The sequence below is a fragment of the Nonomuraea sp. 3N208 genome (assembly GCF_052245935.1).
Classification (GTDB): domain Bacteria; phylum Actinomycetota; class Actinomycetes; order Streptosporangiales; family Streptosporangiaceae; genus Nonomuraea.
In genome coordinates this window covers 1-57089 of record NZ_JBQQBR010000022.1, presented here as the reverse complement: position 1 = coordinate 57089, position 57089 = coordinate 1, and the positions used below count along the sequence as shown (strand labels likewise).

Annotated in this window: 51 protein-coding genes (1 of these 51 running past the window's edge); 19 read left to right on the top strand and 32 right to left on the bottom strand. The window is 71.2% G+C overall.

Annotated elements, in window-relative coordinates:
* Both ACTWPT_RS30770 and ACTWPT_RS30765 read right to left on the bottom strand, forming a co-directional pair.
* Window positions 1-316, bottom strand: partial view of an ABC-F family ATP-binding cassette domain-containing protein gene (locus ACTWPT_RS30770; protein WP_443180980.1) — the 5' portion only. 1349 nt of this gene lie to the left of the window's left edge; 316 of the gene's 1665 nt are visible here — the first part of the coding sequence; its start codon is at window positions 314-316; the stop codon falls past the left edge of the window.
* Between the two features lie 243 nt (window positions 317-559).
* Window positions 560-1081, bottom strand: coding sequence for a CGNR zinc finger domain-containing protein (locus ACTWPT_RS30765; protein ID WP_443180979.1), 522 nt, complete (start codon window positions 1079-1081; stop codon window positions 560-562).
* Window positions 1082-1106: 25 nt separating this feature from the next.
* On the opposite strand from ACTWPT_RS30765, the gene ACTWPT_RS30760 reads away from it, so the two are divergent.
* The 3 genes from ACTWPT_RS30760 (at window position 1107) to ACTWPT_RS30750 (ending at window position 3533) form a co-directional block, all read left to right on the top strand.
* Window positions 1107-1292: a hypothetical protein gene (locus ACTWPT_RS30760; RefSeq protein WP_443180978.1), complete on the top strand. Its 186-nt coding sequence runs from the start codon at window positions 1107-1109 to the stop codon at window positions 1290-1292.
* Between the two features lie 31 nt (window positions 1293-1323).
* Window positions 1324-3081, top strand: a complete 1758-nt coding sequence (locus ACTWPT_RS30755) for an AMP-dependent synthetase/ligase (RefSeq protein ID WP_443180977.1) — start codon at window positions 1324-1326, stop codon at window positions 3079-3081.
* A gap of 65 nt (window positions 3082-3146) precedes the next feature.
* Complete coding sequence (locus ACTWPT_RS30750) at window positions 3147-3533, top strand: acyl-CoA thioesterase (RefSeq protein WP_443180976.1); 387 nt, start codon at window positions 3147-3149, stop codon at window positions 3531-3533.
* Between the two features lie 8 nt (window positions 3534-3541).
* Here the strand turns inward: ACTWPT_RS30750 and ACTWPT_RS30745 are convergent, their stop codons facing one another.
* From ACTWPT_RS30745 to meaB, 3 genes are all read right to left on the bottom strand, one after another.
* Complete coding sequence (locus tag ACTWPT_RS30745; RefSeq protein WP_443180975.1) at window positions 3542-4483, bottom strand: acyltransferase domain-containing protein; 942 nt, start codon at window positions 4481-4483, stop codon at window positions 3542-3544.
* 5 nt (window positions 4484-4488) lie between these two features.
* Complete coding sequence (locus ACTWPT_RS30740; protein WP_443180974.1) at window positions 4489-6153, bottom strand: CehA/McbA family metallohydrolase; 1665 nt, start codon at window positions 6151-6153, stop codon at window positions 4489-4491.
* A 212-nt stretch (window positions 6154-6365) separates the two neighbouring features.
* Window positions 6366-7325 carry a methylmalonyl Co-A mutase-associated GTPase MeaB gene (meaB, locus tag ACTWPT_RS30735; RefSeq protein WP_443180973.1) on the bottom strand — a complete coding sequence of 320 codons (960 nt, stop codon included), beginning with the start codon at window positions 7323-7325 and terminating at the stop codon, window positions 6366-6368.
* A gap of 110 nt (window positions 7326-7435) precedes the next feature.
* Between meaB and ACTWPT_RS30730 the strand changes: the two genes are divergently transcribed.
* Complete coding sequence (locus ACTWPT_RS30730) at window positions 7436-9499, top strand: protein kinase domain-containing protein (protein WP_443180972.1); 2064 nt, start codon at window positions 7436-7438, stop codon at window positions 9497-9499.
* Here the strand turns inward: ACTWPT_RS30730 and scpA are convergent.
* The 5 genes from scpA to ACTWPT_RS30705 all read right to left on the bottom strand — a co-directional run bounded on the left by scpA (window position 9477) and on the right by ACTWPT_RS30705 (window position 17131).
* Window positions 9477-11630: a methylmalonyl-CoA mutase gene (gene scpA / locus ACTWPT_RS30725; RefSeq protein ID WP_443180971.1), complete on the bottom strand. Its 2154-nt coding sequence runs from the start codon at window positions 11628-11630 to the stop codon at window positions 9477-9479. The genes ACTWPT_RS30730 and scpA overlap by 23 nt on opposite strands.
* Window positions 11627-13402 carry a methylmalonyl-CoA mutase family protein gene (locus tag ACTWPT_RS30720; protein ID WP_443180970.1) on the bottom strand — a complete coding sequence of 592 codons (1776 nt, stop codon included), beginning with the start codon at window positions 13400-13402 and terminating at the stop codon, window positions 11627-11629. Before ACTWPT_RS30720 ends, scpA begins: the two co-directional genes overlap by 4 nt.
* 53 nt (window positions 13403-13455) lie before the next feature.
* Entirely contained in the window at window positions 13456-14226 is a 771-nt protein-coding gene (locus tag ACTWPT_RS30715) for a peptidoglycan recognition protein family protein (RefSeq protein ID WP_443180969.1), read from the bottom strand.
* An 81-nt stretch (window positions 14227-14307) separates the two neighbouring features.
* A complete protein-coding gene (mtnA, locus tag ACTWPT_RS30710) occupies window positions 14308-15246 on the bottom strand; it encodes an S-methyl-5-thioribose-1-phosphate isomerase (protein WP_443180968.1) in 939 nt (312 codons plus the stop codon).
* Window positions 15247-15265: 19 nt separating this feature from the next.
* Window positions 15266-17131 (bottom strand): CASTOR/POLLUX-related putative ion channel, encoded by a 1866-nt coding sequence (locus ACTWPT_RS30705; RefSeq protein ID WP_443180967.1) that lies wholly within the window; start codon window positions 17129-17131, stop codon window positions 15266-15268.
* Window positions 17132-17326: 195 nt separating this feature from the next.
* Between ACTWPT_RS30705 and ACTWPT_RS30700 the strand changes: the two genes are divergently transcribed.
* Window positions 17327-18439: a DUF5925 domain-containing protein gene (locus tag ACTWPT_RS30700; RefSeq protein WP_443180966.1), complete on the top strand. Its 1113-nt coding sequence runs from the start codon at window positions 17327-17329 to the stop codon at window positions 18437-18439.
* A gap of 214 nt (window positions 18440-18653) precedes the next feature.
* Here the strand turns inward: ACTWPT_RS30700 and ACTWPT_RS30695 are convergent, their stop codons facing one another.
* Window positions 18654-19976 (bottom strand): SWIM zinc finger family protein, encoded by a 1323-nt coding sequence (locus tag ACTWPT_RS30695; protein WP_443180965.1) that lies wholly within the window; start codon window positions 19974-19976, stop codon window positions 18654-18656.
* A 91-nt stretch (window positions 19977-20067) separates the two neighbouring features.
* On the opposite strand from ACTWPT_RS30695, the gene ACTWPT_RS30690 reads away from it, so the two are divergent.
* From ACTWPT_RS30690 to ACTWPT_RS30675, 4 genes are all read left to right on the top strand, one after another.
* Complete coding sequence (locus ACTWPT_RS30690; protein WP_443180964.1) at window positions 20068-21114, top strand: C39 family peptidase; 1047 nt, start codon at window positions 20068-20070, stop codon at window positions 21112-21114.
* Window positions 21115-21120: 6 nt separating this feature from the next.
* The gene (locus ACTWPT_RS30685; protein ID WP_443180963.1) at window positions 21121-22980 is read left to right on the top strand and encodes a prolyl oligopeptidase family serine peptidase; all 1860 of its coding nucleotides are present in this window, start codon (window positions 21121-21123) and stop codon (window positions 22978-22980) included.
* Entirely contained in the window at window positions 22977-24239 is a 1263-nt protein-coding gene (locus tag ACTWPT_RS30680; RefSeq protein ID WP_443180962.1) for a M20/M25/M40 family metallo-hydrolase, read from the top strand. The genes ACTWPT_RS30685 and ACTWPT_RS30680 overlap by 4 nt, the downstream gene beginning before the upstream one ends.
* A 70-nt stretch (window positions 24240-24309) precedes the next feature.
* The gene (locus ACTWPT_RS30675) at window positions 24310-24915 is read left to right on the top strand and encodes a TIGR03086 family metal-binding protein (protein ID WP_443180961.1); all 606 of its coding nucleotides are present in this window, start codon (window positions 24310-24312) and stop codon (window positions 24913-24915) included.
* On the opposite strand, the gene ACTWPT_RS30670 is transcribed toward ACTWPT_RS30675, so the two are convergent.
* The 3 genes from ACTWPT_RS30670 to ACTWPT_RS30660 form a co-directional block, all read right to left on the bottom strand.
* Complete coding sequence (locus tag ACTWPT_RS30670) at window positions 24912-25655, bottom strand: DUF427 domain-containing protein (RefSeq protein WP_443180960.1); 744 nt, start codon at window positions 25653-25655, stop codon at window positions 24912-24914. The two genes, ACTWPT_RS30675 and ACTWPT_RS30670, sit on opposite strands and share 4 nt — an antisense overlap.
* A 28-nt stretch (window positions 25656-25683) precedes the next feature.
* Entirely contained in the window at window positions 25684-26271 is a 588-nt protein-coding gene (locus tag ACTWPT_RS30665) for a hypothetical protein (RefSeq protein ID WP_443180959.1), read from the bottom strand.
* Between the two features lie 90 nt (window positions 26272-26361).
* Entirely contained in the window at window positions 26362-27213 is an 852-nt protein-coding gene (locus ACTWPT_RS30660; RefSeq protein ID WP_443180958.1) for a DUF72 domain-containing protein, read from the bottom strand.
* Window positions 27214-27277: 64 nt separating this feature from the next.
* Here ACTWPT_RS30660 and ACTWPT_RS30655 point away from each other — a divergent pair, with 64 nt between their 5' ends.
* The gene (locus ACTWPT_RS30655) at window positions 27278-28138 is read left to right on the top strand and encodes an NAD(+)/NADH kinase (protein ID WP_443180957.1); all 861 of its coding nucleotides are present in this window, start codon (window positions 27278-27280) and stop codon (window positions 28136-28138) included.
* Here the strand turns inward: ACTWPT_RS30655 and ACTWPT_RS30650 are convergent.
* A complete protein-coding gene (locus tag ACTWPT_RS30650; protein ID WP_443180956.1) occupies window positions 28135-29775 on the bottom strand; it encodes a YibE/F family protein in 1641 nt (546 codons plus the stop codon). The genes ACTWPT_RS30655 and ACTWPT_RS30650 overlap by 4 nt on opposite strands.
* Before the next feature lie 72 nt (window positions 29776-29847).
* On the opposite strand from ACTWPT_RS30650, the gene ACTWPT_RS30645 reads away from it, so the two are divergent.
* Window positions 29848-30555 (top strand): DUF72 domain-containing protein, encoded by a 708-nt coding sequence (locus ACTWPT_RS30645; RefSeq protein ID WP_443180955.1) that lies wholly within the window; start codon window positions 29848-29850, stop codon window positions 30553-30555.
* Window positions 30555-31523 carry a magnesium transporter CorA family protein gene (locus tag ACTWPT_RS30640; protein WP_443180954.1) on the top strand — a complete coding sequence of 323 codons (969 nt, stop codon included), beginning with the start codon at window positions 30555-30557 and terminating at the stop codon, window positions 31521-31523. The genes ACTWPT_RS30645 and ACTWPT_RS30640 overlap by 1 nt, the downstream gene beginning before the upstream one ends.
* Here the strand turns inward: ACTWPT_RS30640 and ACTWPT_RS30635 are convergent.
* The 4 genes from ACTWPT_RS30635 to thrS form a co-directional block, all read right to left on the bottom strand.
* On the bottom strand, window positions 31490-31936 hold the full coding sequence (locus ACTWPT_RS30635) for a hypothetical protein (protein WP_443180953.1): 447 nt from the start codon (window positions 31934-31936) through the stop codon (window positions 31490-31492). The two genes, ACTWPT_RS30640 and ACTWPT_RS30635, sit on opposite strands and share 34 nt — an antisense overlap.
* A gap of 29 nt (window positions 31937-31965) precedes the next feature.
* Window positions 31966-32913, bottom strand: a complete 948-nt coding sequence (locus ACTWPT_RS30630; RefSeq protein ID WP_443180952.1) for a TAXI family TRAP transporter solute-binding subunit — start codon at window positions 32911-32913, stop codon at window positions 31966-31968.
* Window positions 32910-35048, bottom strand: a complete 2139-nt coding sequence (locus ACTWPT_RS30625) for a TRAP transporter permease (RefSeq protein WP_443180951.1) — start codon at window positions 35046-35048, stop codon at window positions 32910-32912. Before ACTWPT_RS30625 ends, ACTWPT_RS30630 begins: the two co-directional genes overlap by 4 nt.
* Window positions 35049-35150: 102 nt before the next feature.
* On the bottom strand, window positions 35151-36371 hold the full coding sequence (gene thrS / locus ACTWPT_RS30620; RefSeq protein ID WP_443181125.1) for a threonine--tRNA ligase: 1221 nt from the start codon (window positions 36369-36371) through the stop codon (window positions 35151-35153).
* Between the two features lie 158 nt (window positions 36372-36529).
* Between thrS and ACTWPT_RS30615 the strand changes: the two genes are divergently transcribed.
* Window positions 36530-37501 (top strand): response regulator transcription factor, encoded by a 972-nt coding sequence (locus ACTWPT_RS30615; protein ID WP_443180950.1) that lies wholly within the window; start codon window positions 36530-36532, stop codon window positions 37499-37501.
* On the opposite strand, the gene ACTWPT_RS30610 is transcribed toward ACTWPT_RS30615, so the two are convergent.
* A complete protein-coding gene (locus ACTWPT_RS30610) occupies window positions 37498-37947 on the bottom strand; it encodes an ATP-binding protein (RefSeq protein ID WP_443180949.1) in 450 nt (149 codons plus the stop codon). The genes ACTWPT_RS30615 and ACTWPT_RS30610 overlap by 4 nt on opposite strands.
* 210 nt (window positions 37948-38157) lie before the next feature.
* Here ACTWPT_RS30610 and ACTWPT_RS30605 point away from each other — a divergent pair, with 210 nt between their 5' ends.
* On the top strand, window positions 38158-38625 hold the full coding sequence (locus tag ACTWPT_RS30605; protein ID WP_443180948.1) for an adenylyltransferase/cytidyltransferase family protein: 468 nt from the start codon (window positions 38158-38160) through the stop codon (window positions 38623-38625).
* Window positions 38626-38736: 111 nt separating this feature from the next.
* On the opposite strand, the gene ACTWPT_RS30600 is transcribed toward ACTWPT_RS30605, so the two are convergent.
* The 4 genes from ACTWPT_RS30600 to ACTWPT_RS30585 are packed head-to-tail and all read right to left on the bottom strand — an operon-like array spanning window position 38737 to window position 43335.
* Window positions 38737-39924, bottom strand: coding sequence for a DegT/DnrJ/EryC1/StrS family aminotransferase (locus tag ACTWPT_RS30600; protein ID WP_443180947.1), 1188 nt, complete (start codon window positions 39922-39924; stop codon window positions 38737-38739).
* Entirely contained in the window at window positions 39921-40673 is a 753-nt protein-coding gene (locus ACTWPT_RS30595; RefSeq protein ID WP_443180946.1) for an amidohydrolase family protein, read from the bottom strand. The genes ACTWPT_RS30600 and ACTWPT_RS30595 overlap by 4 nt, the downstream gene beginning before the upstream one ends.
* Entirely contained in the window at window positions 40670-41338 is a 669-nt protein-coding gene (locus ACTWPT_RS30590) for an amidohydrolase family protein (protein ID WP_443180945.1), read from the bottom strand. Before ACTWPT_RS30590 ends, ACTWPT_RS30595 begins: the two co-directional genes overlap by 4 nt.
* Entirely contained in the window at window positions 41338-43335 is a 1998-nt protein-coding gene (locus ACTWPT_RS30585; protein WP_443180944.1) for a PQQ-binding-like beta-propeller repeat protein, read from the bottom strand. Before ACTWPT_RS30585 ends, ACTWPT_RS30590 begins: the two co-directional genes overlap by 1 nt.
* An 82-nt stretch (window positions 43336-43417) precedes the next feature.
* Here ACTWPT_RS30585 and ACTWPT_RS30580 point away from each other — a divergent pair, with 82 nt between their 5' ends.
* From ACTWPT_RS30580 to ACTWPT_RS30570, 3 genes are read left to right on the top strand one after another with little or no spacing between them, the layout of a single operon-like run.
* A complete protein-coding gene (locus ACTWPT_RS30580; RefSeq protein WP_443180943.1) occupies window positions 43418-44143 on the top strand; it encodes an amidohydrolase family protein in 726 nt (241 codons plus the stop codon).
* The gene (locus ACTWPT_RS30575) at window positions 44140-44868 is read left to right on the top strand and encodes an amidohydrolase family protein (protein ID WP_443180942.1); all 729 of its coding nucleotides are present in this window, start codon (window positions 44140-44142) and stop codon (window positions 44866-44868) included. The genes ACTWPT_RS30580 and ACTWPT_RS30575 overlap by 4 nt, the downstream gene beginning before the upstream one ends.
* A 44-nt stretch (window positions 44869-44912) precedes the next feature.
* Window positions 44913-46841 (top strand): PQQ-binding-like beta-propeller repeat protein, encoded by a 1929-nt coding sequence (locus tag ACTWPT_RS30570; RefSeq protein WP_443180941.1) that lies wholly within the window; start codon window positions 44913-44915, stop codon window positions 46839-46841.
* 2 nt (window positions 46842-46843) lie between these two features.
* On the opposite strand, the gene ACTWPT_RS30565 is transcribed toward ACTWPT_RS30570, so the two are convergent.
* From ACTWPT_RS30565 to ACTWPT_RS30545, 5 genes are all read right to left on the bottom strand, one after another.
* On the bottom strand, window positions 46844-47716 hold the full coding sequence (locus ACTWPT_RS30565) for a dihydrodipicolinate synthase family protein (RefSeq protein ID WP_443180940.1): 873 nt from the start codon (window positions 47714-47716) through the stop codon (window positions 46844-46846).
* Between the two features lie 68 nt (window positions 47717-47784).
* Window positions 47785-48648, bottom strand: a complete 864-nt coding sequence (locus tag ACTWPT_RS30560; protein WP_443180939.1) for a carbohydrate ABC transporter permease — start codon at window positions 48646-48648, stop codon at window positions 47785-47787.
* Window positions 48648-49514, bottom strand: a complete 867-nt coding sequence (locus ACTWPT_RS30555) for a carbohydrate ABC transporter permease (protein WP_443180938.1) — start codon at window positions 49512-49514, stop codon at window positions 48648-48650. The genes ACTWPT_RS30560 and ACTWPT_RS30555 overlap by 1 nt, the downstream gene beginning before the upstream one ends.
* Window positions 49515-49570: 56 nt before the next feature.
* Window positions 49571-50818, bottom strand: coding sequence for an ABC transporter substrate-binding protein (locus ACTWPT_RS30550; RefSeq protein WP_443180937.1), 1248 nt, complete (start codon window positions 50816-50818; stop codon window positions 49571-49573).
* A gap of 85 nt (window positions 50819-50903) precedes the next feature.
* Window positions 50904-52055: a DegT/DnrJ/EryC1/StrS family aminotransferase gene (locus ACTWPT_RS30545; protein ID WP_443180936.1), complete on the bottom strand. Its 1152-nt coding sequence runs from the start codon at window positions 52053-52055 to the stop codon at window positions 50904-50906.
* Between the two features lie 67 nt (window positions 52056-52122).
* Here ACTWPT_RS30545 and ACTWPT_RS30540 point away from each other — a divergent pair, with 67 nt between their 5' ends.
* Window positions 52123-53328: a hypothetical protein gene (locus ACTWPT_RS30540; protein WP_443180935.1), complete on the top strand. Its 1206-nt coding sequence runs from the start codon at window positions 52123-52125 to the stop codon at window positions 53326-53328.
* 90 nt (window positions 53329-53418) lie between these two features.
* Here ACTWPT_RS30540 and ACTWPT_RS30535 read toward each other — a convergent pair whose 3' ends face one another.
* From ACTWPT_RS30535 to ACTWPT_RS30525, 3 genes are all read right to left on the bottom strand, one after another.
* Window positions 53419-54474 carry a dihydrodipicolinate synthase family protein gene (locus ACTWPT_RS30535; protein ID WP_443180934.1) on the bottom strand — a complete coding sequence of 352 codons (1056 nt, stop codon included), beginning with the start codon at window positions 54472-54474 and terminating at the stop codon, window positions 53419-53421.
* Between the two features lie 38 nt (window positions 54475-54512).
* Window positions 54513-55520: an NAD-dependent epimerase/dehydratase family protein gene (locus tag ACTWPT_RS30530; RefSeq protein ID WP_443180933.1), complete on the bottom strand. Its 1008-nt coding sequence runs from the start codon at window positions 55518-55520 to the stop codon at window positions 54513-54515.
* 77 nt (window positions 55521-55597) lie between these two features.
* The gene (locus tag ACTWPT_RS30525; protein ID WP_443180932.1) at window positions 55598-56485 is read right to left on the bottom strand and encodes a Gfo/Idh/MocA family protein; all 888 of its coding nucleotides are present in this window, start codon (window positions 56483-56485) and stop codon (window positions 55598-55600) included.
* Window positions 56486-56748: 263 nt separating this feature from the next.
* Between ACTWPT_RS30525 and ACTWPT_RS30520 the strand changes: the two genes are divergently transcribed.
* Window positions 56749-57012, top strand: a complete 264-nt coding sequence (locus ACTWPT_RS30520; protein ID WP_443180931.1) for a hypothetical protein — start codon at window positions 56749-56751, stop codon at window positions 57010-57012.
* The last annotated feature ends 77 nt before the right edge of the window (window positions 57013-57089 follow it).

Genomic DNA, 57089 nt, shown 5'->3' with positions numbered 1-57089 from the left:
CCTCGGCGACGTCGCCGCTCTCGATGGCGTGCAGCGCGGCCCGCTTGCCGCTGATCTCCAGCAGGTCGGAGACGGTACGGGCGGCCGCGAGCGGCACGTTCTGCGGCAGGTATCCCACCACACCGGACACGGAGACCGAGCCGGACTGCGGGACCAGCTCCCCAGCGATGATCTTCAACAGGGTGGACTTACCCGACCCGTTGACCCCGATGAGCCCGGTACGGCCGGCCGGGAAGGCGGCGTCGAGCCCGTCGAGGACCTTGGTGCCGTCCGGCCAGCCGTAAGAGACGTGGTCGACGACTATGGAAAAAGACATTAAGGCGGCTCCCATCACAAAACCTGAAATTTCGTGACTTGGCGGGAATCACCGCAAATGCGCGCAACACACAAGGAAATCGTGAAGTCAACGACGAAGGGCGAAGAGGTCGCCAGAGGTCCAGGTGTGCGCGCAATGCCCACGACAGGGCGGAACGGCGCGGTGCCCGCGACCTCAGATCCTCAAATCAACTGCCCTCACGGGTCGGGGATAAGACGTTCGCCAGGCTATGCGACATCCCGATCATCTGGCAACCCGGCGGGCCCGATGCGCCGCCACATTGACCCTGTTCGCGCAGGCCAGCGAGCAGAACCGGCGCCGCCCGTTACGCGAGGTGTCGACGAAGACGATCCCGCACCCCTCCCGGTCGCACCGCCCCAGTCGGCCGCCGCCCGCGAACGACATGCACATGGCCAGCCCGCCGGCGCTGGTGTCCTTGGTCCGGGAGACGATGTCGGCGTCCGGCGAGTAGAAGTGCAGGTGGGGCTCGCGGCCGTCGTGGGCGCTGACGTACGGCTTCGACGCGGTGGCGTCGAGCAGGTCGTTGATCAGCTTGATCTGGACGTCCTGGTCGGCCTCGCCGAACACCGGATCGAGGAGGCGCGCCCACACCCGCAGCTCCTCGGCCTGCCCGGCCGCGACGGCGGTACGCAGGAGCCGATGCTCGGTCAGCATCGCCTCGACCGCCGGCGGGCTGAAGTCCGTCGCGTTGACCAGCGCCGCCGCGAGGGCCGCCCCGTTGCCGCCGTAAGCGTTGAAATGCATAAGGCCATTACAACATGCTGGGATCATGCACTCCAGACACCTGCACGATCCCCTCGCCCTGACCGTCGCCTCCTCACACCGCACCTCCGAGGGCCTGGTCTCCTACCTGCGCTGCGCCTGCGGCGCCTGGGAGGTGCGCACCCCGGGAACGGTCGCCATGGTCCGGCCCGGCCCGGCCCGGCCATCGACTGAGACGGTCCTGTCGTCCTAAAGTCTGGTCAACACTTTCCAGGAGGCCAGGCATGTCCAGCATTCCCGCCCTGCTACGCGACCGGATCGCGGCCACCCCAGACGCCGAGGCGTACCGAGTGCCCACCGACGGCGGCTGGGAATCCATCTCGTGGCGGGAGGTGGGCGAACGGGTCCGCGGCCTGGCTCTAGGGCTGGCGAAACTGGGCGCCGGGCCCGGCAAGCGGGTGTCCATCCTGTGCTCGACCCGGCTCGACTGGATCCTCACCGACCTGGCCGTGCTGGCGACGGGCGCGGCCACGACCACGATCTACCCGTCCAACACGGCGGCCGAGTCGGCCTTCGTCATCACCGACTCCGGCAGCACGATGGTCATCGCCGAGAACGACGACCAGGTCGCCAAGCTCAGGTCCGTGCAGAAGGAGCTCCCGGACGTCACCCACGTGGTGGTCATCGACGGCTCCCCGAGCGACGACGGCTGGGTGCTCACGCTCGACTCGGTGAGCGCCGCCGACGGCGACTACGACGCGATGGTGGACGCCATCTCCCAGGACGACCTCGCCACGCTCATCTACACCTCCGGCACCACCGGCCGGCCCAAGGGCGTGGAGCTGACCCACGACAACTGGCTCTACACCAGCGACGCGGTCGCCAAGATCAACCTGATCTCCCCGGACGACCTGCATTTCCTGTGGCTGCCACTGTCACACTCCTTCGGCAAGCTGCTCGAAGTCGTGATGATCCACATCGGGGTGCCGACAGCGATCGACGGCCGCCTCGACAAGATCGCCGAGAACCTCGGCGTGGTCAAGCCGACGATCATGGCGGCCGCGCCGCGGATCTTCGAGAAGATCCACAACACGGTGACCGCCACCGTGCGGCGCGAGGGCGGCGCCAAGCTGAAGATCTTCAACTGGGCACGCGCGACCGGCATCAGGGTCGCCCGGGCCCGCCAGGCCGGCGCGACCATCCCGCTCACCACCCGCGTCGAGTACGCCCTGGCCGACCGCCTGGTCTTCGCCAAGCTCCGGGACCGGTTCGGCGGCCGGATCCGCTACTTCATCTCCGGCGCCGCCCCGCTGTCCATGGAGATGGCCGAGTTCTTCGACGCGGCCGGCCTGCCCATCCTCGAGGGATACGGCCTGACCGAGTCGTCGGCGGGCAGTTTCCTCAACCGGCCGGAGTCGGTGAAGTTCGGCACGGTCGGCCCGCCGCTGCCGGGCACCGAGGTCCGCATCGCCGACGACGGCGAGGTCCTCATCGGCGGGCGCGGCATCATGCGCGGCTACCACGGCCTGCCGGCGGAGACGGGCGCGGCGCTGGAGGACGGCTGGCTGCACACGGGCGACATCGGCGAGCTGGACGCGGAAGGGCGCCTGCGCATCACCGACCGCAAGAAGGAGCTGATCAAGACCTCGGGCGGCAAGTACATCGCGCCGACGTACCTGGAGGGCAAGATCAAGGCGGCCTGCCCCTACGTGTCGCACGTGTTCGTGCACGGCGACCGGCGCAACTACGTGACGGCGCTGGTCACGCTCGACATGGACGTGGTCAAGCCGTGGGCGCAGGCCGAATCGCTGCCGCAGGACCCGCAGGAGCTGCGCGAGCACCCGCGGATGCGCGAGGAGGTCCAGAAGGCCATCGACCTGGTCAACGCCGAACAGGCCAGCTACGCCACGGTCAAGAAGTTCGCGATCCTGGCCGACGACTTCGCGGTGGAGACGGGCGAGCTCACGGCCAGCCTCAAGATCAAGCGCAAGGCGGTCGAGGAGCGCTACGGCGAGACGCTGGACTCCTTCTACGAGGGCTAGTGTGCGGGCGGGCGGTGAGCCGGACGGCTCCCGCTCGCCCCGCCGGCGCGCGTAGGGTTCCTGACGTGATCTCGCATCTCCCAGTACGCCCGCGGCACTGCGATGCGCAGTCCATGATGCACGCGACCCGCTACTACGAGTACTTCGAAGACGCCTTCCTCGACTGGCTCGGCGCGAGGGGCGGCTACGACCGGCTCCGGCAGGAGGGCGCCGACCTGGTGGTCAAGGCCAGCGGCTGCGAGCACCACTCCCCCGCCCGCCTCGGCGACGTGCTGGCGGTGGAGAGCGCGCCCGCCAGGGTCGGCACGACGTCGATCACGATGACGTTCACGATGCGGAGCGCGGACGAGCTGGTGGCCGTCGGCACGATCACGTACGTGTGCGTCCGCGACGGCCGGGCGGCCCCGCTGCCCGCGATGATGCTCCTCGATGAGGGAGTGCACGGCCACTAGAAGGCCGGTCAGAAGGGGAGCCAGCCGACCCTTCCGTGCCAGGTGCCGCCCGCGGCCAGGTGGTCGCCGACCGCCCGCTCCAGCCGCGTGCGGCGGGGCAGCCCGGCCGGGTCGGCGGCGTGGGCGCCGAACACGAACCCCAGCGTGTCGGCGTCGTCGAGCCTGTGCAGCAGGTGGAACCGCCGTTGGAAGGACACGATGTTGGAGTCGGCCGGCAGGTAACGGGCGAGCTGGTCGTCGAGCAGCCACGACGCGCACGCCATCACGTGGTGGCGCTCCTGCGGGAAGTGCCGGGGAAAGAACGTCCTGGCCCGCGCGAACGACGCGTCGCACGCCTCGGGCGTCAGCGGGCCGTGGAAGTCGGGGATGTGCACGCCCACCGCCGGGTCGCCCGGCCCCACGGGCAGGCCGGCCGCACGAACCGCCGCTCCGGTCCTCCGGCCGAGCCGGCTCCGGTTGAACTGGAGCCGGCCCAGATCGAACAGCAGGCCCCTGGCGTGCAGCATGAACCACTGGGGCGCGTGCAGGCCGCCGGCGCCGTGCCGCTTGCGGTGCACGGCCATGTTGCGCCCCAGGTCGGCGAACGTCGCCCAGGACACCTCCTCCGGGACGCCCAGCTCGCGGTGATAGCGCCGGGTGTGCGGCAGCGCGGCGAGGTAGACGTACACGTAGAAGTACGGGCCGAGCTCGGGCAGGGGCCGGAACGGCGGCGCATCGTCCAGGCTGCCCATCGTGGACACCAGCGAGTGCGCGCAGCGCTCGGCCAGCCACCACTGAGGGGTGCCCGGCTGCGGGCGGGCCGCGAGGACGGCGTTGACGTCCTCGTGCGGCACGGCGAGCCTGAGCAGCTCCGACGGCAGATCGTCGGGGAAGGCGAGGTCGAAGCCGCCCAGGGATTCGAGGTGCGCGAGCCAGTCCGGGTGGTCGCGCAGGAGGGCCTTGACGTCCATCAGGGTCAGCATAGCCGGGCGCGGTAGACCGCCCTGGCCTGCTCCAGCAGGGAGACGTGGTCGCCGAACTGGAGCGGGCCGGCCAGCCTGGCGTGCTGCTTGATCAGGTCCTCCAGCAGGTCCAGCCATTCCAGGCACCACAGCACGTCCTCCCGCCTGGCCACCTGCCTGCCGTCCAGGTCCACGTAGACGGGGCTGGTCAGCGCGTACCCGGTGGTGGTCAGGGTGCGCGGGTGCGGGTGGCACAGGACCTCGGCCACGATGTACGTCGGCGCGTCCACCCGGATGTCGGCCGTCACGGTGAGGGGCTCGTCCCCGCCGGGCAGCCGCTCCGCGCCGGCCCGCACGCCGTCGGCCGTGCGGATGCGCACCGCCGCCACCTCGGGCCCGATGGCGGCGGCGGTGACGGTGACGCGGTCGCCTGCACGCGCGCGGATGACGTGGCCGGGGCCGTGACCGTCCACCGTCAGCTCCAGCCAGGGGCCGGTGGTGGCGAACGTCCGGCCCGCGCGTACGGCCGCCGCGAACGACCGGGCGGTCAGCTCCCCGTCGACCTGGGCGTAGACGCGGGCCCAGCCGGGCGGGTTCGACTGGTTGTGCGAACGGGTGAAGGAGATCATCGCGTCCGTGCCCGCCGTCACGGCCAGGCGGTTGCCCGCGCCGATCAGCCGCCGGTACACCGCCGCCGTGGACGGGATCGAGGCGTGGGTCAGCACGTCGAGGCTGTCCACCAGCCCGAGCGCGGCGTCGGCGACCAGCTCGCGGGCCGCGCAGTTGCGCGGCACCGGCGAGACCACGCCCTTGGGCGGGGTTCCGTCGGCGATCGGCGTGCGGAAGGGGTGACTGTAGCCGACCAGCGCCCCGAGTCCGCGCAGCTCCCGCAGGCCGTCGGCGTTGGGCGGCCAGTCGGAATCGCCGTCGAAGCCGGTGTGGAAGCGCCGGGGCGCGGCGCGGGGGGCGAAGGCGTAGATGTGGCCGAGCAGGTCGTTGCGGTACTCGACGCCCATCCTGGCGATGTGGGTGGCGTCCGACCAGGGCAGGTCCTCGCAGGTCCAGTACTCGAGCGCCTCGCGGTCGTAGACGCGCCGGCCCGACACGTTGCCGGCCAGCAGGTTCAGCACGTGCAGGTCCTCGCCGTGCTGCGCGGCGGCCGCGTCGGCGGGCATCCCGACGTGGTCGCCTGCCCAGTTGAGGTGGACGTGCATGTCGGCGCCGTACCAGCCGCGGGCGGGGGCGTCGTAGATGCGCTCGGGGGTGAGCCTGATCAGGTGCTCCAGGCCCGGGTCCGGGGTGAGGTCCAGGCTCGCCTCGCCGTACTCCATGCCCCTGGCGACGGTGATCGTCAGCGGCAGGGCGGGGACCTCGACGAGGAGGTCGTCGCCGTGGAAGTACGGGCGGCCGTGGTAGTCGTACCGGTTGGGGACGTCGGCGGGGAACCAGCCGCTGCCGTCGGCGCCCCTGACGCTCCACCGGCACGGCATACCGGCCACGAGGCGCAGCCTGGACGCGTGGGTGAGCCTCAGGAGCGGATCCAGGCGCACGCGGGCGCCGGCGACGACGATCGTGCTGTCGTGCTCAACCTCGACCAGCCAGGCGCCGCGCGGGCCGAGCAGGCGCTCGGTGTCGTCGACGCTGACCAGGTGCCCCGGCAGCATGGGCTGGTCAAACAAGGCCCACCCGCCTACGGCGCACAGCCGGCCACGGCGGACAAGCCCGGCCTTCAGGCCGGGAAGCGTTTGACACGCGCGCCTCCAATGTCGGTTGGGCGCCATCGTGGCATGGGCCATAGTGCGGGCCCGGCGCGGCGGGAGCGGATATTCACCCCCCTGAGGGAAGTCTCTCCACCCGGGAGTGATCTCCTCCCCGTTGGAGCGCCCGATGGTCAGGGGCGTTTGAACGCGGACAGCAGGCGGTCGGCCGCGAGCGACGGGGTCAGCTCACCCGCCAGGACCTCGCGTTCGACCTCCGCTCTGATCGCCGCCACCGCAGGGTCGTTGCGCAGCTCGGACAGCAGCCGCTCGCGGACGAGGGTCCAGGTCCAGCCGACTTGCTGGGCGCGGCGCTTGGCGGCCAGGTCGAGCGACTCGCGGTGGGCCAGGACCTGCCGCCACAACCGCTCCAGGCCGTCGCCGGTGAGTCCGCTGCAGGTGAGCACGGGCGGCGGCGTCGAGTCCGAGCGGAGCATGCGCAGCGCGCCCGCCAGCTCGCGCGCGGCCTTCCTGGCCGGCAGCTGGTGCTCGCCGTCGGCCTTGTTGACCGCGATCACGTCGGCCAGCTCCAGCACGCCCTTCTTGATGCCCTGCAGCTGGTCACCGGTGCGGGCCAGAGTGAGCAGCAGGAACGTGTCCACCATGTCGGCCACCGCGGTCTCCGACTGCCCGACGCCGACGGTCTCGACCAGGACGACGTCGAAGCCGGCCGCCTCCACCACGACCATGGCCTCCCTGGTCGCCTTGGTGACGCCGCCGAGGGTACCCGAGGTGGGCGAGGGGCGGATGAAGGCGGCCGGGTCGGTCGCCAGGCGGGACATGCGGGTCTTGTCGCCCAGGATGCTGCCGCCCGTCTTGCTGGAGGACGGGTCCACGGCCAGGACGGCGACCTTGTGCCCCTGCCCGGTCAGGAGCGTGCCGAGGGAGTCGATGAACGTGGACTTGCCCACCCCGGGCACCCCCGAGACGCCGACCCGGCACGCGTGGCCGGTGCGCGGCATGAGCTCGACGAGCAGGCGCTGGGCCTGGGCCATGTGGTCGGGCCTGGTCGACTCGACCAGGGTGATCGCGCGGGCGATCCACGTACGCGAGCCCGCCCGTACGCCCCCGGCGTAGTCCTCCAGCGCGTGCACCCGGCTTACCCCTTTCTTCTGTTTGATCAGCCTAACTTCTGACAAGTCTTGACATTTGCCAGTATGGTGCTGGAGTTCTCTTCTCAGCCGTCACAGGAGTCACTCCCCTCATGCCCAACGTCGAACCTCTGCGCGACGGCGACCCGGCGGCTGTGGGACCGTACCGGCTGGTCGGGCGGCTCGGCGCGGGCGGCCACGGTGTCGTCTACCTCGGCCAGGCCCGCAACGGGACCCCTGTCGCCGTCAAGGTGCTGCGTGAGGGCCTGGCCGGGAGCGACCGCCTCGCCGCGGCGATCGCGGCCGCGCGCGAGGTCGAGCCGTTCTGCCTCGCGCGGGTGCTCGATGGGTCGGCCAGCGGGAGGCCGTACGTCGTCTCCGAGTACGTGGAGGGGCGCTCGCTGCAGCAGGCGGGGCCGGTCGGCGGGGCGGAGCTGCAGCGGCTGACCGTGGCGACCGCGACCGCGCTTGACGCCATCCACCAGGCCGGCGTGCTGCACCTGGATTTCAAGCCGGCGAACGTGCTGATCGGACCCGACGGGGCGCAGGTCGTCGACTTCGGCATTGCCGGGGCGTTCGGGTCGGGGATGAGCGCGACCGGCAACATCGTGGGCACTCCCGCGTACATGGCGCCGGAGCAGCTGGCGGGTAAGGCGGCGGAGGCGCCGGCTGACGTGTTCGCGTGGGCGTCGGTCATCGTGTTCGCGGCCACGGGGGTGCCGCCGTTCGGGGACGACTCGCTGCCCGCCGTCATCAACCGGATCCTGCGTGACGAGCCGCGGATCGACGACCTGCCGCGGCCGCTGCGCGACGTCGTGGCCGCCTGCCTGGCCAAGGATCCCGCCGCCCGGCCCGCTATGCGTGACGTGCTGCTGCGGCTGATCGGCGGCGAACGACCGGACCGGCCGCGCCGCCACCCGTCGCGCACCCCCGACGACGACTACGCGACCCCCGCCGCCCCGGATCGCATCACCCCGGCCTCCGCCCACCTCGACGCCGTAGCCGGCACGGCCCCCCGCCTCGACGCCGCAGCCGGCACGGCCGCCCGCCTCGACGCCGCGTCCGGCACGGCCGCCTACCAGCGCGACGCCGCACGGGGCGCCGGGGCCGATTCGGCTTCGCGGCCAGGCGCGGTGCACGCTTCCGGTGAGCATCCGGCACGTCGCGCTCACCACGGCGCGGCGCATGACGTCGGGCCGCGCACCGCTCCTGCGTCGCGGGCGGGCTCGCCACACCCCGGCCGGGCATCGCAGCACGACGCGGTGGGCGCCGCTGCGCCACACCATGGCGCGGACCGGCACCAGCACTCCGCCTCGTACCGAGGCCAGGTCCCGTTCCCGCTGCCGGCCCCCGTGGACCCGCCTCTGGCCGCCGCCGAGCTCCCCGCCACCGGGCATGCGACCGGCGGGCACCCCGGCGCCGCCGGCGGATATCCGCCCGCTGGCGGGGACACCGTCGAAGCCGGGTATACGGGCGCCGACGGGCGGTCGGCGGCGGGCGAGGCGCAGCCGGCCGGTGGGTCTCCCATGCAGCATTCCACGCTCGTCGACATCCTGGTCGCGGGCCAGCCAGGCGCCGGTGGCAAGGCGCAGAAACGGTCCGGCCGGCGACGGGTGAAGACCGTGATGATCGCCCTCGTGTCCGGCGTGTCCGTCCTGGCGTTGGCCGCCGCCATCGTGTGGCTCACCCCCACGACCCCCACCTCCAAGGCCGATACCGTGTCCAGCACCACAGGCACGCCCTCCTCCGAGGCGGCACCCACCCCCACCAGAACCAAGCGGACCCGTACCGCCAGACCGACCCCCCAGACCGAAGGCAACCCCAGCGCCGTGCCCACCGCCGAGACGACGCCCGTCGCCACGACCGGCCGGCTCAGGGTCGTCTACCTGCGGGCGGGCGGCACGCGCGACGGCGACTGCTGGGCCGGCGGCCAGGTGACGCTGGAGGCGCTGGTGGCGCGGACGGGCGACCCGTTGACGTTCAGGTACGCCTGGCTCATCGACGGCACCACGGTCGCCCGCTCCTCCGCGATCATCTCCGAGAACGGCCACCGCTACCTGACCTCCCCGCGCAACCTCACGGGCACGGCCGGCGGCACGCACCGCGTCACCCTGCGGATCACCTCTCCCGTCCCCATGCAGCGGTCCCTCTCGGTCACGCTGTGTGACGAGCTCTGAGCTCCTCGAGCAGATCCAGCGCGGCGTCGGCGATCACGGTGCCCGGCGGGAAGATCGCGGCGGCGCCCACGGCCCGCAGCTCGTCGTGATCGCCCGGCGGGATGACCCCGCCCACGACGATCATGATGTCCGCGGCGTCGAGGTCGGCGAGCGCCTGACGCAGCGCCGGCACCAGCGTGAGGTGCCCGGCGGCCAGCGACGAGACGCCGACGATGTGCACGTCGGCCTCGACGGCCTGCCTGGCGACCTCCTCGGGCGTCTGGAACAGCGGGCCGACGTCCACGTCGAAGCCCAGGTCGGCGAAGGCGGTGGCGATCACTTTCTGGCCGCGGTCGTGGCCGTCCTGGCCCATCTTGGCCACCAGGATGCGGGGGCGGCGCCCCTCGGCCCGCTCGAAGTCCGCGCAGGCCTGGCGGGCGCGTTCGATGTTGGCGGCGGAGCCGGACTCGTCGCGATACACCCCTGTGATGGTACGGACCTGCTCGGCGTGCCGGCCGAACACCCGCTCGAGCGCGTCGGAGATCTCGCCCACCGTGGCCTTGGCGCGGGCGGCGTCGACGGCCAGCTTGAGCAGGTTGTTGCCCAGGCCGGGCGCCGGGTTGTCGGCCGCCTTGGTGAGCGCGTCGAGCGCGTGCCGCACCGCGACGTCGTCGCGTTCGGCCCGGAGCCTGGCCAGCTTCTCCAGCTGCTGGGCGCGGACCGCGCTGTTGTCGACCTTGAGCACCTCGATGGCCTCGTCGCTCACGGCACGGTACTTGTTCACGCCGATCACCGGCTGCCGCCCGGAGTCGATGCGGGCCTGGGTGCGGGCCGCCGCCTCCTCGATGCGGAGCTTGGGCAGGCCGGCCTCGATGGCCCTGGCCATGCCGCCGGCGGCCTCGACCTCCTGGATGTGGGCCCAGGCGCGTTCGGCCAGGTCGTGGGTGAGGCGTTCGACGTAGTAGGACCCGCCCCAGGGGTCGATGACGCGGGTGGTGCCCGACTCCTGCTGGAGGAGGAGCTGGGTGTTGCGGGCGATGCGGGCGGAGAAGTCGGTGGGCAGCGCGAGGGCCTCGTCGAGGGCGTTGGTGTGCAGCGACTGAGTGTGGCCCTGCGTGGCGGCCATGGCCTCGACGCAGGTGCGCACGACGTTGTTGAAGACGTCCTGCGCGGTCAGCGACCATCCGGAGGTCTGGCTGTGGGTACGCAAGCTCAGTGACTTCGGATTCTTCGCGCTGAAACCGGCGACGAGCTTCGCCCACAGCAGCCGGGCGGCCCGCAGCTTGGCGACCTCCATGAAGAAGTTCATGCCGATGCACCAGAAGAACGACAGTCGCGGCGCGAACCTGTCGACGTCCATCCCGGCCGCGACCCCGGCCCGCAGGTATTCGACGCCGTCGGCCAGTGTGTACGCCAGCTCCAGGTCGCACGTCGCCCCGGCCTCCTGGATGTGGTAGCCGGAGATGCTGATCGAGTTGAACTTCGGCATCTTCTCGCTGGTGTAGGCGAAGATGTCGGAGATGATCCGCATCGACGGCGCCGGCGGGTAGATGTAGGTGTTGCGGACCATGAACTCCTTGAGGATGTCGTTCTGAATGGTCCCCGCCAACTGCTCCGGTGGGACGCCCTGCTCCTCGGCGGCCACGATGTACAGCGCCAGCACCGGCAGCACGGCGCCGTTCATGGTCATCGACACCGACATCCGGTCCAGGGGGATCCCGTCGAACAACTGCCGCATGTCGTAGATCGAGTCGATCGCCACCCCGGCCATGCCCACGTCGCCGGCCACGCGCGGGTGGTCGGAGTCGTACCCGCGGTGGGTGGCCAGGTCGAAGGCCACCGACAGGCCCTTCTGACCGGCCGCGAGGTTGCGGCGGTAGAAGGCGTTGGAGTCCTCGGCCGTGGAGAAGCCGGCGTACTGGCGGATGGTCCACGGCTGGTTGACGTACATGGTGGGGTACGGGCCACGCAGGTATGGTGCCGCGCCCGGATAGGTGCGCAGGAAGTCCAGTCCCTCGAGGTCCTGGGCGGTGTAGACGGGCTTGACGGCGATGCCCTCGGGCGTCTCCCAGACCTCGCCCTCGGGCTTCGGCTCCCTCGTCCCCTGCTCGGGCAGGGGGTTGAGCGGGATGCCGGAGAAGTCCGGGATCATCGGGTCACCTCCAGGTCGTCGAAGGTCGTGCGGAGCACGTGCAGCGCGTCGCAGCCCGCGTAGAGGTTGGCGTCCACGCCGTCGTACTGCCCCTTCCCCGCCAGCCACACCTTTCTCGCCCCGGCCTTGCGCAGCGCGACGGCGACGGCGGCGGCGTGCTGAGCGTACAGCTTGTCGCTTGAGCACAGGCAGGCGACGGTCGTGCCGGAGACGGCGAAGGCGGTGGCGATCTGCTCGGGATCGGCGCCGGGGCCCGCGGTCTCGATGGCGAAGCCGCCTGCCTGGAACAGGTTGGCGGCGAACGCGGCCCGCGCGGTGTGGGCGGCGACGGGGCCGATGGTGGCCAGGAACACCTTGGGCCGCTCCGGCTGGGCATCGGCGAGATCCCGCAACTCCTCGAACTCCTCGGCGTAACGCACCTTCGGCAACCCGCCTTCGCCACCGCCCGGCGTCGCCTGCCGTCCCGCCCCGCCTGGGTGCGCGGGGACCGGGGTGCGGCGGAGGGGCTTTTCCGCAGGGTTCGGGAATTCGCTGACCCCGGTGATCGGGAAGCGGCGGCGGGCGATGTCCTCGGCGCGGCGGGCCTGGGTGGCGGCGATGCGCGCCGACACCAGGCCGGCGGCCGAATCGGCCCCACCTGCGGCCTCGATCTCCTGGAACCACGCCCACGCCCGCTCCGCCAGGTCGGCGGTGCGGCGTTCCACGTACCAGGAGCCCCCGGCAGGGTCGATCACCCGCCCCACCCCCGACTCCTCCAGCAGCAGCGACTGCGTGTTGCGGGCAATGCGGCGCGCGAACGCGTCGGGCAGCCCGAGAGCGGCGTCGAACGGCTGCACGGTGACCGCCTCGGCCCCGCCCACCCCGGCGGCGAAGCAGGCGAGCGTGGTGCGCAGCATGTTCACCCACGGGTCGCGGGCGGTCATCATGGCCGAGCTGGTCACCGCGTGCTGCCGCTGCCCTCCGTGCGCGGCCGCGCCGCAGGCCTCGGCGACCCGGGCCCACAGCCGGCGGGCGGCACGCAGCTTGGCGACGGTGGCGAACTGGTCGGCGGTGGCGGCGTACCGGAACTCGATCTGCCCTAGCGCTTGCTCAACAGAGAGCCCGGCCCCAGTGAGGGTCCGCAGCTCCGCGACGCCACGCGCGATCGAGCACCCGAGCTCCTCGGCGTCACTGCCGCCCGCGTCGTGGTACGGCGTGGCGTCCACGGTGACGGCACGCAGCCCGGCGGAGCTCGGGAACTCGGCGGCGCACCGCAGCGCCAGCTCCGCCCCCACGGCGCCCGAGGCTCCCAGGTTCCCGCTGACCGCGACGCCACGCGCGGTGGCCAGCCGGAAGAGCTCCTCCGCGGCCTCGCGGGCCAGACTTCCGGCCTCCAGCACGACAGGCGCCAGGTCGAGGTAGACGTCCGCGAGCACCGTCCCGAGCGCGCCGACCGGGATGGCGCCGTCCCCGACGACCAGCCACAACGACGTGACGCCGTTCTCCAGGTCGGCCAGCACCGCCTCGGCGTCGGGCACGGTGTGCCGCTGCCGCACGTCCCATCCGGAGACGGCCCGCGACGCGCGCACGTACGGCGCCGCCCCGGGCGGGCCCGGATCACCGGGCAGGTCGTCCACGTCGTACAGGGGCGCCACCGTCAGCCCGTCATAGGTGGCGCTGGACAGGGCCTCCTCGGGCGAGCCCGCCTCGACCCCGGACTTGCGCAGCACCTCAACCGCGAGCGCCCGCCAGTCGTCCCGAGTCGTGGTCGCGAATCCCGCTGCCAGCTCCATGATTCGGATAGTAGGCGGAACGCCACGTGACCAGTAACCCCGGGTCGCCCCTGTCAACGTGCCGGGGCTTCCCAAGCCAGGCGCCACGTGACCGGTCCCACGATCCCGTCGTCCTCGATCCCCTGCTGGCGCTGGAACCTGCGGCACACGTCGCGCGAGCCGGGACCGTACGCGCCGTCCACGTCCAGATCCCAGCCACGCGTGCGCATCTGCCGCTGCCAGGTCCGCACGTCCTCACCGCGCATCACCGGAGGGTACTTCAGCAGCCGCCCGGGGAAGGGCGGCGTCTCCGGGACGGGCGGCGGCGAGCTCCCGCCGGGCCGGGGCGCGCCCCGGCGCACCCAGGCGTAGAGGGGGTCGCCGGGGCAGTCGGTGGCGTAGCCGTCGCGGTGCCCCTTGACCTCCTTGCCAGCGTGGCCGCGGTCGCGTACGTACTCGACCGCGTCGAGTATCGCGTGCAGGAGCCCGTCCGGCGGCTGCACCAGGCCCGAGTTGCCCACCAGCCCCAGCACGGCGTAGTGGCCGGCGTTGAGCCCCGGGCCGTTGGCGGCGGGCAGGTGGTGCAGCCCGCGCCCCTCGAACACCTTTTTGTGCGGACAAGCCACATACGAATAGCCGAGGTCGATCCAGCCGTTGCCATCCATGTGATGGGCCTGGATGGACCGCACCAAGGCCACGCATCCGTCGTGGTCGGAGACGATGCCCGGATTGACCCGGCCGCCTGTGTAGTGGACCTTCACGCCCTTGGTCGAGTCAAGCGCGGTGTAATCGCCGCGCGGCGCACGGGCGTTCCAGTCACGCCGTAACACCAGGTCAATGGCCACGGTGAACTCCGGGAGAGTCGTCGGGGACACTGAGCGTAACGCGGTCGAAGCGGACAGGTCCGTGAGATCGGAGATTTCGTTCTAAGGCCTGATCACTCGCTTGTCCGTGACAATCGCCGTGATCAGATCGTGCGGGGTCACGTCGAAGGCCGGGTTCAGCGCGAGAGTGCCCTCGGGAGCCACCCGCACGCCCCAGAAGGACACGACCTCGCCGGCGCCCCTGTCCTCGATCGTGATGTGGTCACCCGAGGGCGTGCCCTGGTCGATCGTGGACTCGGGCGCGACCACGATGAACGGCACCCCGGCGCGTTCCGCGCCGAGCGCGAGCGCGTACGAGCCGATCTTGTTGGCCGTGTCGCCGTTGGCGGCGATGCGGTCGGCGCCGATGAGCACCGCGTCCACATCGCCCTTGGCCAGCAGGTACGGTCCCGCCGAGTCGGTGATGAGCCGGTGCGGCGCCCCCATCCTGGCCAGCTCCCAGGTGGTGAGCCTGGCCCCCTGCAGCAGGGGACGGGTCTCGAGCGCGAGCACCTCGGCCAGCCGTCCCCGCTCGTGGAGCGTCTGCACGACGCCGAGCGCGGTGCCGCGTTCGACGGCGGCCAGGCCGCCGGTGTTGCACACGGTCATGATCCGCAGCCGGTCGCCTTCGAGCAGGTCGGCGCCGCGCTCCCCCATGGCCTTGCAGGCGGCGATGTCGTCGTCGCGCACGCGCAGCGCGGCGGCCAGCACCGCCTCGCGGCCTTCTGGCAGGTGCGCGGCGGCCCGGTCGGCGCCCCAGGCGAGATTGACGGCGGTGGGCCGGGCGGCGCGAAGCCTGGCGATCTGCGCCGGGTCGCCGTCGGCCAGCACGACGCCGAGCGCGCCGGCCACGCCGAGCGCCGGCGCGCCCCGCACGGCCAGCCGCTGGATGGCGTCGACGAGCTCGTCCACAGTGCGGATGCGGAGCATCACGCATTTGTCGGGCAACAGCGTCTGGTCCACGAGCTCGACGGCGCCGTCAACCCAGTCAATGGTCCTCACGAGGCAAACGGTAGTACGCCTAGCGCTCGGCCAGCACGATGACCGAGTCGCGCTCGCCCAGGACGATGGGCTCGGACTTGCTGGGGTTGAGCACGATGCCGTAGTGCGGCGGGTCGTTGCGGGCCGCGGAGCTGCGGTAGCCGATGGCGGTCTCGCCCCTGCGACGGGCGGACTCCACGACCGTGGAGAACGTCACCTTCGTCCCCGTCTTGACGTACGAAGCGGCGGGGCGCGGGTAGATTTCCGATCCGCGCGAATCGAAGAGGTAGCCGAAAACGTCCGCCAGGTGCCTGTTCTCGGCCAGTTGAGCGAGGAGCAGGCCGATGACGGTGTCGCTGATCACGATGTCGTCGGCCTCGGTGACCTCGGCCAGGGCGCGGTTGTTCTCGTCGTGCATCTCGCTGACGATCGAGTAGTGCTCGCCCAGCTTGCTCTGCATGTCGCGGAGCTGGAGCAGCGTCATGAGGGTGCGCGTGTCGGAGTGGTGCGGGTCGAAGCGGTCGTCGGACAGCACGATGACGTGCTGGAAGAGGCCGACACCGAGCGACTCGAGCGCGAACCTGTCGGTGGTGTCGCAGTCCTTGACGTTCACGGTGAGGTTGAGCAGCCCGGCCAGGCCGGTGCCGGCCTTGGGGTGGTCGGCGGCGACCTCCAGGACGGAGCCGCGCGCGACGTACCCGTCGAGGTAGCGGACGATCTGCTCGGCCCGTCCGTTCCAGTTGAGCAGGAGCGTGCGCTCGGGCTCGGGGGCGAGGCTCCCGGCCTCGACGATGGCGGCCTCGTCCAGGAACGGCTTGCCGGCGGCCAGGCGGACGTGGGAGTCGTCGTGCGCGATGACGATGACCTCGTCGTCGGCGTTGACGACGGTGCCGGACGGCGGGTTCAGCACCACGCCGGACGGCCGGCGCAGGCCGATGACGGAGGCGGTCTGGTACGCGTGCAGCGCCTCCCCGTACGTGACGCCGACGAGCTTCTTCGGTGTGCGCATGTAGATCTCGCCGCCGTCGAAGTTCAGCAGGTCCATGCAGACCACGGACATGCCAGACTGGCGCGAGGACTGCACGATCAGCCTGGAGGCGGTGTCGTCGGAGTCCACCAGGTGCACGTCCCGGCCGCCGGCCAGACGGGCGGCGGCGATGTTGCGGCTGGAGGCGAGGGCGGCGACCACCGGCGGATGCGCGCCCTGGCGCTTGGCCAGGGCGAGCAGGATCTTGATCACGTGCGCGTCCGGGTCCTCGCCCTCGGGCGAGAGCACGACGACGGAGCGGGCCCTGCCCAGGTTCATCAGCGCGAGGTCGCGCGGCTCGGTGGGCCGTCCGGTGCGGCACACCAGGCGGGTGCCGCCCAGGTCGCCGACGTGCTCGCGGATGGCCTCCTCCATCTGGAGTTTGTCACGTTCCGCCAGCACGGCGATGGCGGAGTGCTTCTGGCTGGCGTGCGCCTTGGCCAGCTCCCCCACGATCGTGAACACCTGGTCCGACCAGCCGAGCACCACCGTGTGGCCCGACTCGACGATCCGCGAGCGGCCCCTGCGCAGGCGGTCCACCTTCTGCTTGAGCCCGTTCGACAGCAGGCCGACGAGCATGCTGACGATGAACAGGCCGCCGAGCGAGCCGGTGAACATCACCGCCATGTACGCGATCGAGCCCTTGTCGCTGGCCACCTTGCCCGGCGTGAGGGCGTGCATGAGGGCGATCCAGAGCACCTCCCCGGCGTGGCCCACGCCTTCGGGCTCACCCGGCGCGAGCCAGAGCGTGAGCATGGTCACGACCGCGATGAGGCCGACCGACACGACGGCCAGCCAGCCGATGAGCGAGGCTGTGCCTTTGGACATCGTGTTGTCGAACCAGTACCGCGCCCGTTCACGGACCGTGATCTTCGACACTTTCCCCGTTACCTCCGTGAAAGGAGTGATTTGACCCAACGCACCAAGGTACCGGGCGATCTTCACTTCCGCATGGCGACCGGTAACGTATCGGCCATACTGCGCACCGACCTCACATCCCAAACCGGTACGCTCAGCGTGAACCACTGCCAAAACCCTTCGACATCGGACGTGGAGGCCTAGATCATTGACGGTATGTCTGTGATTAGGGAGGTGCCGTTCCCCAGCCCGGACTCCTCTGAGCTGCCGATGAACATCTGGATCGACGACGCCGACTCCGCCATCGACGTGATCGACGCGCTGGCGCTGTCGCCGTTCGCGACCGGCGCCCAGCCCTGGTCCCGCCTGGCCAATCTGGAGCGTGTGCGGCCCGACGCCCCGCTGAGCCCGTCCAGCGGCCGCGTGCTGCGCACGGCGCGTGTCGAGGACGGCTCGGAGTCCCGGCTGATCTCCGGTGACGGCTGGACTCTGCGGGTCATCCGCCACCGCAACCGCACCGCGATGGTCAGCGTGACGGCGGTGAGCGAGGAGCTGGCCAAGTCCGTGCTCGAGGAGAGCATCGACGGGGCGGAAGAGGCGGTGCCCGAGGCAGACCACGTCGAGATGGGCTTCTGGTGGCGCGGCACGCACGGCGGCACCCGCTCGGAGAAGCCGATCTCCGCGCAGCCCTGGTCCGAGATCAGCGCCAACTACCCGGGCAAGGTGCGCCCGGCCATCGACAAGCTGATGGCGGTCACACCCGGGGACGTCAACGGCCGCCTCATCCTCCTGCACGGCCAGCCGGGCACCGGCAAGACCACGCTGCTGCGCACGCTGGCCAAGCAGTGGGGCGAATGGTGTCAGGTGGACTGCGTGCTCGACCCGGAGCGCCTGTTCGACGAGCCCGGCTACCTCATGGAGGTGGCGGTCGGCTACGACAGCGACGACGACGAGACGCAGCGTTGGCGGCTGCTCGTCCTGGAGGACTGCGACGAGCTGATCAGCGCGGGCGCGAAGGCGCAGGCGGGCCAGGGCCTGTCGCGCCTGCTCAACCTGACCGACGGCCTGCTCGGCCAGGGCCGCGACGTGCTGGTGGCGATCACCACGAATGAGGACCTGGCCCGGCTCCACCCCGCGGTCATCCGCCCGGGCCGCTGCCTGGCGCAGCTCGAGGTCGGCCCGCTCAGCAGGGACGAGGCCGTCGCGTGGCTCGGCACGTCCGACGGCGTGGGCGCGTCGGGGGCGACGCTCGCGGAGCTCTACGCCCTCCGCTCCGGCCGCGCGATCACTCCCGTCGCGAGCGACGAGTCCACGGGCCTGTACCTCTAGGTCAGGCCCTAAGCCAGATACGTGTGGAGGCGCCGCGCCTCGCGGACGACATTGTTCGACGCCCGGAGCGCGGCGACCTCCGCCACACCTCCCGATGCGCTCCGAGCGCGGCGGCGCTCTCCAACGTCTCTCGTCGCGCGGCGGCGCTCTCCAACGTCTCTCGTCGTCCGGCTCCGCCCGGATCCTCGGCATCAGCACGGCGTTTCGGCGGAGGTCATACGGTCACCTCGACGTCCACTCTGGCCGCGATCCTGGCCGCCAGGACGTGCTTGCACGGTCCACGCGATCCCCGGTGGTCGAACCACCAGGGGCACGTGCACTCGCCGGTCTGGATGCGCACCCGCCGCACCCCGCCGTCGGTCGTCACCTCGGCCGAGTCGCCCGCCAGTCGCACGGCACCCGACTCCACCAGCGCGCGGGCCGCCGTCAGCCGGGGGTTGAGCTGGGCCACCTGCGCCCTGTCGTACGGCAGCTCCCGGTGGAAGTGGGCCGCCTCGTGCAGGTCGTAGCCGACGCGGCCGGCGGTGCCGAGCTGGGTGAGCGCGGTGCGTACCCGCTCGATCGTCAGCCCGGAGCGGTCGGCGAGCAGCCCCAGCTCGACCGTGGGCTCGAAGTTGAGCAGCATGCCCACCACGTCGGCGTCTGCGGCCGCCTCGTCGGTGGCGAGGTCGGCGAGGACCGCGCCCTCGCCGGAGAAGCCGCGCCACGGCTCGGGCGAGACGGCCAGCGTGTAACGCATCCCCGGCAGCTCCAGCTCCCAGGCGCTGGAGGTGCCGTCGGCCGGGCCGTACACGCGCAGTTTCTTGGCGAAGCGCAGCAGCGGCATCAGCGTCGCCACCCGCCCGGTGCCCGACAGGCAGACGCCGCCGGGCGCAGGGCCGGAGGAGACGCGCAGGTCGCGGCCGCCTGGGACGGCCCAGACGGTGGAGCGCGCGCCGCGCGGCAGCGAGCGCAGGAACCGCACGGCGTGCGGCCCGGCCAGCTCGGCCCGCAGGTCGAACCCGGCCGCGATCACCTGCACCTCGGCGAACCCGCGCAGCCAACGCTCCGGCAGCGGCACCTTCTTCTCCACGACCGCCCCGTCGAGCGTGGTGACCGTCAGCTCGTCGGGCCCGACGCCCAGGTGGAGCGGGTCCCGGCCGCCGACCCTGGCCAGGGCCTCGCGCAGCGGCCCGTTGACGTCGACGTTGGTGGTGCCCCGGTCGAGGACGTCGCCGTCGAGCTCCAGCACGTCGAGCCGGGCGTAGACGCCACCGCAGGCGGAGAACGACTCGAACCTGAGCCGGTCGCCGTCGCAGGTGACCACCGGGTCGCGGGTCCAGCCGGGGCGGGGCTGGTGGTAGCGGGTGAGCGCCACGTCCGCCACGGCCAGCAGCCCGGCCGCGGCAGGCGCGGCCTGGGAGAGCAGCCCGCTGAAGAATCTGGGGTGGCTCCGCGGGCCGGATAACGCCGTGCCGCCCGAGGTCGCGAGGCCGAGTCTGCCGTCGGCCAGCGTGGAGGGCCCGGCGTAGGAGTATGCCTGTACCGCTTGAGTCATGCCCGAACCATAGAGATCTTCACCGACACAATCCGCCCGGTACGTAAACCATCCGATGTGCGACACGATGTGCGAAACCACAATATGGCTGGTGCTCACCGTCGATCTGGCCCGTGTCTCCTTCGCCCGCTTCGCCGTGCCTGCCGCGCCTGAGGACGTGTGGACGAGTGAGGAACGCGAGATCGGCTTTCCCGCCACCCAGCTCGTGCCCTCGTGGACGGCGCGCACCCCGCCGGGTGCGTGGATCGAGGTCGCGCTTCGGGCCAGGGCCGCGTCAGGGGCCCGTACCAAGTGGTACGTGATGGGGCGCTGGTCCGAACCCGGCGATCCGCGCACGTCGGTGCCCGGGCAGGGCGACGAGGACGGGGACGTGGCGGTGGACACGTTCGTGGCCAGGCGGCCGGTGGTGGCGTACCAGGTGCGGGTCACCCGGCACGGCGCGGGCGCCCTGGTCACCGGGCTGGGCGTGATGGCCTCGGCCCTGCCGCAGCGGCCCGTGACGCCCAGCGATCCCGTCGCGGCCGAGCCCGTGGAGCTGGCGGTGCCGCGGCATTCGCAGCACGCGCACGCGGGCCACCATCCGCGCTTCGACGGCGGCGGCGCGAACTGGTGCAGCCCGGCGTCTGTGGCCATGGTGCTCGGCTTCTGGGGGCGCGGCCCTGAGCCCGCCGAGCTGGACTGGGTGGGGGCGGGCGACCCGGCGCCGGTCGTGGATCACGCGGCCATGGGGACGTACGACGAGAGTTACCAGGGCACCGGGAACTGGCCGTTCAACGTGGCGTACGCGGGCCGGTACGGGCTGGCGGGGTTCGTGACGCGGCTGCGGTCGGCGGCGGAGCTGGAGCTGTTCGTCCGCGCCGGGATCCCGGTGATCACGTCGCAGTCGTTCAAGGCGCATGAGCTGCCCGGTTCCTGCTACTCGACCAACGGGCACATCCTGGTCGTGGTCGGCTTCACGGCGGGGGGCGACGTCGTCGTGAACGATCCCGCCGCGCCACGCGACGACGAGGTCCGGCGGATCTATCCGCGGGCGGCGTTCGAGAACGTGTGGCTCAGGAGCTCGGGCAGCGGCGGCATCGCGTACGTGCTGCACCCGCCCGGGCATCCCCTTCCTCTCTGTACCGACGGCAATTGGTGAGTTGTTGTGAGCATTCGACCGATCGACGTGGCCCGTACCGACGGCAGACCTCTGTGGGTGGAGGCGGTGGCCACGCCTTCCGGGGTCGAGGCCTGGTGGGACGAGCCGCGCCCGCACGAGGGCGGCAGGCGGTGTGTGGTGCGCCGGCTGCCGGACGGCTCCCGTACCGACGTGCTGCCCCAGGGGTGGAACGCGCGTAACCGGGTGATCGAGTACGGCGGCCGCTCCTGGCGGCCGCTGCCGGGCGGCGGGCTGGTCTTCACGAACTGGGCCGACCAGCGCCTGTACCGGCTCGACGGCGGCTCCAATCCCCTGCCGATCACCCCTGAGGGTCCCTCTCGCTATGCCGACCTCTACTTGCCTCCCGGCAGGGACGAGGTGTGGGCCGTACGGGAGACCGGCGACGTGCGGGACCTGGTGGCGGTGCCGCTGGACGGCGGGCCGGTCAAGGTGATCGTAAAAGCCCACCATTTCCTGATAAATCCGCGCATTTCGCCCGGCGGGCAATATGTCGCTTGGATCGGCTGGGATCACCCGAACATGCCCTGGGACGGCACCGAGCTGTGCGTGGCCCCGCTGCGCGCGGACGGCACGGCAGGCGAGCACCGCGTAGTGGCCGGCGGCCCGCGGGAGTCGGTGACGCAGGCCGAGTGGCGCGACGACGGCGCCCTGTACGCGGCGACCGACCCCACCGGCTGGTGGAACATCCACCTCGTCCACGTGGACGGCTCCCCCGGCCGCAACCTGACGCCGATGGAGCTGGAGTTCGGCGACGCGGCGTGGAAGCCGGGCCTGACGTACTTCGCCGTCGCGGCGGACGGCAGGCTGGTCGTGATCTACGGCACGGGCGACGGCCGCCGCCTCGGCGTGCTCGACCCGGACACCGGTGACCTGCGGGAGATCGGCGGCACGGCCACCCACTGGTCCGCGACCGTGTCGGTGGCGGGCGGCAGGGCGGCGGCGGTGCAGGCGACGCCGTACACGCCCATGGAGGTCACGCTCGTCGATCTCGACGGGGGCGCGCCCGAGGTCGTGTCGGCCAGGAAACCGCTGCCAGACCGCGGTCTGCTGCCCACTCCGGAGGCCGTGACGATCGAGGGCGTGCACGCGCACCTCTATCCGCCGTCCGGGATCCAGGGCCCGGGCCCGTACGTGATCTTCGTGCACGGCGGCCCGACCATGCACCTGCCGATGGTGCTCGACCTGGAGATCGCGTACTTCACCAGTCGCGGCATCGGCGTCGCCGTGGTGAACTACGGCGGCTCGACCGGCTACGGCCGCGCCTACCGGGAGCGGCTGCGCCACCAGTGGGGCGTGGTGGACGTGGGAGACTGCGCCAGAGTGGCCCGCGGCCTGGTCGAGCTGGGCCGCGCCGACGCCGCGAAGATCGCCATCCGAGGCGGCAGCGCCGGCGGCTGGACCACGGTGGCGGCGCTCGTGCACAGTGACGTCTTCGCGGGCGGGGTGGCCCACTACGCCATCACCGACCCGGAGAGCTGGGCGGCCGAGACGCACGACTTCGAATCCCGCTACCTCGACGGCCTGGTGGGGCCGTTGCCCGAGACGCGGCTGCGCTACATCGAGCGCTCGCCGCTGCTGAACGCGGGCCGCGCGTCGGGCCCGTGCCTCATGATGCACGGTCTGGAGGACGCGATCGTGGACGTCGGGCAGGCCGAGCGGTTCACCGCCGAATTGGACAAACATGGCAAAGAGTGGGCACTGTTGACCTTCCCCGGCGAACAGCACGGCTGGCGCAGGGAAGAGACCATCGTCGCGGCGCTCGAGGCCGAGCTAGCCTTCTACGGGCTGATCTTCGGCATGGAGACGCCCGAGGTGCCGCCGCTCACATTGAAGGGGAGAGCGTGAAGAGCGTCGCCGAGATCTGCTCGGATCTGATCAGGTTCGACACCACCAATCCGGGGTCGGGCGAGCGCCCGGCGGCGGAATACGTGGCCACGCTGCTGGTCGACGCGGGCCTGGACACGGTCGTGTTCGAGTCGGCGCCGCGGCGGACCACGGTCGTGGCCAGGATCGACGGCGACTCCCCCGACGCGCTCCTCATCCATGGTCACTTGGACGTGGTGCCCGCCGATCCCGTCGAGTGGCGCATGCACCCGTTCTCCGGGGAGATCGTGGACGGCTGCGTGTACGGCCGGGGCGCGGTCGACATGAAGGGCTCGTGCGCGATGACGCTCGCGACCGTGCTCGACCTGGCGGCGCGTGGCGTGCGGCCCAAGCGGGACCTGGTGCTGGCGTTCCTGGCCGACGAGGAGGCGACCGGCGACTACGGCTCGCGGCACGCGGTGAGCGAGCACCGGGAGCTGTTCGACGGCGTGAGCGAGGCGATCAGCGAGTCCGGCGGCTTCAGCGTGGCCTCCGGCGCCCACCGGGTCTACCCGATCGCCGTGGGCGAGCGCGGGACCGCCTGGATGAAGCTCACCGCGCACGGCGTGGCCGGGCACGGCTCGCGTCCCCCGGTGGACAATCCGGTCGCCACGCTGGTGCACGCACTGTCGCGGGTGGCCTCCTACCAGTGGCCGGTCCGCCTGACGCCATCGGTGGCGGCGTTGCTCCAGAGCCTGTCGGAGATCACCGGCCAGCCGATCGACCTGGACCGGCTGGACGCCGAGGCCGCCCGGCTCGGCCCGCTCGGCGGCCTGTTCAAGAGCCAGATCCGCAACTCGGCGAACCCGACCATGCTGGCGGCCGGCTACAAGGTCAACGTGGTGCCTTCGACGGCGGAGGCGCACGTGGACGGGCGTTACCTGCCCGGGCTGCAGGAGGAGTTCCTTTCGACGATCGACGAGCTGCTCGGGCCCAAGATCACCCGCGAGTTCGTCAACCTGGAGGACGCACCCGCGGCGCCGTACCCGTCGGCGTTCTTCGACGAGCTGGCCGGGGCCCTGGTGGCCGAAGACCCGCTCGCCCGGCCGGTGCCGTACGTGATGAGCGGTGGCACAGACGCCAAGTCGTTCACCAGGATCGGCATCAAGGGGTACGGTTTCGCGCCGCTCATGCTCCGGCCGGACCTCGACTACTTCGGGATGTTCCACGGCAAGGACGAGCGGGTGCCGGTGGAGGGCCTGGAGTTCGGCACGCGCGTCCTCACCCGCCTGCTGGTGTGACCGCGGACAAACTATGGAACAAAGCATTCCGTTCTGATAGAGTGAGAGTCACCACGAAAGGGGCTCTCCGATGAGCAATGACATGATCTCCAGCGGTTGGGACGTCCTGGACGCCTCACACGAAGCGCTGCGCAAGGCGGTCCGCGCCGTGCCCGCCGACGGCTGGTCCCTGCCCACGCCCTGCGCGGGCTGGACCGTCGCCCAGGTCTTCCAGCACGCCGTCGGCGATCAGATCGGCTTCGCCGCCGCGCTGACCGGCGAGCCCGGCCCCGACTTCAACCCGTTCGACCCCTCGGGCGTGCTCGAGGGGGTGGACCCGTCGTCGTTCATGGAGGACGCCCTGGCCCGCACGGCCAGGGCGTGGGCGGGCGTCGACAGGAGCGCCGCCGAAGTGCCCACGCCGGTGCCGCCGCACAAGATGTCCCCGTGGTCCGGCTCGGCGGCGTGCGGCCTGGACGCCGCGGTGCACGCCTGGGACATCGCCCTCGCGACGGGCCGGCCGTCGCCGCTCACGCCCGAGCTGGCCCGCCCCCTCCTCAAGGTCGCCAGGGAGATCGTCGAGCCGCTGCGTGCCTGGGGCGCGTACGCCGTCGCCCTGGCCCCCGCGCAGGGCGACGACGACGTGGCGGCCCTCCTGCGTTACCTGGGCCGCGACCCCCACTGGAGCGCCGCCTAGGAGAACTTGGTCTTCGGCCGCTCCTGCAGCTCGCCGTCCACATAGATGTCGAGCTTCTCGTTGTAGAACGCGATCAGCCCGGCGACCCGCTCGCTCTCCGGCAGCGGCGTCCGGTACGACCAGGCCAGGTCCTCCTTGCCGTTGACCGACCAGTACTCGGCCGTCCCCTTGTACGGGCAGTGGGTGACGGTGTCGGTGTGCTCGAGCAGGTCGAGCCGTACGTCCGGCTTCGGCAGGTAGTAGCGGGCGGGCAGCCCCGTCTCGAAGAGGATGCGCGCGCCGCGGGAGTCGGCCACGGTGACCCCGTCGACCTCCACCCGCACGTGCCGAGAACTGGGCAGGATGTCCACCCGCGTGTACGGGTCGCGCGGGTGGAAGTAGACCTGCTCGTCCTCCTCGAACCAGGCGTCCATGGCGGCCCACTCGAACCGCACATGACCCCGGATCTCCTCCAGCGGCGAGTCCGGGTACGCCAGCGCCGCCTCGGCGGCCTCCGACGTACCGGAGGTGACGGTGTAGACGACGGCGTCACCCCTGCTCGGGGAGTGCTTGGTGGTCCCGGTCGCCTTGAGCGCGGCCTCGTCCACGTCCGCGAGCGGGAAGTAGTAGGTGGGGTAGTACGGGACTTCCCACACCAGGAGAGCGGAGGTGGTGTCGGCCACCACCCGGCCGCCCAGGTAGGTCCTCACGCGCTTGGCCGTCCGCTCGACGCGTACCCGGCCCCGGTTCCCAGCATCCATGCAGGCGGCAACCCCGGCGGCCACGCGCCTATTCCAGCCCGAACGCGGCCAGCGTCCCCCACGTCGTCAGGGTGCCCACCACCGCTCCGGCGAGGACCTGCGCCCACGTGTGATGCGCGAGCCGCACCCTGGCCCAGCACACCAGCCCGACGAGGGCGCCGCCGTCGATCGCGGTCGGCAGGGCGGGCAGCACGTGGGCGAGCACCACGACCGTGCCCGCGGACACGGCGGCGTGAAAGGAAATCTTCCACCGCAACGTGACGGGAACGGTCACGGCCAGCGCCGCCAGCATCGCCGTCACAGTCGCCACGAGCAACGTCGGCGCCCCCAACACGGCCAGCAGCATGAGCGCGAGGAGCACCGCCGCCACGGCGGCGAGCAGGGGGCCGGTGCGACGGGAGCGGTCCACGATGTGATGCGAGTCGAGCCGCCCGGACCGCACCCCTACCGCGATCACCGCCGCCGGCACGCCACCGCAGCACGCCGAGGCCACAAGCCCCCAGGCCGCGCCGCTCCACCCTTGCGCGAGCAGGCCGACCACGGGCGGCATAACGATGACCAGCACCTGCGGCGCCAGCAGATCCGTCACACGTCTCGCCACGATCTCGGCCGTCATGTCACGGAAGATTACGCGATCATGCCCGCCCGCCGCCCACAGGGCCGGATACCCTGACCGCTTGCGGCTAGGGACCGAAGCCCTGCGGACTCAGAAGAGGGTCAGCGGCTCGTTCGGCATCGGGTCGGGAAGCGGGTCGAGTTGCGGCACGCGGGACCGTACCTCGTCGTGGAAGCGACGGGCCAGCGTCAGCGCGTCGGCGTTGTCGGGAGTGTGGACGAAGACAGTCGGGGAACGGCCTTCGCGTAGCCAGTCGCAGACCATGTCCAGCCACGGCCGCCAGCCCTCCACCGTGCGCTCCGTGGCGTCCCGTCCCAGATAGCGGACGATCGGGTGGCCGGTCAGGGCCCGCGAGCGGCGCGGCACCCGTGGCTTCTTGGTCCACGCGTCGCGTTCGGCGTCGCTGGTCGGCCGGTCGGCGAACAGGACGGTGGTGTCGAACGGTACCCATTCGGCGTCGACGGCGGCCAGGACGCGCTCCAGGAGCCGTTCGGAGCGCTCGTCCTCGAAGAACGCCCGGTGCCGGACCTCGACCGCACACCGGAACGAGCGAGGCAGGCGGCGCAGGAAAGCCGCCAGCGCGCCGAGGTCGGCGGGGCCGAACGAGCCCGGCAGTTGCACCCACAGGGCATGCGTCCGCGCGCCGAGCGGCTCCATGGCCTCCAGAAAGGCGTGCAGCTGGTCGTCGGTGCCGGTCAGGCGGTGCTCGTGGGTGATGGGCTTGGGGAGTTTGATGACGAAGCGGAAGTCCGGGCCGGTCTGAGCGGCCCATGACTCCACGGTCGCCCTGGTCGGCGTCGCGTAGAACGTCGTGTTGCCCTCCACCGCGTTGCACCAGGTCGCGTACGCGCGCAGGCGCTCACCGGGCGGGAGCGAGCCGGGCAGCAACCGCCCCTGCCACGACGCGTGCGTCCACATCGCGCATCCGACGTAAAGTCGCATGGACGTGACGCTATCGGAGTCCCGTCCCGGAGATACGCAGCGCGCTGGTCGTAAGGTGGGCCTCATGGGCATGGTCGGAACGGTCGGGCTGGTGTTGCACCCGCAGCGCGACTCCAAGAAGGCGATAGACACCATCCTGCGCTGGGCGGCGGGCAAGGGTGCCACGGTGCTGGGGCTGCCCGAGGAAGTGGGACGGATCGACTGCACCGCCGTGGCCGTAGACCCCATCGCCCTCGTCGAGCGGTCCGATCTGCTGGTCGGGCTCGGCGGCGACGGGACGATGCTGCGCACCATGCGGCTGCTCGCCGGGCGGCCGACGCCCATACTCGGGGTCAACCTGGGGCGGCTCGGGTTCCTCGCGGAGATCGACGTGGACGAGCTGGCGGACACGCTGTCGGCCATCGACGGGCACCGCTACACGGTTGAGTCGCGCATGGCGATCAGGAGCCGGGTCGGGGACGTGGAGGTGACCGCCTTCAACGACATCGCGCTCGTACGGATCCCCGGAGAAGGGCTGGCCGCCGTGTCCGTCACCCCGGCGGGCAGCGATTTCGTCCGGTACGCCGCGGACGCGGTGATCGTGGCGACCTCCACCGGCTCGACCGCCTACAGCTTCTCCGCCGGAGGGCCCATCGTGTCGCCCCGGGTGGAGGCCATCCTGGTCGTGCCGGCCGCGGCGCACTCGGCGTTCAACCGGGCCCTGGTGCTGCCCGCGGACGAGGACGTCACGCTGGAGGTGTTGCCCAGGAGCGGGCGGCTGGCGGTCGAGGTGGACGGGGCCGTGGTCAGGCACCTGTGCCCCGGCGACCAGATCACGGTGAGCGCGTGGCCGGGGGCGGCCAAGGTGGTCCGGGTCGGCACCACGTTCTACGAACGGGCGCGGCGGAAGCTGCGGGTGGACGGCAGCACCGAAGCTTATCCCTAGGCGCCCGGCCGGCGGCGATGACGTGCCGGCGACGGCCGGTCGGCGGCATCGCCTTGCCGGGCGCGCTCGGCGGGACGCGTGCCGGCACCGGCGGGATGCCCGGGCGGGCCCTCTGGAGGGCCGGGACGGAGCGTGGCCGGGGTGAAGAAACCGCCTTCCGGGACGGGGGTGTCACGGGGACGGTCCGAGCCGGTCTCGCGGCGATCGTCTGGGTCTGAGAAGAAGTCGTCCCGAGCGTCGTCGTCCTGGCGGCTGAAGAAGTCGTCGTCCGCATCGTCGTCCCTGCGGCTGAAGAAATCCCCGGGCCCGTCCTCCTGGCGGCTGGAGAGGCTTTCGCGCCTGTCACGGCGGCTGGAGAGGCTTTCGCGCCCGTCACGGCGGCTGGAGAGGCTTTCGCGGCGACTGGAGAGCTCCTCGTGCCCGTCAGGGCGAGGAGGCCCGTCACGGCGGGACCGCCCGTCATGGGGAGACTCCGGCGCGGCCTGGCGGGAGGCGGTCAGGGCCGCCAGGGCGGTGGTGATGGGGACGGCCGAGATGAGTCCGAGCGTGCCGACCACGCTGCGGACGATCTCCTGCGTGATCACCGGCGTCGTGAGCACGTCCCCCAAGGGCTGCGAGCCGATGCTGAACAGCAGCAGCAACGGCAGCGACGCCCCCGCGTACGCCAGGATGATCGTGTTGATCACCGACGCGATGTGCGCCCGCCCGATGCGGCTGGCCGCCCGGTAGAGGCGCGCGAACCCGTAGGAGGGGTTGGCCCGCGCCAGCTCGGCCACCGTCACGGCCTGCGTGACCGTGACGTCGTCGAGCACCCCCAGCGCGCCGATGATGATCCCGGCCAGCAGCAGCCCCTGCGTGTCGATGGACACGCTCATGTCCAGCATCAGCGAGCTGTCGTCGGTGATGCCGTTGAGCTCGGCGAACCCCAGCGCCCCGTACGACAGCACGCCGGTGAGCGCCAGGCTGGCCAGCGTGCCCAGCAGAGCCACCGAGGTGGACGGCGAGAAGCCGTGTGTCAGGTAGAGCACGACCAGCATGATCGCCGCCGACCCGACGATGGCCACCAGCATGGGCGGCTTGCCCTCGAGGATGCCGGGGATGACGAACGTCAGCAGGAGCACGAACGTGACCGCCAGCCCCACGAGCGCGGTCACGCCGCGCCAGCGGCCGAAGGCGATCACCGCCAGCGCGAACGCCGCCCCGAACAACCACAGCGGCAACGCCCGGTCGTGATCGGAGATCTGGTAGGCGCCCTCCGCGTCGCGCAGCAGGATCACGTCGTCGCCCGGGGCGAAACGCTGCGCGCCGGGGCCGGTGGGCAGGCGGAGCGCGACGTCCTTGCCGGCGTCGGGGCCGTCCCCGACCTTGACGGTGGCGTTCCCGCAGGTGGCGGGGTCCGGCTTGGGCGCGCCTTCCACGACGGCCGGGCACGGTTTGAGCGTGACGCCGGTGACCGTGCCGGTCAGGCGCTCCACGCTGGACTGCGGCGGCGTGCCAGCGTCGTTCGGCCCGTCCGGCCAGAGCCACAGCAGGCCCGCCAGCGTGATGATCGCCAGCGGCACCAGCGCGGCCAGGGTGGCCACGAGCGTGCGCCGCGAGCTGGGGACGGCAGTGCCGTGCGCGTGATTGGCGCCCATCGACGTGTTTGTCCTCCTCGGCTGACGAATAGTGACAGTACTGCACGGCGAAGGTCAGGGTAGGCGTAAAGCATGGCATGGCTGGTCGGCACCTCGGGGTGGCAGTACAAGGACTGGCGGGGGGTGCTGTATTCGGCGGGCCTGCCGCAGCGGCTCTGGCTGGAGGCGTACGCGCGGGAGTTCCCGACGGTCGAGAGCAACAACGCCTTCTACCGGCTGCCCAAGCCGGAGACGTTCGCCGCCTGGCGGGAGCGCACGCCTGCCGGGTTCCTGATGGCGGTCAAGGCCAGCAGGTACCTCACTCACATCAAGCGGCTGGACGACCCGGAGGAGCCGGTCCAGCGGCTGATGGGAGCCGCCGCGGCGCTGAAGGAGAAGCTCGGCCCGATCCTGCTGCAACTGCCGCCGACGCTCAGGGCCGAGCCCGGCAGGCTCGACAGGTGCCTGGCGTGCTTCCCGGGTGACGTGCGGGTGGCCGTGGAGCCGCGGCACGACTCCTGGTGGACCGACGAGGTACGCGACGTCCTGTGCGCCCACGGCGCCGCCCTGTGCTGGGCGGACCGGCTCGGCAGGCCGCAGAACCCGCTCTGGCGCACCGCGGACTGGGGCTACGTGCGCATGCACCAGGGTCGGGCCGGCGTCGAGTACGGCGAAACCTCGCTGCGGACCTGGGCCAAACGGGTGAGGGAGGCCGGCTGGGAGGACGTCTACGTGTACTTCAACAACGACCTGGGAGGGGCCGCGGTGCGGAACGCTCGACGATTTGCCAGACTCGGCTAGTGCACACACGTCTGTACAGAAACGGCGTCCTCGAGAAGGAAGGGTTCCCCATCGAGGACGTCTCCGACTATGTAGAGGATCCAGACAACGTCGTCTGGTTCGACCTGTGCTCGCCAACCCCCGAAGACCTCGGCATGATCGGGGAGGAGCTGGGGCTGCACGAGCTGGCGGTCGAGGACGTGCTGTCCGACCATCAGCGGCCGAAGGTCGACGTTTACGACAACCACCTGTTCATCACCGCGTACCACGTGCACTTCGACGACGACCGGCTGGACCCCGTCGAGGTGAACGTCTTCGTCACCGCCAACGCCCTGGTGACCGTCCGCGAGAGCGACCACTTCGACATCCGCGAAGTGGTCAAGCGCTGGGACGCCAATGCCCGCCTGGCCGGGCATGGGGTGAGCTTCCTGCTGCACGGCCTGCTGGACTACATCGTCGACGCCCAGTTCGACCTGGTCCAGGACCTCGACGGGCAGGCCGAGGCGCTGGAGGAGTCGCTGTTCGAGGACGAGGTGCCCGACGGCAGGCACCTGCAGCAGGAGATGTACGTGCTGCGGAAGAACACCGCCAGGCTTCGCAAGATCACTTTACCGATGCGCGAGGTGCTCGGCACCTTGCTCCGCCGCGACCAGGCGCTCGTCGCCGACCCGGTGATGGTCCCGTACTACCAGGACGTCTACGACCACGTGCTGCGCGTGACCGAGTGGCTGGAGTCGATCCGCGACATGCTCGCGAACGTCCGCGAGACCCGCCTCGCCCAGCAGGGCTTCCGGCTCAACGAAATCATGAAGCGGGTCACCAGCTGGGCCGCGATCATCGCGGTGCCCACCATGATCACCGGTTTCTACGGCCAGAACGTCCCGTACCCGGGCTCCGGTGAGCCCTGGGGCTTCTGGATGTCCACGGTGGCGGTGGCGGTGGCGTCGGTGGCGCTCTACTCGGCGTTCAAGAAGAGGGACTGGTTGTAGGGCGCGCCGCAGGCCTCACTTCTGGCCTCGAGCGTCAGTTCCACCGCCAGCCGCACCTCGGCCGCCCCGGCATCCGGGAAGAGCGGCAGGCAGCGGCCGCCGGCCAGGAGGGTGCGCCGGCCGATCGAGGTGGTCAGCAGCGACAGCTCCTCGTACGTGGCCGGCTCGGCCAGGCGCAGCAGCCAGGCGCCCGTCCGCGTCCGGCTGCGGGCGCCCTCCAGCGCGTAGTAGTCGAGCACGCTTTCGTTCTCCGATACGACCGCCCGCATGGTGAAACGACGGCCCTCCACGGTGAACACCTCCGCCGTCGGCGCCTTGTAGATCGAATGCACGTAGCCGATCAGGAAGCCGCCGGAAACGGGCAGGCCGTTCACGGTGAGGCGCCCGGCGCCGCCGCCGGAGCCGAGCGCCATCACCGCCACGATCGCCAGCAGCAGCCTGATCAGGCCTTTTCCTTGAAGTAGCGAGCGGCGCCCGGGTGCAGCTCGACCGGGGCCACCTCCTGGCCGAGCTTCACGTCGAGCTTCTTGGCCTCCGGGTGCACGGCCGACAACTCGGTCTTCTTCTCGAACAGGGTCTTGGTGATGTCGTACGCGAGTTGCTCGCTCATCTTGTCGGGCACGAGCAGCACGTTGCCGATGCCGACGGTCTTGACCGTGCCGTCCAGCTTGTAGACGGACATGTCGACGTCGAGGGAGACGTACTGCTGCCCGTACGTCGACTGCATCTTCGCCAGGACGTCGGACGTGTCGAGCATCTTCATGTCCGGCTTGCTCGTGGCCAGGTCGGTGATGCCGGCCGTGGGCAGGCCGCCGACCCAGAAGAACGCGTCGATGGTGCCGTCCTTGGCGGCCTGCACCGACTCGTTGATCGACAGCTGCTGCTTGGTGATGTCGCTGTCGGGGTTCAGGCCGGCCGCCTCCAGCATGCGCCGGGCCACGACCTGGGTGCCGGAGTTGGCCGGGCCGAGCGAGACGCGCTTGCCCTTCAGGTCGGCCACCTTGGTCGCCTCGACGCCGGGGGCGGCCACGACGTGCGCGTAGTTGTCGTAGATGCGGGCGATCGCCTTGATCGGCTGCTTGGCGGTGAAGGTGTCCTTGCCGTTGACCGCGTCGGCCGCCGTGTCCATCTGGGAGAAGCCGATGTCGGCCTTGCCGCCGGCCAGCAGCTTGATGTTCTCGACCGAGGCCGAGGTGACCGACGCGGTGGCCTGGGTGTTGGCGACGTTCGCCGACAACTGCTTGGCCAGGCCGCCGCCGTACACGTAGTAGACGCCCGTCGTGCCGCCGGTGGCGATCGACAGCCGGTTGCCCGACCCGCCGGCGCCTCCGCCGCCACAGCCCGCCACGGTGAGGGCTGCTGCGGCGACTATCGTAATGATCCGCTTCACGCTGGGTCCCTTCTGCTTCTTCTGACGAGGTGCACGCCGGTGGCCACGGCCAGTACGGCCAGACCCGCGACGATGGGGACGGGTTCGAGGAACAGCAGCAGCACCGCGGCCGCCGCCGCGAGCAGCCGTTCGGGCACGCCGGTCAGGCCGCCCGTGGCCATCGCGAGCGCGGCCACAGCGACCGCCGACACGGCGGCCATCAACAGCACGGTCCCGATCGGCCCCTGCCCGAGCAGGGCCTGGCCGTTCGGCGTCAGCACGAACGCGAACGGCACCAGGAACGCGGGCAGCGTGTACCGCCAGGTCATCATCATCGTCCGGTACGTGTTGCCGCCGGTGATCGCGGCCGCCGCGACCGCCGACAGCGCGGTGGGCGGGCTCACCTCCGACAGCACCGCGTAGTAGAAGACGAACATGTACGCCTCGGCCTGCGTCACGCCGAGCGTGGTGAGCGCCGGACCGATGATCACGGCGGCGATGATGAAGCTCGCGGTCACCGGCACGGCCAGGCCCAGCAGCATGACCGCGAGGGCGGACATGATCGTGGTGAGGATCAGGTTGCCGGCGGCGAAGTCCACGATGATCGCGCTGAGGTTGAGCCCGAGGCCGGTCTGGGTGATGACGCCGACGATGATGCCCGCCGCCGCACACACGGCGGTCACCGGCAGGACCTCCAGCGTGCCCTTCGCCAGGGCCTGCCCGACGCGCTTGGGGGTCATCCGGTGCGCGGGGTCGAGGAACGACAGCGCGAACGCGACTGCCGTGGCGATCACCACGGACTGGAACGCCGACCGGTCCAGCGCCATCAGCACGATGATGAGGATGAGCGAGCTGAAGTGGTAGCCGAAGCGCAGCAGCAGCTTGCCCGCCTTGGGCGCGTCCACCTGCACGGCGTGAGTGCCGAAGCGGCGCGAGTCGACCTCGATGGCCAGGAAGATGCCCAGGTAGTACAGGATCGTGGGGATCGTCGCGTACAGGAGCACCTCGAGGTAGCTGACCCTGAGGTATTCGGCGATGATGAACGCCGCGGCGCCGAGCGTGGGCGGCGACAGGATCGCGCCGATGCCGCCGGCCGCCAGGATGCCGCCCGCCGGCTCCTTCGGGTAGCCGGCCCGGCGCAGCACCGGCCAGGCCACGCTGCCCAGGCTGACCGTGGTCGCCACGCCCGAGCCGGAGACGGTGCCGAGCAGGAAGCCCGCCATGGTGACGGTACGGCCCGGGGCGGAGCGGGAGTTGCGGAAGGCGGCGAAGCTGAGGTCGATGAAGAAGCGGCTCGCGCCCGAGAAATCGAGCACGGCGCCGTAGATCGTGAAGAGGATGATGTAACTGGCTGCCACCTGCATCGGCACGCCGAAGAAGCCTTCGGTGCCGGTGTAGAGCTGCGACACGATCTGGCCGAGGTCGAAACCGCGATGCCCGATCGTCCAGTCAATCGGCAGATATGAGCCGTAGTAGGCATAAATCAGGAAAATAAGGCAGATGATGGTCAGCGCCCAGCCGACGGTCCGCCGTACCGCCTCCAGCAGCAGCACCGTCAGCACCAGGCCCGCGATGATGTCGAGGTCCGTCAGCGCCGCGCCCGACCCGCGATCGCGGAACGCGTCGATGCCGGCCAGCGGATAGACGAGCACGGCCAGCGCGGCCGCGGCCAGCAGCCAGTCGGCCACGGTGGGCCGCTCGCTGCGTCTCGTCCCCTCCGGATGAGCCACCGCCCGTGACACACCGGCCAGCGGGTCAGGCTCGCCTTCTCCCTGGGGCGGGACCGGCCGCCCGTCCACCGTGGCCCCGGCCGGCGGGCCGGCCTCGTCGGCGGCAACGACCTTGGCGGGGTCGCGGCGCAGCCTGCTCACCCACGACGACAGCACCGATCGGAAGCCTTCGCGGCGCAGCCTGCTCACCCACGACGAGAGCCCCGAGCGGTAACACAGGAACACCAGCGGCAACGCCACCGCCAGGAATGTCATCCGATGTTCGAGCGCCTCGACCGGCCGGAACACCACCACGAGCGAGTAGACCGACAACAACCCGCCCACGATCCATACGCCGAGCCGAAGCGCCCCGCCCAGTTGCCGCGCCGGGCGCTCCTGCTCATGGGCGGAGACCAGCTCGGCCTCGCGATCGCTCAGCTCGGTCACGACGTCCTCCCCCGACACGGCTTGCAGGGACTTTACGAGTCCCTTACGCGATCAGGGAAGACTCCGTTACCCATTTGATTTCCCAGCCCGTCAGATGACCCGTCAGATGAACGGTCGCGAATCTGCGGCCAAACGCTCGATGGGCACCTCGCCCGCCTGGCTCCCGTCGCGCAGCCGCACCGCCGCCTGCCCGCTCGCCGCCTCGCGCGGCCCCACCACGAGCTGGTACGGCACCAGCCGGTGCGCCCTGATCCTGGCCCCGAGGCTGCCCCGGTCGGCGGGCGCGAGCTCGGCCCGCAGCCCGGCGGCCAGGCAGCGTCGCAGCAGGTCCTCGGCGGCCGGCAGCTCGGCGTCCGACAGCGGCAGCACCACCGCCTGCACAGGCGCCAGCCACGCGGGGAACGCTCCGCCGTGCACCTCGATGAGGTGCGCGACCAGTCGCTCGAGGCCGCCGACGACGCTGCGGTGCACCATGGCGGGCCGGTGGCCGCCGACGTAGCGCAGGTCGAAGCGCTCGGGCATGTAGAGGTCCACCTGGACGGTCGACAGGGTGGTCTCCCGCCCTGCCGGGTCGGCGATCTGGATGTCGATCTTCGGCCCGTAGAAGGCACCTTCGCCGCGCTCCTCGTCGTAGGCCTGGCCGCGATCCTTGAGCACCTCGCGCAGGATCGCCTCGGAGGCCGCCCACATCTCCGGGTCGTCCACGTACTTGCCGCCGTCGCCGCGCAGCGACAGCCGGTAACGCGCGGCCCGGATGCCGAGCTGCGCGTGCGCGGCCTCGATCAGATCGAGCGACGCCGACACCTCGGCGGCGGCCTGCTCCGGCGGGCAGAACACGTGGCCGTCGTTGAGCTGGATGGAGCGGACCCTGGTCAGGCCGCCCAGGACGCCGGACAGCTCCGAGCGGTACTGGCCGCCCAGCTCGGCCAGACGCAGCGGCAGCTCGCGATGACTTCGCTGCCGCGAGCGGTAGATGAGCGCGTGGTGCGGGCACAGGCTGGGGCGCAGCACGAACTCCTCGCCGCCCACGTTCATGGGCGGGAACATGTCGTCCGCGTAGTGCGCCCAATGGCCTGACCGCTCATACAACTCGCGTTTGCCGAGCACAGGCGAATTGACGTGCTGGTAGCCGCTGCGGCGCTCCAGCTCGTGGACGTAATCCTCGATGGCCTTGCGTATCGCCGCGCCGACGGGCAGCCAATACGGCAGGCCCGCGCCGATCATCGGGTCGGTGTCGAAGATGCCCAGTTCGCGGCCGAGCTTGCGGTGGTCGTTCATGATGATCCTTTCCAAGGAAAGGGCGAACGACCGGCTCCCGGGCATTCGCCCGGGAAGCATGGAGTCAGCGCGCCGGGACGAGGTCCGGCGTCGTCGTGGCGAAGACAAAGGCGCGCTGCATGCTCATCACCGTAACATCCCGACGCTTGTGAAAAAAAGTTTCAAGAAGACCCCAAGGATTGGCAAATGATATAAAAGACGCCGTGGCCGAGATCACCCTGGACGTCCGCCAGCTGCAGTCGTTCGCGGAGGTCGGCTACCAGGTGGCGGGCGGCGGCGACGCGCACGGGGCGATGGCCGCGCTGCGCCGGGTGGTCTCGATGGACGCGTACGAGTTCGTCGCGTTCGACCCCGCCACCGGGCGGCACCACAGCGTCGTCTCCGACGGGCACCGGCGCATCGACCGGGACGCCGCCGAGGAATACGCCGGGCTGGAGGCGTACCGCAGGGCCTTGGCCACCCGAGCGCCCGTCTCCATGCCCGATCCGGACACCGAGCGTTATTTCCGCCGCCACCTCGCCCCCTACGGCTGGCGGGCCGGCCTGACCGCGCCGCTGTTCCTGCGCGAGGGCCGTTACACGGGACTGCTCCACCTCGCGTCCAGGGAGGCGTTCCCGTACCTCACCGGGGCCCTCGTGGCGGCGGTGAGCCCGATGCTGGCGCACGTCACCGACCTGACCAGGTGTGTGATCGACCCGGTGGGGCTGCCGCACGACTTCCACGCGGTCGCCTTCGACCGGCTCGGCGTCCGGCGTGAGGTCCCCGGACGGAAGATGTCGGCCGCGTTGCGGAACGAACCGGCGATGGCCGCGTACGCCAGGGCGTTCATCGACTCGCGCGAGCTGAGCAGGCACGGACTCTGGCTGGACGGCGACGGGCGCTGGCACGAGCTGCGGCTGCTCAGGGCGGGGGTCGGGTTCCAGGGGGCGCTGCAGGGCGCGGTCGCCGCCGAGCGGCCGTGCGCGTTACCGTACGAGCTGACCGGCCGCGAGGTCGACGTGCTGACCAGGGTGGCCGCCGGCGACTCCAATCCCCAGATCGCCGCCGCGCTTGTCCTCAGCGTCCGCACGGTCACCACGCACCTGGAGCACATCTTCGCCAAGCTGCGCTGCGACAGCCGCACCCGCCTCACCACAAAGGCCCTCGCTGAAGGCCTGTGCCGCCTGGATGTCTAGGCGGGCACCCCGGCAGGCATCCTGGCCTGCAGCAGTTCGAACCACACCGTCGTCGAGCCGCTCTCCCGCGTGAACCCCCAGCGGTGGCTGATCGCCTCGATCAGCGGCAGGCCGCGCCCGCTCGTGGCCTGCGTGCTGGTACGGCACACGCAGGGCGGCCCGTCGGAGCCCGCGTCCGACACGCAGACCCGTACCGCCGACTCCGAGCTGGTCACGGCCACCGTGAAGGAGCCGCCGGCGCCGGATCTGGTGTGCAGGATCGCGTTGGTGGCCAGCTCGCTGGTGAGCAGCACGACGTCGTCATAGAGCGGATGATCGCGCCCGAGCGCGGCCGTCACGATCCCCCTGGCCGTGGACACCTGGGACGGAATCCCCGGCAAGCGGACCGTGAGATCGCGCGAGCCGAGCGGATCACCCCCGTTGACACGGTGGAATTCCGGTGCCACGGCGACCTCCCCCATAGTCGGGCCCCTAACTCCAAGCTGCGTTATGGGACGCGCCGGTGGCGGCTAGGAGTTATTGCGAAAAGGTAGGAATGCCCTTTCCCAAGGTCGCCTGCACGACCGCCTGCGCCGACCGAGTACGCTGCGATCGACGAGTCGTCTAGGCCCGTGGGGAGCCGTCGTCGAGGCCCGAGGGGCAGCGGAGGAGGTCGCGTGAGCAGCCTGGAGGCGGTCTGGGTGCAGCCGTACGACAGGCCGGGGGCGGCGGTCGTGACCGGGGTCTTCGACATCCTGCACGTGGGCCACGTGCGTTACCTGGGCGCAGTGGCCGCCCGCGGCCTGCCGCTGCTGGTCGGCGTCGAGGACGATCCCCGGGTACGCGCCTGGAAGGGCCCGAGCCGCCCGTTCAACCCAGCGGCGGAGCGCGCCGAGGTCCTGGCCGCGCTCCGCTTCGTCAGCGGCGTCTTCATCGTGACCGGCCCGCCCGAAGCTCACGGTCCTGAGGACTACATCGACCTGCTCGCCCCGATGCGCCCGGCCGCCCTGGCGCACACGGCCGGGGACCCGCATGCGGGCGCCCGCGCGGCCGCGGCGGCGATTCTGGGGGCGGAGTGCTGGGAGATGCAGGCCATCCCGGGGCGCTCCACGACTCGCATCGTGAACGCCGCCGGCAAGGGCTGAATTTCCGCGTATTTGTCCGCAGAACAGAACAAGCTTCCAGGGCACCGTGGGGACGCGCTCGCCGACGCCTGTCAGCGAGACGACCTTCTCGGCGAACTGCCGGTCGAGCGCTTATGAGGCGAGGACCTTCGCCAGGGCCTGGGCGATGTGGGTGGCGCCGGCGGGGTCGTCCATGAGCATCTGCTGGCGGACCCAGAGCACCTCGCGGGAGGCGGCCTCGGCGGCCGGGCAGGGTTCCGCGCGGGCGCCGGCCTCGGTCAGCGCCGGCATCGTGCCGAGCGGCGGATAGCCGCCGTCGAGGGGCACCCCTTCCGCCGCCATGGCCGCCAGCAGGAACGACCGATCGAACGGCACGTGGAGGCGCAGCATGAGCAGGTGCCGCGAGTCGCGCGTGGTGCCCGGCGGCTGCGGGACCACCGTCACCACGGGCATCGGGATCGCGGCCAGCTCTCGTTCGACGGCCGCGGCGAAGGTGTTCCTGCGGTCGATCTCCTCATCCAGCCGGTCCAGCCAGGGCAGCAGGAGCGCGGCCTGGATTTCGGTCAGGCGCAGGTTCCAGCCGACGCTGGGATGGCCGTACCAGGAGCCGTCCAGCGTGCGGCCCACGTTGCAGGCCGACCAGACGGCCTCGTGGACGGCCTTGTCGCGGCAGACGATCAGACCGCCCTCCCCCGCCGTCATGGCCTTGCTGGCCTGGAAGCTGTAGACGCCGGCGTCGCCGAGCCCGCCGACGGGGCGGCCGCGGTACGTGGCGCCGTGCGCTTGGGCCGCGTCCTCGACGACGGCCAGGCCGTGCCGTGCGGCGACCGCGTTGATGGCGTCCATGTCCGCGGGGCTGCCGGCGAGGTGTACCGGCATGATCGCAGCCGTGCGGGGGGTGACGGCCGCTTCCGCCGCGGGCGTGGACAGGTGGAGGTCGATGGGGTCGACGTCGGCGATCACCGGGGTGGCGCCGGCGAGCAGGACGGCCGTGGCGGAGGCGACGAACGTGTACGCCGGGACGATCACCTCATCGCCGGGCCCGACGCCCAGGCCGCGCAGTGCGGCGAACAGGCCGAGTGTGGCGTTGCCGACGGCGACGCCGTACTCGACGCCGGAGCGGCGCGCGAACGCGGCGGTCAGGTCCGCACAGGCCGAGCCGCCCTGGGTGGCGCCCCAGCGGCCGCTCTCCAGCACGGCGGTGACGAGCTCGCGCTGGGCCTCGTCCAGCGGCGGCGGCCACGACGGCCAGGGGGCGGTGCGTACAGGAGTGCCGCCGTTGAGGGCGAGCGACATCCGGCGGCCGGCGTTGAGTGTCATGCGAGGTGTCCTTCCGTGGTGCCGCCGTCGATGGAGCGGGTCATGCCCAGTACGCGGGCGAGGTTGCCGCCCTGGATGAGGGCTCGGTCGGCGTCGTCGAGCGGGGCGAGAGCGACCCGGCCGAAGCCGATCCGCAGGTCGAGGAAGCAGGAATCGGAGCCGTAGACGACGCGGTCGGCGCCGATCTGGGCGGCGAGGCGGGCGATCCATCGTCCGGTCATCTTGGAGCCGCAGATCTCGAGGTAGACGTTCGGGTGCTCGCGGATCAGCTCGGCGGCGCGGGCGAAGCCGTACGGCCAGAGCCCGGCGTGTCCGAGCAGCAGCGGCACGCCGGCGTGCCGCCGCGTCACGGTGACGAACCGCTCGGGATCACTCCACGGCGAGCCGGTCTGACCGTGGGCGAGCACGGGGAGGCCCAGCTCCCAGACGGGGTCGTAGCGGCGGTCGTCGAGGGGGCACTGGTGCACGTCCGGGTGGATCTTGACGCCCCAGACGCCCTGATCGGTGAGCCGGTTGCGCTGGTGGGGGTTGTAGACCTGCCACACGCCGAACCGGCCGGGATGCCGCTCGGCGGCGGCGAACGCCAGCCGGTTGCCTTCCTCGGCGCTGGGGCCGACGGCGAGCAGATGGCTGATGCCGATCGCGTCGATGCCGAGGCGGTCCATCAGGGCGACCATGCCGTCGGCCGACTGGTCGGGGATGAGGAAGTCGGGCCAGGGGCCGAGGTGGCCGTGCGCGTCGAGGATCACAGCAGGCTACCTCCCGACGCGATCACGGCGATGTCGGCTTCCGGCAGGTCCAGGTGGTCGAGGAGGAAGCGGGGGCCGCAGTCGTCCATGACGGGGGCGCCGGTGCCGAACACCAGCCGTTCGGCGCCGAAGTGCCCGGCCAGCCACTCGACGCCGCGCTGGGTGTTGACGGTGCCGATCTCCAGCCACAGGTTCGGGATCGCGGCCATGAGCTCGCCGATCGCGCGCAGCCGCCGGTAGCCGGGGTTCAGCAGCAGGATGCGCTGCTCGGGCAGTTCCCTGGCGAGGGCGAGCAGTTGCCCGGGCGAGGTCTCGTCGAGGTCGACGGCCGCCGTGACGCCGAGCGCGGCCAGCCAGCGCAGGGCGGTCGGCCCGGTCAGCTCGAAGCGGTGCCGGGCCGGGCAGAGCCTGACCAAGGGCACGTCCCAGTCCGGCACCCGCTCGAAGGACTCGGGCAGCAGCACGGGCACCGGGACGAGCCGGGGATCGTCGAGGTCGAGCAGCGCCTCGTTCCCGGCACGGACGTCGGAGTAGAGGGCGAGGGTGTGGGTCACGTAGGCCTGGTGGATGCCCAGCCGGTCCATCTCCGGCCGCGGGTCCTCCGGCAGGTCGTCGAAGGGTACGGGGCCGATGAGCCGGTGGGCGTCCACGACGAGATCCGCCATCAGCTCTGGGGTGGGGTGACGGTCAGGAGCGGGCAGCTCGGGTCGAGGTCGATTCTGGCCAGGTGCCGGCCGCTCAGGGCCCAGGCCTTCCAGGAGCCGGGCTCGAAGTGGAGCTGCGGGTTGGTGTACCAGTCGTCGCCGAGGCCCGTGGCCACGTGCGTGGCCGTGTCGCTCAGCTCGTAGGCGTTGCCGCCGCCGAAGAACGTGCTGACGAACACCCTGCCGCGGTGGGTGGTCAGCTCGCCGTACCCGGACAGCGTGCCCTGGTGCTTGACCGTCCTGGTGGCCAGGTCCAGAGCGATCCAGGCGCCGGAGTCGCGCTTGTACACGCCGTAGAGGAGGCCGCCGTGCACCGTGATGTCCTGGAAGGTGCGGAAGTTGGCGACCGGGTCCACCTGCCACAACACGGTGCGGGACCGGAGGTCGAAGGCCGCGACGGACGCCGAGGTCTTGACCGGCGTGACACCGCCGCCGCCGAGCACGTCGCCGCCCAGGTAGACGATGCCGTTGCGGGCGTCCAGCGACAGGCTCATCAGGCTTTGGCCGGGGATGACGCCCTTGTAGACGTCGATCTCGCCGGTGTCGGGGTCCACGATCGACAGGGCGCCCTCGAGCTTGCCACCCAGCGGGGCGGAGGCGACCAGCAGCTTGTCGGTCACCGGGTCGTACTCGATGTCCCACGGGCGCTGCTGGTCGTGCCCCAGAGAGCCGAGGCTGCGGACCTCGTCGGTGCGGAGGTCGATGGAGATGATTTTCCCGCTGGGGTAGATGGCGGCGTAGATCTTGTTGCCGCGCCGCACGAGGTCCTTCGGCTCGCCGGGGACGCGGAACCTGCGCTGCTTTCCGGTACGCAGGTCGCGTACGTCCATGAAGAAGTGGCCGCCGACGTAGACGGCGCGGCCGGGCACCAGCAGCATGCTCTGCGGGCGTTCGGGGCCGCTCGGCAGGCCGGCCTCGATCAGGTCGGTGAACTCCGACCGGCCGGTCCGCAGGTCCAGCGACCACATGCCGCCGCTGCCGGGGAAACCGACCAGGGTGTCGTCGCCGGTCAAGGCGAGCCGCCTGGTCTCGTCCTCCCGCGACGGCGAGTCGGCGACCTTGGTGAGCGCGCCGTCGCCGGTGCGGTAGCGGTGGACGGCGCCGTCGGGGCGCGTGGTGCCGTACACCGTGCCGTCGGCGGCCACGGTGAGCGCGTCGAGGCTGCTGCCCGGGGGGATGGCGACCTTCCGGGCGTCGGTGCCGTCCTTGCGTACGTCGATGAGGCTCGGACCGCTCACCGCGAAGATCCGGTCGCCGTGCTCGGCGAGGACCCCGATGCCCGTCGTCCCCTGGGCCAGCTCCTTGACGGCGCCGGTCGCCCGGTTGATCGCGACGAGCTTGCCCTTGTCGAGCAGGCCCGCGTAGACGTTCTGGGCGTCGGCGGCGATGGCCCTGACGTAGCGCTCGCCGGTGGCCAGCACCCCGAAGTCGCGGACCGCGCCGGTGGCGGGGACGTACTCCTTGACCCGGCCGTCGGGGTAGGTGCCCGCGTAGAGTGTTCCGTCCGGGGCCGCGGCGAGGGCCCAGATGTAGCCGCCGTTCCTGCCGAAGGAGGCCAGGTGCGCGACGTCGCCGGTGGCCGGGTCGAAGCTGTAGAGGTCGGGAACGGGGTAGGTGCCGACGTAGACCTTGCCGCCCGACACGGCCGTGGCCCAGCCGCCCTCGGGCTCCCCGGTCGCCGGGCCGTCGGGCAGGCGCACGCTCCTGACGACCTTCCGGGTGGCCAGGTCGATCTCGGCCAGGACGGGCGGCTTCTGGCCGCGCGTGACGACGTAGGCCTTGCCTTCGTGGACCGCGGCGCCCACGATGGCGCCGGTCACCGACGCCGGGCCGAACGTCTCCACCCGCGGCCCGGCACACGAGGGCGCCTCTCGTGGAGTGGCCGCCTGGGCCGGGAGCACCGCTAAGAGCAGGGTGGCGGCCAGGGCCGCGGACACCGCGAGGGACTTACGCGGCATGGCCGCACCTCCACAAGAGCATGTTGCCCAATTTTGGCCCAGACCGTAATGTGCTGAGCTTGATAAGTCAATGGAGGCGGTTGTGACGGCGTTCGACGCGAGCAGGCTGGTCGGCGAGCTCGAGGTGACCCTCGACGTGGATGTCCTGGTCGGAGCCTATCCCGACCGCGACGGCCCGCCGGGCACACCCGGGGCGGTGCTGGACGCCCTCGCCGCGCACCGCATCCGGGCGGGCGCGGTCGCGTCCCTGCGTGCCGCGCTGTTCGACATGCGCTCCGGGAACGACGAGGTCCTGGCTCTGGACACGGCGGTCGTCCCGGTGGGGACCGTGGATCTGCGCGACCCCATCGGCGCCGTACGGGAGATCGACCGGCTCGCCGGGGTGGGCGTGCGGGCCATCAGGCTCTTCCCCGACGAGCAGGGAGTCGAGGCGGGCTTCCCCTCGGTCCGCCACGTCGCCAGGAAGGCGGCCGGGCTCGGCCTCGTCGTGCTGACCGGCGGGGACGTGCGGCGGTTCTGGCAGCCGTTCTCCGGCCTGGACGCCAAGGTCGTCTTCCTCGACACGCACTTCTACCACCTGGGCGACTTCCTCGTGGTCGCCGCCGACGAGCCCGGCTTCCACACCTCGACCCGCCTGCTCAACTCCCCCGACGCGCTGGAGACCGTACCGGCGGACCGGCTCCTGTACGGCTCCCGCACTCCCCACTACGAGCCCGTCGTCCCCCTGCTGCGCCTGGCGACCAGCGGCCTGAAGCCGGACGAGATCGCCGCCGTGGCGGGCGGCAACGCGAGGAGGCTGCTCGGATGATCATCGACGTGCACGCTCACTGGGGCCCGTGGTTCTTCACCATGGACGTGGCCGGAGCCAACCTGACCGCTATGGACCGCTTCGGCATCGACCTGTCGATCGTCTCGGCCACCGAAGCCGTCATCTACGACGCCCCGGCGGGTAACCGGGCCCTGGCCGCGTGGCTGGACACCCAGGACCGCCACCTCGGATATGTCACCATCAACCCCCGCAGACCGGCCGACGCCGGGCGGGACCTGCGCGAATACCTGCCCACCGGCAAGTTCGTCGGCGTGAAGATCCACACTGACTACACGCGGTCGCCCGCCTCCTCGCCGCAGACGCGGGAGGCGCTGGCCATGGTCGCGGAGGCGGGAGTGCCCGCGCTGGTCCACACCTGGGGCGCCACGGTGCTGGACCTGGCCCAGACCTGCCTCGACACGCCCGGCCTGCGGGTCATCGCGGGGCACATGGGCGCCGACGGCTTCGCCCACGCCATCGAGGCCGCGAACGCCTGCGACCGCCTCTACCTGGAGCCCTGCTACTCCCACGCCCCCACCGGCCGTATCGCGCAGGTGGCGGCCGCTGTGGACCGCACGCGGCTGCTCTTCGGCACGGACGCGACCCTCATCGACCCGGCCTCGGCGTTCGGCGCGGTGGCGGCGGCCGGTCTGGATGCGGAGACGGCCGAGCGGGTCGCGTGGCGGAACGCCGCCGAACTTTTCGATCTAGACATTACGGCCTAGGCCGTTATACCGTGCGGCCAGTCTTCATGAGGAGTGACCCGCGCATGATCCCCCGCCGCCGTTTCCTCCAAGCCGCAGCCGCCTCCGCCGCCGCGGCGACGCTCCCGACCGCCCCCGCCCACGCCGCCACCCGCGAGCCGGAAGGCACGATCACCGACCTCGGCCCGGCCAGCGTCGCCAGCCCTCTGGGCAACGCCGAGTTCGTCGGCGACGTGCTCTACATGGGCTCGCGCGGCCTGGCGCCCAACGTCGTGGGCGCCTGGGACCTGGGCCAGGACAAGGTCACGGCCCACTTCGAGATCCCCACCGGAGTGGGCATCTGGGCGATGTGCAAGACGGGCACCGACGTCTACGTCGGCACCCACTCCCGCTCGGACCTCTACAAGATCGACACGCTCACGGGCACCACGACCAAGCTCGCCGCATACCCGGACCCGTACATCTGGACGATGGCGGCCTCGCCCGACGGCAAGGTCTACCTGGGCATGTCGCAGCCCGGACGCGTGGTGGAGTACGACCCGGCCACCGGCGTCAGCCGCGACCTGGGCCAGCCCGCCCCGGGCGAGGCGTACGTCCGCAGCATCCAGGCGGACGCCACGCACGTCTACGCCGGCGTCGGCGCGAACGCCCACCTCATCGCGATCGACCGGCAGAGCGGGGAGAAGCGCGAGCTGCTGCCCGCCGAGGTGGCCGACCGCGACTGGGTGTCGAGCATGTCGATCAGCGACACGCACGTGGCGGGCGGGATGAACTCGCTGGCGGAGCTGCTCGTGCTGGAGAAGGCGAACCCGGCCGCGTACAAGGTGGTGAAGGCCACCGCCCCCGGCGAGAAGTACGTCGTCTCGGTGCTGATCCACGACGGCTGGGTCTACTTCGCCGGCCGCCCCTCCGGGACCCTCTACCGCTACCAGATCGCGACCGGCACGTACGAGGTGCTCGGCGTGCCGTTCCCGGAGGCGGCCACCGTCCGCATCCTGGAGCACCAGGGAAAGATCTACGGCATCCAGGACCCCGGCGTCTTCGTCTACGACCCGGCCACCGGCGCGATCGATTACGTCAGCCACGTGCAGAAGGGCTTCCGGGCCGCCCCGGAGGAGCCGATGTCGGTGCACTGTGACGGCGAGCGCGTCTACGTCGGCGGCAAAGGTGGCTGCGACATCCACGACCTGGCCACCCGCCAGGTGACCCGGCTGCCCATCGGCGGTGAGCCCAAGACCATCATGACCGCCAAGGACACCACCTACCTCGGCATCTACACGCAGGCCGCCCTCTACTCCCACCGCGCCGGCGACCCCGAGGCCAAGCTGCTCTTCCGTACCGGCCACAACCAGGACCGGCCGAAGGACCTGTGCCACGACAAGCTGACCGGGCTGATCGTGATGTCCACCCAGCCGGAGCCGGGACACCAGAACGGCGCGCTCGACGTGTACGACCCGCGAACCGGCGAGCTCGACACCTACCGCCCGGTCGTCGAGCGCCAGACCGTGTTCTCGCTGACCGCCCTGCTGGGCACCGTCTACCTCGGCACCAGCACGCAGGAGGGCCTCGGGGCGCCGCCCGTCACGTCCACGGCCAGGCTGGCGGCCTTCGACCTGCGTACCCGGCAGGTGCGGTGGGAGATCGAGCCGGTGGCCGGCGCGAAGGCCGTCACGAGCCTGAAGCACACACCGCTCGCCCTGTACGGGATCACCGACGGCGGTGTCCTGTTCGAGTACGACCTGCGCCGGCGCGCGGTCACCCGCACGCTGAAGGTCTGTGACCGGGGCGGCGACCTGGTGCTGGCCGGGTCACACGCGTACACCAGCGACGAGGACGCCGTCTACAAGATCGACCTGGTGGGCTTCACGTCTCGCAAGCTCGTGGAGGGGCTGGCGAGCGACTGGTTCGGCGGCGGCTCCCGGCTGAACATCGACCCCTCGCGCGAGGCCCTCTACGCTCTCAAGGGCCGCAACCTCATCCGCATCGCCATCTGACGTTACGAGGCGGCGCCCAGGACCCCGGCCCGTTCACCCTCCGGCAGGGCCGGGCCGTACGGGTCTTGGGCGTGCGAGTCGGGGATGAGCCCCTCCGCGGCGGCCAGCCAGAACATGCGCTGGACGTACCCCTCCATCGGCGCCGTGAACGTGGCCGCCGCCAGCCGGTCCAGTCGCGCGGACGCCTTCTCGAACGTCCGCAGGTCATCGGCCTCGAACGCGCGCATCACGGCCGCCGTCGTCTCCACCGACGCGGCCGCGATGCCCACCAGCGCGGCCTCGGCGCCCCACAGGAGCGAGGGGCCGAACATGCGGTCCTCTCCGGTGACGGCCAGCCTGCCGGCTTCGCGGGTGAGGGCGATCGTCTCCTGGCAGGCCATCGCGTCCGACAACAACGCCGCCTTGAGCCCGGCGACCCCGGGCAGGCGCAGGATCCGCCGCAGGGTGGCGGGCGGGCACGGGTCCGTGTACAGGTCGAAGGCGATCATCGGCAGCCCGGCGGCCGCCCACACCTCCTCGTGCAGCGCCACCCGATCCCCCGGCGCCGGGAACACCAGCACTCCGTCGGCTCCCAGGTCGGCCGCCATCCCCGCATCCGCCACCGCGCCGATGCCGACGATGACCGGGACGCCCACGCGGCGGGCGCGGGCGATGACGCCGGCCCGGACGTCCGGAGGCAGGAACGGGCCGCGGCCGGTGTGGGCGAGGACGGCCAGCGCGTCGGCACCCGAGGCGACCAGGCGGCGGAAGTACGCCTCCGCGAGGTCGAGGTCCACCTCGCCCGCCCGGGTCATCGGCGTCAACGCGGCGGCGACCAATCCCCCGCGCAGGCGGTCCCGCAGCCGGGCGGCCCGCGCGTCGATCGGCGTGCTCATCATGGCTCCCCTCACCGGACATTCCGGGCCACAAGCCTAGGCCGTTCAACTCCGGGGCGGGGAGCCGGTCACTTCAGCCCGGTCATCGCGATGCTGTTGACCAGATAACGCTGCAACAGGAAGAAGACCAGCAGGCACGGCACCGCCGAGATGGCCGCGGAGGACATCAGCATCGACCACTGCAGCTCCTCCGTCTTCAGCACCGTCAGCCCGACCGTCAGCGTCCGCGTGGCGTCGCTCTGCGAGATCACCAGGGGCCACAGGAAGTCGTTCCAGTGCCACAGGAAGACGAACACGCCCAGGGTGGCCAGGATGGGTTTGGTCAGCGGCACCACGATCGTCCAGTACACGCGCAACTCCGAGGCGCCGTCCACCTTGGCCGCGTCGAACAGCTCGTCCGGCAGGCCCAGGATGAACTGGCGCATCAGGAAGACCGCCTGCGAGTTGGCCAGCGTCGGGACGATCAGCCCCCAGAAGGTGTCGGCGCCGCCGAGGTCGGAGACGAGCACGTACAGCGGGATGAGCGTGGCCTGGAACGGCACCATCATCGTGGCGAGGAACGTCCACAACATGGTGTCGCGTCCGGGAAACCGTTTCTTGGCGAACGCGTAGCCGGCCATCGACGCGGTGAGCAGGATGATCACCACGGAGACGGCCGAGTAGATCAGCGAGTTGAGCGTCCACTCGGCGAACCCGGAGGCGCTCAGCACCTGCGTGATGTTGTCGAAGGTGAGCGAGTCGGGCCATTGCGCGGGCACGGTCGGCTCGCCCCTGGGCGAGAGCGCCACGACGAGCATCGCGATGAACGGGCCCAGGGTCAGCAGCGAGATGACCGAGAGCAGCGCGTAGAGCGCCCACCTCTTGCCGTGGCGGCGTGGCGTTGCAGCCGGCCGGGCCCGGGTGGCGGCGGGGCGCGTGGCCGTCATCGTCATCAGGTGTTCTCCTTGCCGACGAAGCGGCGCTGGATCAGCGAGATGATCAGCACGACGGCGAAGAGCACCATCCCCCAGGTGGCCGCGTAGCCGAACTCCCAGAATCTGAAGCCGCGTTCGAAGATGCCGTAGATGAGGGTGTAGCTGGCCTTGGCGGGCCCGCCGCCGGTCATCACGTAGATCGTGTCGAAGACCTGGAACGAGGCGATCGTCTCGATCACCAGCACGAAGAAGAGCGCGGGCTTGAGGAGGGGCAGCGTGATGCCGCGGAAGCGCTGCCAGGGGCCGGCGCCGTCGACCTTGGCGGCCTCCAGGTACGAGCCGGGGATGGCCTTCAGCCCGGCCAGCAGGATGAGCATCGAGTAGCCGAAGCCCTTCCAGCAGGAGACGAGGGCCAGGGCGGGCAGCACCAGCTCAGCTCGTTCCATGAAGCCGACGGGCGCCAGGTCCAGCTTGGCCAGCAGGCCGTTGATCAGGCCGTCGAACTCGTAGATCCAGCGCCAGATGATGCCGGCGAAGACGAAGCTGGTCACGTACGGCAGGAAGAGCATGCCGCGGAACAGCCCGCGCAGGAAGACGATCGAGTTGAGCAGCAGCGCGGTGCCGAGCGAGACGACCATGACCAGCGGCACGTAGATGGCGGTGTACACCAGCGTGGCCCGCAGGCTGGACCAGAAGTTCGCGTCGTTCACGAGCCGCGTGTAGTTGTCGGCGCCGACGAAGCTCCACTCGCCGCCGATGTTCCAGTTCGTCAGGCTCATGCCCGCCGCCCCGAGCGTGGGGAAGATCTTGAAGATCAGGAACAGCACGAGCATCGGGAGGACGAACAGCAGTCCCGTGACCGGATCACGCAGGCGATGGCGCACCGGGTCTCACACCTTTCCGAGAAGACGGGCCTCCCCTGGGGGAGGCCCGGATTATGTCAGCCGCCGGTGGCCAGCAGCTCGTTGCCCTCCTTGGCGGCGGCGTCGAGGGCTGTCTTGGCGTCCTCCTTGCCGATCAGCGCCGCCTGGATGTGGGCCGAGATCATCGCCATGACCTGGCGGGCCTTGGGGTGGGCGTCGCCGGGGTAGGCGTACTGCAGCGACTTGGCGAACTCCTTGGAGGTCGCCGACTGGTCGGGGATCGTCACGTCGGTACGCGCGGAGAAGAAGCCCGACTCCTTGGCCAGCGGCGCTGCCACCTCGGGAGAGGCGACGTAGGTGGCGAACTTCTTGGCCGCGTCCTTGTTCTCGGAGTGCTTGGCCAGGACCAGGCCGCCCGGGATGCCGAACGCGACCCGCTTGGTGCCTTCCAGCGGCAGGCCGATGCCCAGGTTCTCCGCGCCGATGGCGGCGCCGAGCTGCTCGGCGTTGAGTGCCGTGGCCGCGTGGTACATCGCGGTCTTGCCGGCGGCGAGCGGGCTGCCCTCGATGTCGTTGCTCTTGCTGGCGGTGTTCTCGGGCAGGCCGCCGACCGCCTTCAGGTCGAGCAGGAGCTGCAGGCTGTCGATGCCCTGCTGGTTGTTGACGGTCATGCTCTTGCCGTCGGGGGAGAACACCGAGCCGCCGTTGGCCCACAGGATGGGGTAGAAGCTCTGGTTGAGCGAGACCTCGGGCTTGCCGGGGTAGTCGAGAATGGCCACTTTCTTGGCGGCCAGCTTGGGGGCGGCCTCCTTCAGCTCGGCCAGCGTCTCCGGCACCTTGGTGACGCCCGCGTCGGCGAAGAGCTTCTTGTTGTAGATGGGGGCCGTGATCGTCTGGTAGATGGGGACGCCGTAGAGCTTGCCGCTCACCGTCAACGCGGTGAGCGCGTTGGGCAGGTAGGCGGCCTTGTCGGCGGCGATCACGTCGTCCATGGGCTCCAGCGTGCCCTGCTGGGCGTACTGCGGGATCTGGTCCGGGCCGAGCACGACCAGGTCGAAGCCCTTCTTGGAGGCCAGCGCCGTGGTGACCTTCTCCTGGCGGCCGTCCCAGGGCTGCTGGTCGATCTTGACGTCGATCGTGGGGTTCTTGGCCTCGAAATCCTTCTCGACCTTGTCCCAGAAGACCTTGTGCTTGGCCTGATCCGCGATCACGGGGTACATCCAGAGGGTCAGCGTGCTCTTGTCCGAGCCCGAGCCACCGGATCCGCACCCGGCGATCATGACGCTCAGGGCGGCCGCGATGCCGGCTGCCGTTGCCTTCTTCATCGGCGGCTTCCTTTCCTGAATACCGGTCCTGACCGAAACCTAGTGATGGAGCGGAGCTCGGTCAATGCCTGATACATGAACGTAACTACGCGTTGCCGGGATAGCTCGCGATGGCGTCGGCGATGACTTTGACGTGCTCCGACGTGTAGTGCTCGTTCCAGTCGATGATCAGGAGTGTGCTGCCGACCAGCCGCTCGGCCTCGGGACAAGCGGCTGGGCGGTAGCCCTCCAGGGGGTAGCGGGAGGTGCCGTAAACCGGCCTGTCCCACAGCGGAGCCCGGTTGAGGGGTTCCTTCAGATAACCGGCCCGTGCCGGAATCCCGGCCGCGCTCAGGTGCTCCGCCAGCTCCGGCGCGTCGCCGCCGGGCAGCACGAGCGGGAACAACCACCAGGCGTGCCCGTCCGGCCGCGGCAGCCGCAGCCTCGCCCCCTGCCCTGCGTCCAGCCCGCGCAGAGCCTCGATGAGCTGTACGGCGGTGCGGCGCCTGGACTCCACGACTCCGGGCAGCTTCTCGAGCTGGGCGCGGGCCACCGCGGCCTGCAGCTCGGTCATCCGGTAGTTCAGGCCCAGGCTCTCGTGCGAACGGCCCGCGGCCCGGTCCCATCCCTTGTCCGCGAACAGCCGCATGCGCCTGGCGAGCTCGTCGTCGTCGGTGATGGCCAGGCCGCCGTCGCCGCAGGTGATGTGCTTCCACTGCTGCAGGCTCAGGGTGCCCACGTGGCCGGCCGTGCCCGCGTACCGGCCGCCGGGCAACTCGGTCAGCCACGCCTGGGCGCAGTCCTCGATGAGCGTGAGGCCGTGCTCGTCCGCCAGGTCACGCAGCTCACCGATCCGGGCCGGGGCGCCGAAGAGGTGCACCGCCATGATCGCGCGGGTCCGCGGCCCGATGAGCGCGGCCACGGCGTCCGGATCGACGTTGCCGTCGGTCGGATCGACGTCGGCGAAGACAGGAACCGCGTTCTGCGCCAAGATGGGGGCCACGGTCCCGAAGTCCGTGATCGGCGTCGTGATGATCTCGTCACCGGGATCCGGCGCCGCCGCCACGACCGACAGGTGGAGGGCCGCGGTGCCGGATGCGCACGCGATCGCATGGCGGGAGCCGTAAAGCGCTCCGACCTCGCGTTCGAGTGCCCGCGCCTCGGTCCCCCACACGGAGTTGAGCATGCCGGAGCGGATCACCCGATCCAGCGCCGCCACCTCCTCGTGGCCGAGAGTGCGGCCTGCGGGTTCGGCCATGTTGGGAAAGTGCAGGGTCACCGGATAGCCTTTCGGTCTAGACCGTAAAAAGGGGAAGGAGGCGCGGGTGGGTATCGTCATCGGAGTCGTCGGCCCGCACGATCTGGTCGACGCCGTCGCGGCCACCTGCGAGGAGCAGCCCGGCGTGAGCACGCTCCGGCTCGACTACGACCACGAGTCGCAGGCGCCGGCCATCGTCGAGGCCCACGCCGCCTCGGTCGAGGGCTGGCTGTTCACCGGCATCGTGCCGTACATGCTGGCCCGCGGCGCCGACGTGCTCTCCCGCCCCGCGGTGTTCGTCGACTACTCGGGCGCGACGTTGCTCAGCGCCCTGGTACGGCTGCAGCACGAGGGCCACGACATCACCCGCCTGTCCATCGACACCATCGCCCCCGCCGATGTCACCGCCACGTTCATCGAGGCCGGGCTGCCTACCGACCGGCTGCGCGCCCTCGGCTACCGGCCGGAGACGACCTCCAAGAAGATCATCGCGTTCCACCGCCGCGACCAGGCCCACCCGGTGATCACCTGTCTCAGCTCGGTGCACGAGGCGTTGCGCGGCGAGATGCACGTGCTGCGGCTGGCGCCGTCGGAGCACTCGGTCCGCATGGCGCTGCGTCAGCTCCTGCTGACCGCCGAGGGGCAGGCCCAGGAGGACGCGCAGATCGCGCTCGGCCTGGTCGAGGTGGACAGCGAGGAGGGCTTGCTGCGCGAGGCCGGCGCGCTGGGCGGCACGCTGGCCGCGTTCCGGGGAGGCACCCACCTGCTGGTGACCACCCGCGGCCCGCTCTTCGACGCCACCGGCGGCTTCACCGGGCTGCCCATGCTGGCGCGGCTGGCCGGTCACAGCAGCGTCGCGCGCGTGGGTTTCGGCCTCGGGCGCAGCGCGGCCGAGGCCGAAAGCCTGGCCCGCCGGGCGCTGGCCAGGGCCAGGCGCATCGGGAACGTGGCCGCCGTGCTGTCCTTGCGCGCCGACACCGACATCGTGCTGGAGTCGGTGATCAGCGGGCCCTCCGGCGAGCAGAACCTGACGGTGCTCGCCCGCCGCGTGGGCCTGTCGGTGCCGACCCTGGAGAAGCTGCTGGAGGCCCGCGACGCGGCCGGCGGCGAGGCGCTGACCACGCGTGAGATCGCCGAGCGGCTCGCCGTCCAGCAACGCACCGCCCGGCGGATGCTGCACCGGCTGGAGCTGGCCGGGCTGGCCCAACGCACCGGCAATCTGACCAGCGGCTCCAGCGGCCGTCCCCTCACCCTCTACCGCCTCACTCTCTAGCCCTATCCCTTGTCGAGCTTCGCGGCGTCTCGTCACCAGGAACGATCGCCGCGGAGAGGCCGCGACCACGCGGGCCCGGCGGCTCTCCCCCTAGGCGAGCCATCGGTCCAATCCTTGGGCCACGAAGTCGTCGTCGCGCAGCCATGGGTAGGCGGCCCAGACGCGGTCGATCTCCTCCAGCTGCCCCGGCGACAGTTCCTCCGTGGGGTCCAGACACCAGCGGCCCGCCAGCAGCCCCTGGCGGCGCAGCACTTCGTGGATGCCCGGGATGCAGCCGCGGAAGCCGTTCGCCGAGTCGAAGATGGCCGCGTTGGCGTCGGTGAGGTGGCCGTCGAGGCTGAGCAGCCGGCGTACCGCCGCGTCGTCTCCCGACCGGGCCAGCGTGGCCTCCTCCAGCAGCTCCACCGCCCGCCGGACCCAGACCGCCCACTGGCCGAGCAGGCCGCCGACGAACTCCACCTGCACTTCCCGCCCGTCCACCACCACCCGGTGGGAGGTGATGAGATCGGCCAGGATGTGGTCGTCGTTGCCCGTGTAGAGCGCCACCTCCCCGGCCCGGCCCGCCCGCACGACGCCGTGCAGGACGTCGAGGGTGCGGTAGCGGTCGAAAGGCGCGACCTTGACGCCGACCACGGACTCGATCGCCGCCAGCCTCGTCCAGAAATCGCGCGAAAGAGGACGTCCGCCCACCGCGGGCTGCAGGTAGAAGCCGATCACCGGCAGCACGTCGCCCACGGCCCGCGCCCGCTCGATGAGCCCGTCCTCGTCGAGCTCCCGGTACGGGCTGAGCAGCACCATGTGATAGCCGAGCGACCTGGCCAGCTCCGCCTCCGCCACCGCCTGCGCCGTGGACCCGGTCGCGCCGGCCACCAGCACCACCTCGCGCTCGGACTCCCTGGCCGTGCCGGCGGCCAGTTCGAGCACGGGCGCCAGCAGGCCGGTGCCGTGGATGGCGAACTGCGTGGTGTGCACGCCCACCGCCAGCCCGCCCGCACCTGCCTCGACGTAGTAGCGCGTCAGGGCGCGCTGGCGCCGCTCGTCCAGCTTCCTGTCCTCGGTCAGGGCCAGGGGATGCGCCGGGATCACCAGACCGCGCCTGAACAGGTCGCGCACAGACGTCTGAGCCTGTGGAGCCGTGCTGAGCACGTGAGGTCCCCCTTTGTCGTGAGAAATGAGCACGCGGATCAGAAACGCCCGTCGCGGCGTTCGAACTTGGTGGGCTTGCCCAGGAGCGGTCCGCCGCCGGTGACCCAGCGGGCCGTGTGCTCGATCAGCTCGGCGGGGGTCAGCTCGGGGTAGCCGAACAGGCGATGGCATCGGGAGGCGTTCGAGAGCAGCGCCGTCGCCGCCTCCTCGCCGGTGAACACCGGCTCCTTGCCGAGCGCCGCGCCGAGCGCCCGCGCCGCCTGCCGCACCGAGATCAGCTCGGGGCCCGTGACGTTGAGCACGTACGGCGGCACGTCGGCGAGCAGCAGCGACCGGAGCGCGACCTCATTGGCGTAGCCCTGCCACACCACGTTCACCTGGCCCGTCGCCAGGTCTATGGGCGCGCCGGCGAGCACCTTCTGGGCGAGGTCGACGAGCACGCCGTACCGGAGCTCGACCGCGTAGTTGAGGCGGATCAGCGACATGGGCGTGCCGTTCGTCTCGGCGAAGTGCGTCAGCACGCGCTCCCTGCCCAGGCAACTCATCGCGTAGTCGCCCACGGGGCCGACGGGCGAGTCCTCGGTGCTGCCGCCGCCGGCGACAGGGACGAGGGGGTAGACGTTCCCGGTGGACAGCGCGGCGATCCTGCTGCCGGCGAACCGGTCGGCGACGCGGCCCGGCAGGTAGGCGTTGGTGAACCAGGTGGCGTGCTCGCGGCCCTGCGTGCCGAACTTGGCGCCGACCAGGAACACCACGTTGGGCGCGTCCGGCAGCTCGCGCAGGGCCCGATCATCGGCGACGTCGGCGGCGACCACGGTGGCGCCTTCGTCCTGGAGCGCCTGGGCCAGGCCCGGCTCGGAGAATCGGGACACCGCGATGATCCGCCTGTCACCTCTGACGGCGTTCAAGGCCAGGCGTACCAGGCTCGGGCCAAGCTTGCCGCCGGCGCCCAGGATCATGATGTCGCCGTCGAGCTTGCCCAGATCGTCGACGAGCCCGGCACTCGGCCGTGCCAGCCGCTCCTCGAGTTCCGCTGTCGTCCGCACGCGGTCTCCTCCATCCCTCATTTACGGTCCAGACCGTAACTGGGAGAGAGTAGGCCTGTCAACGGGCGGGGGGCTGCTCAGGCAGTCATCTCTCGTGCGGAGACCAGCACATCGAGCACGGCCCGCGTGTGCCGCCACGGCACAGGGCTGGGCGCCCCGCCCACCATCGCGAGGAAGGCCTCGATCGTCCCTTCGTACCCGAGCCCGTGAACCGGATCGTCTCCGCCCTCGATCACGATCGTCTCGGTGGCGTCGCGCTTGTGCAGCGTGACGCTGTAGGACTCGGACTCTGAGACGCCGAGGATCTCGACCGTGCCGGTGATGCCGTCGCCCCAGCGCAGCGCCATCACTCCGGTGTCCTCCGACCGAAGCGTCGCATAGTGCCGCCGCGCCCCCGCGGCGCCCACCAGCCGCACGTCGGGACCGAGCAGCGCCACCAGCAGTTCCACCCCGTGGATCCCCATGGTGACCATCGTCCCGCCGCCCTCGCCCGGCGTGTCCTGCCAGGCGTTGTAACCGGTCGCCCAGATCCCCACGTCATGCCGTACGGTCGCCCGCACGGCCAGCACCTCGCCCCGATCGACCCGTGTTCCCGTGAACGCGGGCGCGAACCGCAGCACCGAGCTGGACAGCACCCGGTCGTGGATCGGCAGCCGATCGAGCTGCTCCAGCTGGGCCCGGCGGGCGGCGGCAGGCTTGTTCACGAAGCAGGCCACGCCCGTCTCCAGCACCTTGGCCAGCGCCTGCGGGACCTGGGGGTTGGGCACGGTCAGCACCACTCCGTCGAGCGGGCCGGCCAGCAACTCCTCCAGGCTCCCCACTACCTTCGCCCGTGGATGCTCATCGGTGAACCGCCGCAGCCGGTCCGGATCCTGCTCCCACACGATGAGCTCGGCATGGCGGGCCAGGGTGCGGGCGTCGGTGTAGGGATGGCTGGTGGCGAGCCCGGCGAGAGCGATGCGCACGGTCTGTCCTCCATTTTCCGGCAGCGGCTTCGAGAAACCCAGCCATCATGGCAGCTCGCGTCGCCGGCGCCGGGGCCAGATGGACCCGCTCGCCAGGTTGGCGCGGCTGCTTCTGCAGGTCGCCGGCGGGCACCTGCCACCGGAGGGGGTGCGAAACGACCTACTACGCTCGACACCAGCCCAACGACTCAGACATTCGGCTCTCGGCCGTCTCCGCCCGGTCCAGCACAAGGAAAGATCAACTACGGTCGCATGGAAGCCCTGTGGTGAAGCGGGTGGGGCATGAGAAGCCGCTTCCCGCCGAGTACGTCTTCGCCGACTACATGGCCCCCGGGACTCCGCTGCCGGACGAGCGGCTCCAGGCGGAGGTGACGCGGATCAGGAGTGAGCTGGCGACCGGCCGGTTCCCGGATCTGCTTGACGCCACGAGGGCCCCGACCCCTCGCCGATTCTGGTACAACCTGGTGGGCGCGCCTGCGCGCACGGCCTTCCGGTTCTCCACCGTGAAGGCCCCCTGCCCATCATGAGCACCCTCCAGCGCCTTGGCCCCCTGCTGCCGTCGCCGTACTGCTCCATCGGTCGCGGCCCCCGTGCGGCAACGCAC

Excerpts from the sequence above, each read along its gene's own strand:
- ACTWPT_RS30765 (WP_443180979.1), bottom strand. The coding sequence starts at position 1,081 with ATGCATTTCAACGCTTACGGCGGCAACGGGGCGGCCCTCGCGGCGGCG.
- ACTWPT_RS30760 (WP_443180978.1), top strand. The coding sequence starts at position 1,107 with ATGCACTCCAGACACCTGCACGATCCCCTCGCCCTGACCGTCGCCTCC.
- ACTWPT_RS30755 (WP_443180977.1), top strand. The coding sequence starts at position 1,324 with ATGTCCAGCATTCCCGCCCTGCTACGCGACCGGATCGCGGCCACCCCA.
- ACTWPT_RS30745 (WP_443180975.1), bottom strand. The coding sequence starts at position 4,483 with ATGGACGTCAAGGCCCTCCTGCGCGACCACCCGGACTGGCTCGCGCAC.
- ACTWPT_RS30730 (WP_443180972.1), top strand. The coding sequence starts at position 7,436 with ATGCCCAACGTCGAACCTCTGCGCGACGGCGACCCGGCGGCTGTGGGA.
- scpA (WP_443180971.1), bottom strand. The coding sequence starts at position 11,630 with ATGATCCCGGACTTCTCCGGCATCCCGCTCAACCCCCTGCCCGAGCAG.
- ACTWPT_RS30720 (WP_443180970.1), bottom strand. The coding sequence starts at position 13,402 with ATGGAGCTGGCAGCGGGATTCGCGACCACGACTCGGGACGACTGGCGG.
- ACTWPT_RS30700 (WP_443180966.1), top strand. The coding sequence starts at position 17,327 with ATGTCTGTGATTAGGGAGGTGCCGTTCCCCAGCCCGGACTCCTCTGAG.
- ACTWPT_RS30695 (WP_443180965.1), bottom strand. The coding sequence starts at position 19,976 with ATGACTCAAGCGGTACAGGCATACTCCTACGCCGGGCCCTCCACGCTG.
- ACTWPT_RS30675 (WP_443180961.1), top strand. The coding sequence starts at position 24,310 with ATGAGCAATGACATGATCTCCAGCGGTTGGGACGTCCTGGACGCCTCA.
- ACTWPT_RS30670 (WP_443180960.1), bottom strand. The coding sequence starts at position 25,655 with ATGGATGCTGGGAACCGGGGCCGGGTACGCGTCGAGCGGACGGCCAAG.
- ACTWPT_RS30665 (WP_443180959.1), bottom strand. The coding sequence starts at position 26,271 with ATGACGGCCGAGATCGTGGCGAGACGTGTGACGGATCTGCTGGCGCCG.
- ACTWPT_RS30660 (WP_443180958.1), bottom strand. The coding sequence starts at position 27,213 with ATGCGACTTTACGTCGGATGCGCGATGTGGACGCACGCGTCGTGGCAG.
- ACTWPT_RS30655 (WP_443180957.1), top strand. The coding sequence starts at position 27,278 with ATGGGCATGGTCGGAACGGTCGGGCTGGTGTTGCACCCGCAGCGCGAC.
- ACTWPT_RS30650 (WP_443180956.1), bottom strand. The coding sequence starts at position 29,775 with ATGGGCGCCAATCACGCGCACGGCACTGCCGTCCCCAGCTCGCGGCGC.
- ACTWPT_RS30645 (WP_443180955.1), top strand. The coding sequence starts at position 29,848 with ATGGCATGGCTGGTCGGCACCTCGGGGTGGCAGTACAAGGACTGGCGG.
- ACTWPT_RS30635 (WP_443180953.1), bottom strand. The coding sequence starts at position 31,936 with ATGGCGCTCGGCTCCGGCGGCGGCGCCGGGCGCCTCACCGTGAACGGC.
- thrS (WP_443181125.1), bottom strand. The coding sequence starts at position 36,371 with ATGCCCGGGAGCCGGTCGTTCGCCCTTTCCTTGGAAAGGATCATCATG.
- ACTWPT_RS30600 (WP_443180947.1), bottom strand. The coding sequence starts at position 39,924 with ATGACACTCAACGCCGGCCGCCGGATGTCGCTCGCCCTCAACGGCGGC.
- ACTWPT_RS30590 (WP_443180945.1), bottom strand. The coding sequence starts at position 41,338 with ATGGCGGATCTCGTCGTGGACGCCCACCGGCTCATCGGCCCCGTACCC.
- ACTWPT_RS30585 (WP_443180944.1), bottom strand. The coding sequence starts at position 43,335 with ATGCCGCGTAAGTCCCTCGCGGTGTCCGCGGCCCTGGCCGCCACCCTG.
- ACTWPT_RS30575 (WP_443180942.1), top strand. The coding sequence starts at position 44,140 with ATGATCATCGACGTGCACGCTCACTGGGGCCCGTGGTTCTTCACCATG.
- ACTWPT_RS30570 (WP_443180941.1), top strand. The coding sequence starts at position 44,913 with ATGATCCCCCGCCGCCGTTTCCTCCAAGCCGCAGCCGCCTCCGCCGCC.
- ACTWPT_RS30565 (WP_443180940.1), bottom strand. The coding sequence starts at position 47,716 with ATGAGCACGCCGATCGACGCGCGGGCCGCCCGGCTGCGGGACCGCCTG.
- ACTWPT_RS30560 (WP_443180939.1), bottom strand. The coding sequence starts at position 48,648 with ATGACGATGACGGCCACGCGCCCCGCCGCCACCCGGGCCCGGCCGGCT.
- ACTWPT_RS30550 (WP_443180937.1), bottom strand. The coding sequence starts at position 50,818 with ATGAAGAAGGCAACGGCAGCCGGCATCGCGGCCGCCCTGAGCGTCATG.
- ACTWPT_RS30545 (WP_443180936.1), bottom strand. The coding sequence starts at position 52,055 with ATGGCCGAACCCGCAGGCCGCACTCTCGGCCACGAGGAGGTGGCGGCG.